Origin of the sequence: Paenibacillus vietnamensis (genome assembly GCF_020169515.1) — a bacterium.
In the GTDB taxonomy this organism is placed as follows: Bacteria; Bacillota; Bacilli; order Paenibacillales; family Paenibacillaceae; genus Pristimantibacillus; species Pristimantibacillus vietnamensis.
Genome location: NZ_JAHMHW010000017.1, coordinates 57,672 through 99,886, shown reverse-complemented (window position 1 = coordinate 99,886; position 42,215 = coordinate 57,672). Strand labels below are relative to the sequence as shown.

Annotated in this window: 30 protein-coding genes (1 of these 30 only partly in view); 3 read left to right on the top strand and 27 right to left on the bottom strand. The window is 54.2% G+C overall.

What is annotated here, in order from left to right:
• Positions 1-210 (top strand): hypothetical protein (locus KP806_RS22770; RefSeq protein WP_224726049.1); only part of this gene is annotated, 210 nt, incomplete at its 5' end.
• Between the two features lie 191 nt (positions 211-401).
• Positions 402-557 carry a hypothetical protein gene (locus tag KP806_RS22765; RefSeq protein ID WP_224726048.1) on the top strand — a complete coding sequence of 52 codons (156 nt, stop codon included), beginning with the start codon at positions 402-404 and terminating at the stop codon, positions 555-557.
• 62 nt (positions 558-619) lie between these two features.
• Here the strand turns inward: KP806_RS22765 and KP806_RS22760 are convergent, their stop codons facing one another.
• The 22 genes from KP806_RS22760 to KP806_RS22660 all read right to left on the bottom strand — a co-directional run bounded on the left by KP806_RS22760 (position 620) and on the right by KP806_RS22660 (position 33,300).
• Positions 620-1,702 carry a flavin-containing monooxygenase gene (locus tag KP806_RS22760; RefSeq protein ID WP_224726055.1) on the bottom strand — a complete coding sequence of 361 codons (1,083 nt, stop codon included), beginning with the start codon at positions 1,700-1,702 and terminating at the stop codon, positions 620-622.
• A gap of 22 nt (positions 1,703-1,724) precedes the next feature.
• Entirely contained in the window at positions 1,725-4,469 is a 2,745-nt protein-coding gene (locus KP806_RS22755) for a type I polyketide synthase (RefSeq protein WP_224726047.1), read from the bottom strand.
• A gap of 11 nt (positions 4,470-4,480) precedes the next feature.
• Positions 4,481-6,232 carry a fatty acyl-AMP ligase gene (locus KP806_RS22750; protein WP_224726046.1) on the bottom strand — a complete coding sequence of 584 codons (1,752 nt, stop codon included), beginning with the start codon at positions 6,230-6,232 and terminating at the stop codon, positions 4,481-4,483.
• Positions 6,233-6,244: 12 nt separating this feature from the next.
• Positions 6,245-6,550, bottom strand: coding sequence for a phosphopantetheine-binding protein (locus KP806_RS22745; RefSeq protein ID WP_224726045.1), 306 nt, complete (start codon positions 6,548-6,550; stop codon positions 6,245-6,247).
• A 25-nt stretch (positions 6,551-6,575) separates the two neighbouring features.
• Positions 6,576-7,739 (bottom strand): cysteine desulfurase family protein, encoded by a 1,164-nt coding sequence (locus tag KP806_RS22740; protein WP_224726044.1) that lies wholly within the window; start codon positions 7,737-7,739, stop codon positions 6,576-6,578.
• A 3-nt stretch (positions 7,740-7,742) separates the two neighbouring features.
• Positions 7,743-8,102, bottom strand: coding sequence for an iron-sulfur cluster assembly scaffold protein (locus tag KP806_RS22735; protein WP_224726043.1), 360 nt, complete (start codon positions 8,100-8,102; stop codon positions 7,743-7,745).
• A 31-nt stretch (positions 8,103-8,133) separates the two neighbouring features.
• Entirely contained in the window at positions 8,134-9,312 is a 1,179-nt protein-coding gene (locus KP806_RS22730; protein WP_224726042.1) for a LuxE/PaaK family acyltransferase, read from the bottom strand.
• 13 nt (positions 9,313-9,325) lie between these two features.
• Positions 9,326-10,933, bottom strand: a complete 1,608-nt coding sequence (locus KP806_RS22725) for an MFS transporter (RefSeq protein ID WP_224726041.1) — start codon at positions 10,931-10,933, stop codon at positions 9,326-9,328.
• Positions 10,934-11,113: 180 nt separating this feature from the next.
• Positions 11,114-11,797 (bottom strand): carboxymuconolactone decarboxylase family protein, encoded by a 684-nt coding sequence (locus KP806_RS22720; RefSeq protein ID WP_224726040.1) that lies wholly within the window; start codon positions 11,795-11,797, stop codon positions 11,114-11,116.
• 220 nt (positions 11,798-12,017) lie between these two features.
• Positions 12,018-12,446: a MarR family winged helix-turn-helix transcriptional regulator gene (locus tag KP806_RS22715; protein ID WP_224726039.1), complete on the bottom strand. Its 429-nt coding sequence runs from the start codon at positions 12,444-12,446 to the stop codon at positions 12,018-12,020.
• 107 nt (positions 12,447-12,553) lie between these two features.
• Positions 12,554-12,679, bottom strand: a complete 126-nt coding sequence (locus KP806_RS27680; protein WP_263575835.1) for a hypothetical protein — start codon at positions 12,677-12,679, stop codon at positions 12,554-12,556.
• A gap of 94 nt (positions 12,680-12,773) precedes the next feature.
• Positions 12,774-13,538, bottom strand: a complete 765-nt coding sequence (locus KP806_RS22710; protein ID WP_224726038.1) for a 4'-phosphopantetheinyl transferase family protein — start codon at positions 13,536-13,538, stop codon at positions 12,774-12,776.
• 173 nt (positions 13,539-13,711) lie between these two features.
• Positions 13,712-17,866, bottom strand: a complete 4,155-nt coding sequence (locus KP806_RS22705; protein WP_224726037.1) for a family 78 glycoside hydrolase catalytic domain — start codon at positions 17,864-17,866, stop codon at positions 13,712-13,714.
• Positions 17,867-17,899: 33 nt separating this feature from the next.
• Positions 17,900-19,603 (bottom strand): S-layer homology domain-containing protein, encoded by a 1,704-nt coding sequence (locus tag KP806_RS22700; RefSeq protein WP_224726036.1) that lies wholly within the window; start codon positions 19,601-19,603, stop codon positions 17,900-17,902.
• An 88-nt stretch (positions 19,604-19,691) separates the two neighbouring features.
• Positions 19,692-23,852, bottom strand: coding sequence for a family 78 glycoside hydrolase catalytic domain (locus KP806_RS22695; protein ID WP_224726035.1), 4,161 nt, complete (start codon positions 23,850-23,852; stop codon positions 19,692-19,694).
• Positions 23,853-23,891: 39 nt separating this feature from the next.
• Complete coding sequence (gene rhaS / locus KP806_RS22690) at positions 23,892-24,995, bottom strand: rhamnose ABC transporter substrate-binding protein (protein WP_224726034.1); 1,104 nt, start codon at positions 24,993-24,995, stop codon at positions 23,892-23,894.
• A 73-nt stretch (positions 24,996-25,068) separates the two neighbouring features.
• The gene (locus KP806_RS22685) at positions 25,069-26,058 is read right to left on the bottom strand and encodes an ABC transporter permease (protein ID WP_224726033.1); all 990 of its coding nucleotides are present in this window, start codon (positions 26,056-26,058) and stop codon (positions 25,069-25,071) included.
• Positions 26,059-26,062: 4 nt separating this feature from the next.
• Positions 26,063-27,112, bottom strand: a complete 1,050-nt coding sequence (locus KP806_RS22680) for an ABC transporter permease (RefSeq protein WP_224726032.1) — start codon at positions 27,110-27,112, stop codon at positions 26,063-26,065.
• 40 nt (positions 27,113-27,152) lie between these two features.
• Positions 27,153-28,643: a sugar ABC transporter ATP-binding protein gene (locus tag KP806_RS22675; protein ID WP_224726031.1), complete on the bottom strand. Its 1,491-nt coding sequence runs from the start codon at positions 28,641-28,643 to the stop codon at positions 27,153-27,155.
• Positions 28,644-28,815: 172 nt separating this feature from the next.
• On the bottom strand, positions 28,816-30,453 hold the full coding sequence (locus tag KP806_RS22670) for a response regulator transcription factor (RefSeq protein ID WP_224726030.1): 1,638 nt from the start codon (positions 30,451-30,453) through the stop codon (positions 28,816-28,818).
• Between the two features lie 23 nt (positions 30,454-30,476).
• Positions 30,477-32,288: a sensor histidine kinase gene (locus KP806_RS22665; RefSeq protein ID WP_224726029.1), complete on the bottom strand. Its 1,812-nt coding sequence runs from the start codon at positions 32,286-32,288 to the stop codon at positions 30,477-30,479.
• Positions 32,278-33,300 (bottom strand): autoinducer 2 ABC transporter substrate-binding protein, encoded by a 1,023-nt coding sequence (locus KP806_RS22660; RefSeq protein WP_224726028.1) that lies wholly within the window; start codon positions 33,298-33,300, stop codon positions 32,278-32,280. The genes KP806_RS22665 and KP806_RS22660 overlap by 11 nt, the downstream gene beginning before the upstream one ends.
• Positions 33,301-33,496: 196 nt before the next feature.
• Between KP806_RS22660 and KP806_RS22655 the strand changes: the two genes are divergently transcribed.
• Positions 33,497-34,474 (top strand): AraC family transcriptional regulator, encoded by a 978-nt coding sequence (locus KP806_RS22655; protein WP_224726027.1) that lies wholly within the window; start codon positions 33,497-33,499, stop codon positions 34,472-34,474.
• A gap of 72 nt (positions 34,475-34,546) precedes the next feature.
• Here KP806_RS22655 and KP806_RS22650 read toward each other — a convergent pair whose 3' ends face one another.
• The 5 genes from KP806_RS22650 to KP806_RS22630 all read right to left on the bottom strand — a co-directional run.
• Positions 34,547-36,133, bottom strand: a complete 1,587-nt coding sequence (locus tag KP806_RS22650; RefSeq protein WP_224726026.1) for a GMC oxidoreductase — start codon at positions 36,131-36,133, stop codon at positions 34,547-34,549.
• Positions 36,134-36,274: 141 nt separating this feature from the next.
• Positions 36,275-38,083: an ABC transporter ATP-binding protein gene (locus KP806_RS22645; RefSeq protein WP_224726025.1), complete on the bottom strand. Its 1,809-nt coding sequence runs from the start codon at positions 38,081-38,083 to the stop codon at positions 36,275-36,277.
• Positions 38,080-39,819 carry an ABC transporter ATP-binding protein gene (locus KP806_RS22640; protein WP_224726024.1) on the bottom strand — a complete coding sequence of 580 codons (1,740 nt, stop codon included), beginning with the start codon at positions 39,817-39,819 and terminating at the stop codon, positions 38,080-38,082. The genes KP806_RS22645 and KP806_RS22640 overlap by 4 nt, the downstream gene beginning before the upstream one ends.
• 13 nt (positions 39,820-39,832) lie before the next feature.
• The gene (locus KP806_RS22635) at positions 39,833-40,264 is read right to left on the bottom strand and encodes a MarR family winged helix-turn-helix transcriptional regulator (protein WP_224726023.1); all 432 of its coding nucleotides are present in this window, start codon (positions 40,262-40,264) and stop codon (positions 39,833-39,835) included.
• A gap of 135 nt (positions 40,265-40,399) precedes the next feature.
• Positions 40,400-42,215, bottom strand: the end of a protein-coding gene (locus KP806_RS22630; RefSeq protein WP_224726022.1) for a glycoside hydrolase. The gene runs 1,877 nt beyond the window's last position; the window shows 1,816 of its 3,693 coding nt (coding positions 1,878-3,693); the start codon falls outside the window, past its right edge — the gene reads right to left on this strand; its stop codon occupies positions 40,400-40,402.

Genomic DNA, 42,215 nt, shown 5'->3' with positions numbered 1-42,215 from the left:
CACATTCTGCTGCATTTCCTGCAGCAGAATGAGCCAAAAGCTGGGCTGACTAGCGATCTGCTGCACTTTCTGCAGCAGATCTACATCGCCGATTCGCGCCCATATGGGCGATTTCCGCCGTGCACGGCCTTTACTTCTGCACTTCCTGCAACAGAACTGCGGAAAAGTGCTCCTGCTCAGCATTCTACTGCACTATCTGCAGCCGAATAATGCCCCCGCCGGAAGATACGGAGGCTGGAAATCAGTTACCCGCAAGTCAGCAGCAATTATAGCGAAATTGTCCAGCTTGTGACTGCGCATTTATGTCTAGACACACTGTGCAGCGGGAAAGCCAAGAAATTATACGCACTTGAATAAATCCGCGATGAAATTCACATACTTGCCGAGAAGGAGTGAGTCATGTGAACGACAAAAACAAGCCTTACCGCCCCGACATCACCAACTACGATTTCGTCTGGGGAAGCGATCAGGATGAGTATGTGAAAGAGGAAAACCCGCAAGCCGCTTCTTCCGTGCAGGAGCAAGCCGAGGAACGGGAACAGCTGGACGACGAATAAACGCAAAAAGGGCCGGTGCATGCCTGAAGCATGCATCGGCCCTGTCTATTTTACTCCACCAATTACAACGGTCTGGCAACAGAGCTCTGCCGCTGCAAGGAAATTTTCGGCTCGTGCTGCCGGACGATTTGACTTATGTATTTCGCGTCGCGGTGCACCCAGCCGATCAAAGCCGAGCCTCTGCATGATTGCCAGGGCAGCCCGACAAAATACAGACCGCGCACCGGGCTTACTCCGCGATCATGAACAGGCGTCCCGCCAGTGCCGAAAGCATCCGGAATGTCAATCCAGCTGTAGTCCGGCTTAAAACCCGTTGCCCAGACGACGGCGTCGACCTCGATATCGGCTCCGCCCTCCAAAAGCAGCCTGCGTTCCTTCGCCCCAATCGTCCGCGGCAGCAAATCAACCTCGCCCCGGTCGATCGCCTCCTTCAGCTCGTAGCCGTACAGAGGATCTTTTTTCGCCGCCAGTTTTTTGCCAATCCGGCTGTCCGGACCTTTCCGCAGCAAACCGATCCGCTCATACCACCAGAACAGGCTTCTACCCAAGAAGCGGTAAGGCATGTAATTGATCGCATGGGAGGCCGACAAATAAACCTTTTTCTTCGCCGACAGCTCCAGCGCGATTTGAGCGCCCGAATTACCGGCACCTACGACGAGAACACGTTCGCCCGGCAGCTGCTCCGGATTTTTATAGTCCGCCGTATGGAGCTGGGTCACCGCCGAGCCAAGCGCGCTGCCAAACTCCGGGCAATACGGGCGCTGGAACGGTCCGGTCGACACGATGACCTGTCTCGCTTCGAGCTCTCCTTTACTGGTGGCGATCCAGAACCTGCCATCTCGGGCAGTCAGTGACGTCACATCCGTTAGCAGCTGAACGGGCAGCGCATACTTGCTCTGGTACTCCGCCAAATAATCGGCGATTTCGTCCTTATGCGGGTAGCCCCAGCGCTTCCCCTTCATAGGCAATCCCGGCAGCGCGCTGTACCTGCGGGGCGTGAACAGCCGGAGCGAATCGTACCGGCTTCTCCAGCTTTCGCCGATAAAGCTCCCCTTGTCGAGCAGCAGAAAATCCCGATTCGCCCGCTGCAGCTCGTAACCGGCGGCCAAGCCGGCCTGGCCGGCGCCGATCACTACAATATCCACGCTTAACAAAAGCGATTCCTCCCTAACAGAAACATTGAAAAGAGTGCGGCTGTGTCTGCTCCATCTGCTTCCAGCAGGATGGATGGTGCCAGGCGTACACAGGCAGCAGATGCGTCCGGCCCTTGCCGGAACCGGAATAAGGCTCCGCAAGAAAGCCTGACAAGTAACATTCGCCCGCCGCCGCCAGCAGCGCTTTCCTTGTCCGGCCGATTCCGGAAGCGTCATGCCCGGACGGCCCCCGGCCCCGCACCTGGCGATCGGTGTCCATGTTTGCGGGCGAGCGGGCTCCGATGCGGATCCGTATTCGGGCATCGCCTCGTGCAAACGTTTGATCAATTGCGCCGACTAATTTGCCGCTAGTTATACCGGCAGTTTTACCGGCAATTTCGCCTGCAGATTCACCGGCAATTTTGCCTACAGATTCACCAACAGTTCCACCTGCAGTTCCACCAGCGAATTCACCTGCAAATTCACCGGCAATTCCACCTGCAGTTCCACCAGCGAATTCACCTGCAGTTCCACCAGCGAATTCACCTGCACATTCATCGGCAATTCCACCGGCAGATTCGCCACCTGCTTCGCCCGGCGCTGCATCCCCGTCCAGAACCAGCAGCCTTACTGCCTTCTCCAGTGTAATTGTACCATTGATCACGTCTGCCGCAATCGCCCCCGTACCTTCTCCCTCGGCATGCGCAGGCTTGATTCCCCATTCACGCAGCTGCTGTGCGAAGGCGTACTGCCAGGCAAACGTTTGAACGGCAGGACGGCGAGCTTCATCCTCCCGGCCGGAGATGCCCTGCATCCGGGCAAGCAAACTAACGATATGCAGCGATTGCTGAAAAACCGGGAATTCAAGCAGCTCTTCTTCCTCGACTTGTCCGGCGGCCTCACCGGTAAAATAAAACACGCACTCCGGATCCCCGGATGCGGCAGACCCCGCTTTCACACCTTCGAGCTCTTCCCCCGCCAAAAACGCTGCCAGTCCTTCGGCAAGCTCCCCGAAAGAGGAAGCGGAAATCGCCAAACGCTGAACATGATGCTGACGGCCGTTCCACAAGCCGGCGCAAATGCCGCTTAAGCTAAGCCCATACCGCCTCTCGGCTCCGTCCCGGATAAAAGACAAATACCGTTCCGCCAGCCGGGTAAGCCCTTCCTTCGTACGGGCGGATAACGCGAACAGCTCCGGCCGGCCGCCCAAGGCCGCCGCCTGTGCTCCATCGACCCGCACCGGACCCGGCCCAAGCACCGTATGAACATTAGTGCCTCCGAAGCCGAACGAGCTGACGCCTGCGAACGCCCCTTCCGGCAGCCTCTCGCATTGAAGCGGCACCCGCACCACGAACTCCTCGTGAGGAATTTCACCGTTCCAGCTGTTAAAATGCAAATTCGGCGGGATCACCCCATGCTTCAGCACCAAAGCCGTCTTGATCAGCCCGGCAATGCCGGCCGCCGATTCCAGATGGCCGATATTCGTTTTGGCAGCGCCCAGAAACAGCGGTTCAGCCTGCGTTCTTCCAGCAGACAAGACGCTGCCCAGCGCCTTCACCTCAATCGGATCGCCCAAAAAAGTTCCCGTGCCGTGGCATTCTACATAACGAACACTAGCCGCCGAAATGCCGGCGCTCCGGTAAGCCGAACGGAGCAGCGCTTCCTGCGCGCTTTGATTCGGCGCGGTCAGTCCGTTGCTCCGGCCGTCCTGATTCAAGGCGCCGCCATGGATTACCGCATAGATGTCGTCGCCGTCTGCGACTGCCTTGGACATAGGCTTAAGGATGACGATCCCGCAGCCTTCGCCCCTTACATAGCCGTCCGCCGACGCATCGAACGTTTTGCAGCGGTCGTTCGCCGCCAGCATGCCGGCATTAGCAAGGCCCGTCGTAATTCCGTCCGACAGGATCAGATTGACGCCGCCGGCAACCGCATGGATCGAGTCTCCCGACCAGATGCTCTGGCAGGCCATATGCACCGCTGCAAGCGACGAAGAGCAGGCGGTATCGACCGCGACGCTAGGCCCGTGCAAATTGTATAGATAGGAGACCCGGTTCGCCGCAATGCACAAGGCATTCCCCGTTATCGAGTAAATGTGCGGCTCTTCCGCGAGCAGGTCTTCCCTGCCGTAATCGTTGCCCGATATGCCGATGAATACTCCGCCGGCCGTGTTCGCCCATTCTGCAGGAGGTATGCCCGCATCCTCGAATGCTTCCCATACCACCTCGAGCAGCATGCGGTGCTGGGGGTCCATACGGATCGCTTCCCGGTAGGACAGGTTAAAAAACGGATAATCAAAGCCGTCGATTCCTTCGATATAGCCGCCCTCGCGCCGGACCGTTTGCTTCACCAGCTTCAGCCGGTCCGCCGGATAGGCGCCCGCCGCATCCTTCCCGCCGGCAAGCAGCTCCCAATATTCGTTAAGACCCGGCGCTCCCGGAAATCGGCAGCCCATGCCGACGATCGCGATCGGCTCACGCTTCATGCTCCCGCCATGCAGGCCCTTTTCCTTCGTACCGGCCGTCTCTTTCGGACTCCCCGATTCAAGTGCCGAGGCCAGCTCATGGATAGTCGCGAACTCCCAGAACAGTGTCGGTGAGACGGTCCGCTGAAGCCGCTGCCCCAGCTCGCCGGAGAGCATCATAATTTTAGCGGAATCAAGCCCCAAGCTGTTGAACGGCATATGAATGTCGACCTCGCGCCCATCCATCCGGAGCAGCTCCGCTATTTCCGAGGTCAGCCATTCCCGGATCAGGCCGGATTCCTTCGTTCTGTTCATGTCCGCTCCCCTCACCATATTAGTAGTAATTGCTCTTCGTACATGCTTTTGGTCAACCGCCTCTGGATTTTGCCGCTGGACGTCTTCGGTATCGTACCGGTCTTGATCAGCACAACGTCGTCCAGCATAAGCTCATGCGCCTCGGCCACCGCCGTACGCGCAGCCGCAAGCACCTCTTTACGGAGCAGAGCCAGATCGTCCTGCCGCTTCGTGCGCTGCCGATGCTCCCGGTTCAGCTCCGCCACGGCCACAACGATTTCCCGATCGTCCTTGACGGTCTGGAACACGGCGATATACTCGTTACGTATGGCCGGATGGCTGCTCTGGATCGTAAGCTCGAGATCCTGCGGGTAATGGTTGCGGCCGGCGACGATAAGCACATCCTTGATCCGGCCCGTCACGAACAGCTCGGATTGGCGGATAAAGCCCAAATCCCCCGTGCGCAGAAACGTTCTTCCCTCAGGCGAATCCGCTGCCGGCACCGCTCCGAAATCCTCCTCCGAAGCCTCGGGATTGCGCCAATAGCCTTGAGCGACACTCGGACCGCTGACCCATATTTCCCCGACCTCCATCTCTCCGCACGGGATATGCGTTTGCGGATCGACGATGATCGTGCGCTGCTCCGGAACGATGATCCCGCAGGCGACCATCGGTCTCGCCCCGGGAGCTCCGGCAGCCGTCTCGACCGCCTTGTTTTGTTCCAGCTGGTCGGACTTCAGCCAGATTGCCGTGTACGGCTCCTCTTTCTTGCAGCCGGAGACGTAAAGCGTCCCTTCCGCCAAACCGTAGGATGGGGCCAGGCTGTTCGCCCTGAAGCCGTACGGAGCAAAGGTGTCCACAAACTTCCGCAGCGTCTCTTCCCTGACCGGCTCGGCGCCGTTAAAGGCAAGCTCCCATGAACTAAGATCGATATCTCCGTCCGTTTCGGGGTTAAATTTGCTCACGCACAGCTCATAAGCAAAGTTTGGCGCACCGCTGTAAGTGGCGCCGTACTTCGTGATCGCCTTCAGCCAGCGGATCGGCTTCTGAATGAAATTGACCGGCGACATAAACGCGAGCTCGCACCCGAGCATAAGCGACATCAGCAATTGTCCGATCAGTCCCATGTCATGGTAAGCCGGCAGCCAGTTCACGATTTTCGTTTGCGGCGACAGCCGGAAATACTTGGCAATCAGCCCCATATTGTGCAGAAGATTGCCGTGGGTGACCATCACCCCCTTCGGATTGCCCGTCGAGCCCGACGTATATTGCAGAAACGCGAGCTGTCCGCCCGAGCACGGCTCGCAGGCGTAATGGCCGGCGGCCTTCAGCCGGTCTACCGCTATCAGACGCAGCGTGGTAATCCGCGAGGTCTGGTCCAGCTGGCCCGCGATATCCGCCATCATCTGTCCCGTCGTTAACGCAACCGTCGTTCCCGAGCTGTGGATGATGCTGTCCAGTCTCGGGGTCGGGCGCCGGAAATGCGGCGGGTACGCCGGTATCGCGATCACTCCTGCATAGAGGCAGCCCATAAAGCCGGCAATAAAATCGAGCCCCGGCGGGAAAAGCAGCAGCGCGGTTTCCGGTTTCTGCTCGAGCCCCTTGAGCTCCGCCGCGGCGCTCATCGCCCTCCTGTTCAGCTCCGCCGCGGTAATCGAGACCTCCTCGTCCTCCCCGTCCGTCAGGTACGTGTACAGCTTAAGCTCCGGCTGCACGACGGCTCTGTACTGCAATAAATCGACCAAATTGGTAAACATTCTGTTTTGCATCAATTCCACGCTCATTCGTTATTCACCCTACCCCGCGTAACGTTCGGCCAGCAGCTCGGCCACATATGCCGCCAATGTATGGACGGATGCAAAATGCGGCCTCAGCTGATGAAGCTTCGTCCTGTCGATTTTGACGCCGAAGCATTCCTGAATGCCGCCGGCGATATAGAAGGCGTCAACGGATTCCAGCCCGAGCCCCTCGCCGAACAGCGGCGCGTCGTGGCCGATATCCTCCGGCGTTACGCCGTGAAGCTGCAAATTTCCGATGAGGACGTTCACCTTCAAAATTTGTATAATTTCCGCTTTCGAAAAAACGTTAGATTGCGTTTGCATGACCATGCTCCTTCCGATTAATCGATCAAACCGGCATCAGACGGCAGAAATGCTCCATCGCCTGCTCCATCGCTTCCAGAAATCCGACGATATCCGACCGTTTCGTATATTTCCCCATGCTGATCCGGACGGAGGATTGAATTTCCGCATCCTGAAGTCCGATGGCCTTCAGCACGCCGGACAGCTTCTTCTCCCGGTTGGAGCTGCAAGCCGAACCTACCGACAGCGCGATACCGAAGCGGTGATCCAAATAAGCCGCCAGCGCTTCGCCCCGGATATGCGGAATTTGAATATTCATCGTACCCGCCAAGGTCCGGGAAGCATCCCTCCCGCCGTTCTGCTTGATTTGCGGCGACAAGGCGGTCAGTCCGGCGGCAAGCAGCCGCTTGAATTCGTCCAGCCTCAGCGCCGTTTCCTCCATTTCCTCGCGGGCAAGCCGGCAGGCTTCGCCGAGACCGACGAGCGCAAGCACGTTTTCCGTTCCGCTGCGCAGCCCGGATTCCTGGCCGCCCCCGTGTACGAGCGGCTCAAGGGCGCGGCCCTCTTTCAAGTAGAGGCCGCCGATTCCTTTCGGCCCGTAAAATTTGTGGGCCGAGAAGGAGAGCGCGTCAACCCCGAGCTCCTGTACGTCCACATTTATTTTACCGACCGCCTGCACCGCGTCCGTGTGCATGAAGACGCCGCTTGCGCGGGCGATCCGGGCGATGTCCCGGATGGGCTGAAGCGTGCCGAGCTCGTTATTCGCCAGCATGATGCTGATCAGCTTCGTTTCGGGCCTCAACGCCTCGGCCACCGCTTCGGCGGACAGGAAGCCGTCGCCGTCGACCGGAAGCCAGGTGACGGACGCCTCCCACTCCCGCATGGCGTAACGAATCGCCTCCTGAACCGAAGGATGCTCGATTGACGAAGTAATAATATGCGGCCGCCTCCCCTTCCATTGCGAGAGCCAGCCTTTAATCGCCCAGTTATTGCTTTCGCTGCCTCCGGAGGTGAAGATAAGCTCCGATTGCCCGCAGTTCAGCAGATCCGCGGCATGCGACCTTGCCTGCCGCACCGATTGCTTGGCCGTTTTCCCGGCCCGGTGGGTGCTGGACGGATTTCCGTATTCGGACAGATGCTCCATCATTGCAGCAGCCACGGCGGGATCGATCGGCGTTGTCGCGTTATAATCGAAATACCGGCCGTCCATTGTCTACACCTCTTTAACCGTACCCAATGATTGGAACAGCTCGGACAAAATGTCCAGGCAATGCATCTGATTCGGCTCCAGCTCGCCCAGCATCGCTTCCATATCCTCGGATGAGGTTTTCCTTATTTCGCTTACCGACTTGCCTATGGCAAATTCGCTGAACACGCTGACCGTCGCGATCGAGGTCGCGCAGCCGTACGCTTTGTATTTCATATCGGCAATCCGGCCGTCCTTGAATGCCACGCCGAGATGAATCGTATCCCCGCAGATCGGGTTCCCGATACTGATCCGCTCGTCCGGATGCTCAAGCTCCCCGATATTGCGGGGATTCATAAAATGCTCGGCAATAATGTCGTTGTACATGTTCTCTCCATCCTTCTCCCTACGCGGCGGACTAGCCGATCGGGCATTGAGTTACTCTCGCTTCTTTATCCGACATATATTTTTCCAGATTGATCGCACAGCAGCCCACCTCGGCCCCTTTGATCCGGTACATATAATTGACGGTTTGCCCGTGCCGGCCGCATGCGCACGGCTCCTTATCGAGATAGACCAGATCCTCGGTCATAATAAAGCCGGGATAAGCGAGCGACGACGGATCGTACACCGCCAGCCGTCCCGGCTCGCCGGGCTCGACCTCGCGCTCCGGATCGTCAAGGTCCCGTATCGAAAAATACACCCAAGGCGGGACGTGCTTCGCATGCTCCCCGCATTCGACGGCCATGAAATTCGTCTCCACAAGCCCGAACATATCGCGGACCTGATCCTCCCTTACGCCGAATACCTCCGCGGTTGCCTTATAAAATTCGAACCGGTCGATCTCCCGCCCCGTAAAGCTCTTCCAGCCTCCAAGCGTAATGATGCGGGTCTGGCGGTCCAGCAGCACCTTCGTTTCGCGCTCGGCCGCGGCGGCTGCGAGCCGCTCGACGAGAAACGGGGGACCGATAATATGGCGGGTATGGACATGCTTCCATTTCTCCAGCTGGTCCAGCACCTCGCCGGGATCGAAGGAGGAGTCGTGCACAAAAAATTTGCTTGAATCCAGAAGCCCGGAGAACATATTGATCAGCTTCACAAGCCCCATCTCTGGCATATCTTCCGCGGACGGCGCGAGGAAAACGGCTCCGCCTCCGAAGAAGCCGAACATTTCGCGGAACATCGCGTAGATGCTGTGCACGCTTCGGGTCAGCGACTGCTCGTCGCGCCGGGAAATGCTCGGAATCCCGCTTGTGCCGGTGCTCCGCAGCTCATGCTGCAGCTCGGTTATCGGCATCGTCAGCAGCAGGTGGGCGTTGACGTCTTTAAATTTCGAGATTTCAATCAGCGGAATACGAGCAACGTCGCGCAGCTCGCGGATATCGTCCGGCGCCACCTGTTTCTCGCCGCAAACCTTCCGGTACAATTCATTGTGCTTGTAATGATAAGCAAAGCTTTCTTGGATCAGTTGAAGCTTGATTTCGTTTTGCGCGCCCGGTTCAAGCCGGAATACCGGTTTCGCGGACGCGATGATCATGCCTACCGGATCAAGCCCAAGCTCGGACCCGGATTTCAGAATCGTGGAATAAGTCGACATAATAGCCTCCTAATCAGGAATGAATCGGATTGCTTCCGGACGCTTCCCGCTTCCTCTTGCGCAGCAGCAGCAGAGACAGCATGAACAACACCGAGAGGACGGCGCCTCCCAGGTATGCGTTGCGTATGCCGAGCGCCTCGTACCGCATCCGTTCGGATTCGTAGATCCGCTGCATCGTCCCGGCTTCTCCGGCACCTGCCTCTTGAATGGCAGCCGCATCTCCGCCCGCCGGCTTCCCAAGCTCCCCTCCGGCCTCCTTCATTTCTTGCAGAAACGAGGCTTTAGCCGTCTCGGAAACCTCCGCTTGGTCCAGCTTTTGCACCACGTCCCGCTCAAGAGCGGGCGCATTGATGTTCATCGAGGTCATCGTGATCGAAATAAAAATAACGACGCCGAGCGCGCCCCCCAAATTTCGGAACATCGCGAAAATGCCCGAGGCGGTCGCCAGCTTATCCAGCGGAACCGTCGATGTGCTGAGGGTCAGGCTGGCGATCGCGATCGTCCCGATGCCGATTCCCGCTCCCGTCAGCAGGAGGACCAGCCATACGGTCGGCGTATCGCTGCGGAGCAGGCCGAAGGCGGAAAAGCCGGCTATAGCGAGCAAATAACCGATGAACAGCGGCCGGCGGCTGCCGAACCTGTCGATTAATTTGCCGATGAAGGGTGCTGCTACAAGTAATGTTGCGGACATTGGCGTCAAAATGAGAGAAGCCTTAAGCGTGGTAAAATGTTTGATCTGAGTCAAATAAAGCGGAGAAATAATCATCGTACCCATTAGCAGGATGCCTCCAAGCATGTTGGAAAGCACTCCCGTAACATAATTTTTGTCCTGGAAAATGCCGAGCTCGATCAACGGCTCGCGGGCGGTTCGCTGCCTCCAGACAAAAAAACAGAGAAGAATGAGGGCGGCAGCGGCCTCGGCTGCCGTCGCTCCGGTCATCCTGCCGTTATCCTGCGCCTGCAGCAGAGCATGGATCAGACCGAACAGACCCGCGCTCAGCAGCAGCGTTCCGGCCATATCGAGCCGTCCGCGGGTCCGACGGTCGGCGTGCGCCCGCAGTGAAATCCGGGTCAGAAGACCGGCGGCCAATATAATCGGCACATTAATATAAAATACCGAACGCCAGCCGAAGCTTTCGGTCAGAACGCCGCCGAGGCCCGGACCGGCCGCGATCGCGAGGGCGCCGACGGCGCTCCAGATGCCCATCGCAGCGCCTGCCTTTTCCTGCGGCACAACCGTCCGGACAAGCGTCATGCTGGCGGGAATCGCCATCGCTCCGCCGATTCCCTGCAGCACCCTGCCGGCCAGCATCGTTGCCACGTTTGGCGCCATTGCACACATTAGCGAGCTGGCCATAAACAGCAACAGCCCGCATTCATATATCTTCTTCTTGCCCGCCAAATCCGCAATCTTCCCCATGAACACGAGCAAAATCGCCACCGACATCGTATAAGCGTTAATAATCCAGGAAGCCGTGCTGAGCGTAATCCCGAATTGCTCCACCATGCTCGGCAGCGCAATGTTGACGACCGTGCTGTCCAGGAAAATGACGAACAAGCCTAAACTGATTACAAAAACCTGCCTCATCCCCGCCGAGGGGGATGGTTGTCGCGCTGTCAAAGGTTGCATCCGGCACCCGCTTTCCGTTACATGGGCTTAAGCACCCTTTATCTGTTCCGCCGCTTACGGGCGAAATTCGCCACCACGAGCACGCAGCAGCATACGAGAACGCAGCCCAGAACGATTGCCAGCGTCGTATTCATAATCAATATCCCTCCTCTGCCCTAAGCGTTAATTGCCTTATCGGCTCGGCGCCGCCTCGAAATCATACGCGTTCAAGGCGTTAATTCCGTGTGTCAGCACGTATCCGGCGTTCGCGACCCCTCCTACGAGCAGCCCTTCGACAAGCTCTTCCTGTGTCCCGCCGAGCTGCTTGAACTTCTTCGTATGGACCTCGATGCTGTAAGCGCAGCCGTTGACGTGGGAGATGACAACTGCAATCAGCTCCTTCGTCTTGCTGTCGATCGCGCCGGAAGCCATTGCCGAAGCCTGAAATTGACCGAATGCCTCGAACGCCTCAGGTTTCATGTCCTCCACCAGCTCCATCAGCTCCAGGTTATCCAGCCTGTACAGCTCGCCGTCCGCTTTCTCATGGAACGAATTCCAGGAATTCACGCTGTGGTAAAGCACCGTTTCCGCGTTGACGGCGCCGGCAACCAGGATCGCTTCGACGATCTCCTCCGGAGAGCCTTCCAGCTTCTTGAACTTTCCGGTATGGACGTCGATGCAATAAGGACAGCCGGTAACATGGGTGACGGCTACTGCGATCAGCTCTTTCGTACGGGAAGAAATGGCTTTCTCGCTGAACGCTTCTCCCATAAACTGAAAAAACGCCTTGGACCCTTCAGGCACCAGCTTCGATAACTCCGGCACCCGGGCCAAGTTTTTACGATCGTACAAGGAGCTTGAATGATTTGTACTCATTACCACATTCCTCCATTTCTTCTACTTTCATTCGTTATGATATCAAAGCAAAATTTGGCTGTCAATATGTTTTATATCTAACTATCCGAATAGGAAAAAACCTCTTATTTCAAGGAATGTAAGCATTCCCTTAAACATAAGAGGTTAAATACTTAAACAATAAGTTTTCGTAAATAATTAGATATATAACTATTAACTTAAAATAAACAGCAGCTTGCCGCTATTTATTAAAGTTGTTCTCCGCCCGCTTCATCCAGGATAGAAACAAAGCAATCTCCTCCTTCGAGAACCCTTGGCGCACGATCGCTTCTCCCTCTTCCACGATAGCAAGGCATGGCTCCTTCAAGGACAAGCCTTTCTCGGTCAGATAAATGCGGTTAATTCTCGTATCCTGCTTATCCTGCTCGCGCCTGATCAATTTTTTTTCTTCAAGCCCTCTTAGCAGAAAGGTCATCGAAGCAGGCTGAATGCCTAATGTCTGAACCATATCCTTCTGCGTAAGGCCTTCCTTCTCCCACAAAATGATCAACACGCCCAGCTGCGAGTTCGTTACGTTGTGTTCCGCCAACCGCTGGTCCAGAAAATTGCATACGTTCCGGTAATTTTTCTTGAACCAGAAACCGATGGAGCCGTGCAGCGTCGAATTCATCCCTTCACCCTCATTCGCCCAATGTTAGTCCGTATCTCACCATTATACACGATCGCTGCTTCGGTTGGTATGACCGGACGGGCGGACCGCGGCGGCTTGCGTTAACTTCAACTTCTCAGCGACTTCAGCTTCTGCACGCCGAACCAGATCCAGCCGCCGACGTAGCAGATCATGCATCCGAAAAATTTGGGTTTCTGGATCGTCCCGTTCCGGTTAACCGAACATGATTTCATCGATATCACCTCCTTTCCTTCCTAATATTTCGATCTCTAACTAAATTGTATGCACCGATTTTGCAGAATGTCAATATTTACATAAAAAGTATATTCAAATATATTTCTCAAGGCGTCTCCGGAAGCACAGCCAGTCCTCGTCCGGGATGATCGCCCGCGCAGGATAGGCGACCGAGCAGACGAATTCCCCGATCACGAAGGACACGGCCCGGTATTGGGGAAAGCCTTCATAGGAGCAGAGAATGAACCCTTCTCTTGCTTCGCAGACCTGAAGCTCCAGCAGCTCGAACCGGATGAGCAGGCCGGTTTTTAATATTTTCGACAGCGCCTCCTTAGCCGTCCACAGCACCATGAGCTTCGCAGGCCCGTCATACGGCAGCTCCCGCACCGCTTCCAGCTCGCCTGCCGTCATATGCGCTTCCAGCGACCGGCTTTGGCGGGGGTCCGCCTTCTCCAAATCGATGCCGAGCGGCATCGCCTCAGGAAATGCGATGGAAATCCCGATGTCGCCGCAATGCGTAATGCTTACCTGGATGTTCGCGCTGCCGGCATGCACGACGATCGGCTGGGTAAAAATGCCCCGGTCGATCACAATTTTATCCGCATCCTCCTCGCCCAGCCACAACGCCGACGCCCGCTTTGCCGTATACCTGCCCAGCAAGTAGCTTCGCTGCCTTCTCTCCGCCCTCAGCGTCCGGTAATAGTCCATTTCCGGCGGCTGCAGCTCGTTTACGATCTCGTTATACGTTTCAATCATCGGAATCCGGCAAAGGCTCACGCAAGCCTTGTAAGCTCTTCCCGGTTCATCCTTCGCCGTAAACCGGAATGTCTCGGTTTGCTTTCCGTAGATGCTGGTCATGCGGCCTGTCTGCTCCTCTCTCCATGAGATCGTTGCCCGCCACCCCATTGTAGCTTTGCAACTACCTGGATGTAATTAGGAGATTGGAACGAGATTCCTTCTGTTTTTTCGCGAAAAAAAGCCGGATATTCATCGAAGATTATTCGATAACTATCCGGCCCGCCATTATTTTATTAAGAATTCAGTACTTTTCTCGAAATATAACCAAGGTCCCAAAGCCCGATATCGCCGTCGCCGTTAAGGTCCGCCTTATTGACGGCATCCCAGTCGCCGCTTGCCGCCGTCTTGCCGTAATGATAGGCGATAACGCCGAGGTCTCCAATATCGTAGCCTTTGACGGTATTGAGGATGGCTGGATCCAAAGTCACGGATTTTCCTTCCGCCTCCGACTGGTAAACCTCGCCGCTGCCGTCGGACAATTTTACATCGGCTAGTTCAATCGTACCTGTTCCGGTTTTAACCTTTGATTTAAACGTCAGCTTCAGCACATCCGCGTCCCCGCTGATGGAATGACCGGCCCCGAGGCTCGCAAGCAGCAATCTCACCGTGCCTGCGGAGGATACGGTTTCTTCCACTTCCGTTCCTTCGACCAGCGATTCGGCCCCAACAAACTCGAAACGCTCCTGGTCGTAACGGATCGTAAGATCCTGAGCCGATATTTGATCTACGCCATCGAGCCGGTAAGTGAAGCCGATCGTATCGTTCTCGCCCGCCCGGTTCGGCCCCTTCAAGCTCGCTTTGCCGGTATAATCCAAAACGGACCTGAATCGATAGCTTCCGGATTGAAGCTCGTAAACGGCTTTGCCGTTCTTATATTCTACAAACCGGATTCCGGACGCTCCGGCGGCAGGCTTCCCGCTTTCGGTCACCTGAGTGGCCGATACGGCCGGAATGTACAGCGTAGCCGTTGTGTTTGCAGGAACGACAGCCTCATAGCTGAAAACTTTTTTGTTGCCGGTCAGTTTCCAGCTGCTCTCAATGACACCGTGAACGGAATCGTATTCGCCCTTCGCATAGGTCACATTTCCGCCGTACATCGGCTGAAGAATAAAATGCTTGAATCCCGGATGATTGTCATCGCGCTGAATACCGAGAGAATAGTTGTACATCCAGCTTCCTACTGCTCCCAATGCGTAATGGTTGAAGGAGTTCATCCCGTTATTGCCGCCGAATCCGTTCTCATGGGTGTACGAGTTCCACCGCTCCCAGATCGAGGTGGAGCCGTTCACTACCGGATACAGCCAGGACGGATACTTGGTAGATTCTAGCAGCTTATAGGCATCCTCGATATACCCGTTTTCGGACAAAGCGGGATTCATTGGAGCCGTTCCGATGAAGCCGGTCGTAATGATATAATCCGATTCCCTCGTTACTTCCGCCAGACGCGCAGCGGCATGAGGAACATGCTCTTCTGCAAACACGCCGTACGCTAATGGAAGCGAGTACGAGGTCTGCGTATCCTGCACCGCACCTGCCGCGTTTCTCGTTTTATGCGTTTCAGGGTCGACAAATACGCCGTTCCATTCACTCTTGATATTATCAAACAGCTGCTGATAGAATAGAGCGTCTTCCGTTTCTCCAATCGCCTCGGCCGCTTTCGACAGCAGCTTGACGGTATACGCGTAGGTCGCGTTGATCAGAAGCGGTCCATCCGTAGTGACCAGAGAAAGGTGATCCGACAGGCCTCCTGAGGAGGTCAAATACTGCCGCCCGCTCATTTTCCCGCCGTTTCTATAGCCGTCTACATATTTCTTCATTGAAGCGTAGTGCTCCTCCAGCAATCGGGTATCTCCATACTGCTGGTAAGTTTCCCAAGGAACGATCATGCCCGCCGCTCCCCAAACCAGCCAACCTCCACTCGCCGGATTGATATTAAACGATGGAGCGTAGATCGGAAATCCGCCGTTCTGTGCCTGGCTGTCTCTGAGAATCTCGGTATATCTCTCAAAAAATTGCTGAACGTCGGCGTTAAAAACAGCCGTCCGCACGAACACCTGCGCATCTCCCGCCCAGCCCATTCTCTCGTCGCGGGCAGGCGTATCCGTCGGAATGCTCAGAAAATTGCCAATTTGTCCGCGGGTAATATTTTTGTACAGCTGATTGATAAGCGGATTCGACGTTTCATAGCTGCCCGTTAATTCCGTAATCGAGGACAGAACAATCCCTTTCACGTTCTCCAGCGGCAGCGGTGCCTCCAGGCCGGTAATTTCAAGATAACGGTACCCGTGGAAGGTAAAACGGGGCCGGTACGTCTCGCCGTCCGGATCGCCTTTCAGCGTATACCGGTCATCGGTGAGCGCCGCTCTCATATTTTCCGTCAAAATCATACCTACCATGCTCGCCCCGTTCATATTCCGGTATTCCGGCAAATCGGGGTACAGCATCTCGGCCGTCCGCATCTCGACGACCCGGCCTCTTTCGCCTGTCAGTTGAATCTGCGGCACGCCGACCATATTAACTCCCATATCGTACACGTACACGCCTTCGCGCGGATTGCTTACGGATTTGGCCGTCAGCTCTTCAAACACTTTAACATTGTCCCCGACCTGGGAGACAATTTCCGGGTTCGCAAATTCCGGAAGCGGCGTAATAATTGCCGATGATGTCCAGCCGCTGTCATCGAAGCCAGCTTCATTCCAGCCCTGGACCGCTTCCTCGCGTGCTGCGTCATAATTTTCTCCGTTAAACAACCCTGCATAAGTGACCGGACCTTCGCCAAAATACTTCCAGCTGTCCGGGTCCGTCACGATCGTCTCGCTCGTGCCGTCCGCATAAGTAAGGACAAGCTTCGCATACAACGACGGACGGTCTCCATAATAATTGTAGTTCGACAGGTTGAAGGTCATCTGGTCGCTCCAGAAGCCCGAGGCGAGCATGACGCCTACGGCGTTCTCACCGGACTGCAGCAAATCCGTAATATCGTAGGTCTGATACATCAGACGCTTGTTGTATTGGGTGTGGCCCGGATTAAAATAATCCTCTCCTACCCTTTCGCCGTTGATATGAAATTCATAAATGCCGCGCGCTGTCGCATAAAGCCTGGCGTTCGCGATTTCTTTGGCTGCCGTAAATTCGGTCCTCAGCATAGGAGTGGAAGTGTGGCTCGGATTTCGATAGACAAGCAGGCCTTCACTGCCGCCGGAAATCGTGAAACCGCCATTTTCTGCTTTTACAAGAGTGCCGTCTACCGCATTTTTGAAGATGCCGTCATATTGTTCGCCAACCGTTTCTTCGAATACGACCGCTTTCGGGGCTCTGACGTTGCTGATCTTCATATTGCTGATCGCAGCCGTCTGGCCGGCATCCGCGGAGAAGCCGATTTCATTCAGCCGGGGATACGTCGGCACATCCTGAACCGCATTTAGCGGATTAAGCGTCAGGCGGTTGTTGGCCGCTTCAGCCGGGTAGGCCGTCCGGCTCATCGGTACAGCGGTATCGTTCACCGTCGTTGCCGCCGCGTTGCCGCTTACGCTAATAAGGACATGATGCTTGTTACGCAGGTTTGCCTCCGTAATCGATCCGATCGTTCCCGATGCAATCGGAGCCGATTCGTCCAGATTGCCGATGCCCTTCTCCGGCCCGTAGCCTTTGCGGTAAACGTTAAGCTTGGCCGCCCCTGTACCCGCCGCAAGCTCGCTCAAGTCCAATTCGTACTTGATATAGTTTTCGCCTGCAATGCTGTAGTTGTTCTTATTCGCATTCCCAAGCCGCGGATCGTTGGCGCCGAATATAAAGCTTGCTTTCGTGCTGCCGTCAGGAATCTGAATATCGTATTCGATATTAAACACCGGCATGGATTCCGCATCCAGTTGAAGCTCCGGCGCGCCGATCCACTCGGCTCCCGACCAGCCCGTTCCCATTAATCCGGTCTCGAACCACGCCTGCCCGGAAGGCTGAATCAGCTCCCCGTCTTTGTCCCAGACATTAACCGTCCAATAATACCGGGTCGCCGCAGCCAGAGTCTCTCCCTCGTACTCCACATGATTTGATACGTCCGACTCGATTCTGCCGCTGTCCCAAACGTCCCCGGTTCCTGCTTCAAGGTTAGCCGGGCTGGAAGAGACGATCACTTGATAGGCCGATTGTTTCTGTCCCCGGACGCCGGATTCCATAATCCAGCTGAACCGGGGGGCATCGGCATCGATCCCGATTGGATTGATTGCGCTTTCAACTTTAAGTCTGGAAACCTTCGTCTCTTCAGCCGCCGGAGCGGCCGAAGCAATCCCGGAAAATAAACCGGCAAGCATAGAAACGATCAATAATACCGAATAGACGGTTTTGATTTTAATAGAACGTTTATGAACGAGCCTCAAATTTAGGTTCCTCATATTCTGCTCCTTTGCTTTTTGATAGGAGAGCCGTTACTTCGTACTTACGAGGTTGAGATTGAACAGCCTGTAGATCATAACCGCCGCCTGCGCCCGGGTAGCTTGGCCTTTCGGCTCAAAGCTGCCGTCCGCCATCCCGTTCACGATACCTGCTTTGGCCATCGCTTCTACGGCTTCAGCAGCATACGGCGCTACAGACGTCATATCTTTGAAGCGAATGCCGCTCTGTTCCGTGCTTAAATCCGCCCCGATGATGCCGGCCGCCCGGTGAACGATAACGGCAATCTCTTGACGCGTAATCGGATCATGAACTCCGAAAGTACCGTCTGGCTTTCCATTGACGATGCCCAGCTTCTCGGCCGCCGCAATCGAGCTGTAGTACCAGGCGCCTGCCTTCACGTCCTTAAGCAAGGATACGGCAGAGGGATCGGCCAAATCGAATGCCTGCATCAAAATTTTGATAAATTCCGCTCTCGTAACGCTGCTGTTCGGCTTGAAGCTGCCGTCTCCAACTCCGTCGATCACCTCTCTGGCCGCCAGAGCTTCGATGCTCTCTTGTGCCCATGGCAGGCTGGCGATATCCTTAAAGGTCACATCTTGATAGACTGCCGCGTATTTGCTGAAATGCTTGGGACGGAACGTTACGGTACCGGTTGCGGCGTCGTATTTGCCGTTTTTCACGATTTCCAAATTTCCGTTGTCATTCATATAGTAGACGACTACTTTTGCACCGCTTTTACCCGCTTCAAGGTCATAGGCGTAGGAAACCTTTACGTCATTCCCGTTAAAGCTGCTGATCTTGGACCCATCGGCTTTCAACGTAAAATCCAATACCCGATTGCTGCCGATAACCCCGCTCGCCGATGCCGGAAGCGTCGAAGGATCAGCCTCGGCAATTGCAAGCTCAATAGCGGAAGCCATTGCACCGTTATTCGTTTTGAACAGACCGGTGGACAAAGTGACCGTTGCGAGTCCTGCATCTATTTCAATGGCCCGAATATCCTTTCCGGCTGCCGCGATCGATTGCAGCGGGAGGTTGACGGTAATCAGCTTGATGCCTTCCACCGCTTTTATCTGGATTTTCACAATTCCGCCTTTGGCATTATCGATTGCCGCCTGCATGACGGTATCTGTAATAGCTGCCGATGCATGACCGTCCGCATCAATGTCCGCCTGAACGACAATCGGACCGCCGCCGCCGTTATTGCCGTTATTTCCGTTGTTGCCGTTATTTCCGCCGCCAGGATTAGCCGCATCATTGACTGACACGGTTACCGTACTGTCAATCGTGTGAGCAGACTCTATCAAGTCATGATTGAGAAGCTTGACCGTTTTCAAGGAAACCATGGCTTCGCCTTTCACTTTTGCTTTGAACGTCAGCGTACTCAAGATGATGCTGCCGTTCTCCGAAGGAGCGCTGCCGAGCTTGGCGAATGCCATGACGATTTCATTGCCATTCACTTTCGCAGGCACCGTAAAGCCGCCTTGAATACCCGTTACAGCACTCACCAGCTCCAGCTTCTCCATCTCGGCTTCCAGACGAACCTCAAACCCGTCCATCCGATCAACGCCTTGTGCACCTACCGTTACAGAAAACAGTTCTCCGGTCTGCACATTGGAACGGGATGCACTGAAGGTAAACGATGACGGATCGGCAGCGAAAGCGGAGCCTGCAGCATTCATATTCGCCAGTAACATAACCGCTAGTACGATATAAATCTTGATTTTCGTTCTCATATTTTGCACCCCCGCCGTTATATTCGCGCTCTGGCGCCGGCTCAAGCAGGGGGAGAAATTCTCCCCCGTGTTCCTGTTACCCATAAAACTATTTCAAAATTTTTCTGGCGATATAGCCAAGATCGGAAAGACCGACTACGCCGTCTCCGTTAAGATCCGCCTTTTTGATGGCATCCCAAGCGGCGTCGGCAGCCGTTTTGCCGTAGTTGAACGCAATGACACCGAGGTCGCCGATGTCGTAGCCGCGTACACTGTTCAGAATATTGGCGTCAAGGGTGACCGTTTTGCCGGAAGCTTCTGTCTGGAATACTTCCCCGTCGCCATTGGAAACTTTAACTTCGCTCAAGGTAATGTTTCCTGTTCCCGATGCTTTCTTCGATTTAAAGGTGAGCTTCATCACGTCTGCATCTCCGCTGATTGAACGGTCCGCTCCCAGACTTGCAACAATCAATCGCACGCTTCCTCCGGACGTGTCGTTTTTCGTTTCTTCAATTTGCGTGTCAGCGATCAACGATTCTGCGCCGACAAATTCAAAACGGGTTTTATCGTAGTCAATCGTAACATCCTGTGCGGAGATGCTCTCCACGCCGGCCAAACGATAGGTGAGGCTGAAGCTCTCATCCTCCCCTGCCAGGCTAGGGCCTGCCAGACTTGCTTTACCTTTGGAGTTAACAAAGCCATCCATCAGCTCGGCACGAACCATGCCATTTTTTACGCTGAACTGATAGCCGCCGGATTGCAATTCGAATTTGGCTACCTGGACGCCATACCGCTCCAGATTCTCAATATGCTTGATGCCAGGCGTTCCTTTAACGCGTACAGCGGCATCATCAATCGGCAAATAAAGCGTTGCCGTCGTATTGGCCGGAACAATGGCTTCATAAGAACCGAGTGTACCATCCTCCGATTCCCAATTGGAGACGATCGTCCCGTAATAGGAATCAAGCTTTCCTTTTACGGATCGGATACGTGCCTGGTCATTATATTGGTCGCCGGTGTCCAAGGTAGGCTGCAAAATAAAATGTTTAAATCCGGCATTTTGTTCGTCGCTCTGAATGCCCGCCATGTACTTGGTCATCCATTCGACTACTGCGCCATATGCGTAATGGTTAAAGGAGTTCATGCCGTTGTCGTCAAAGCCGTATTCGCTCGTATACGCGTTCCAGCGCTCCCATGTGGTCGTTGCTCCTTGCTTGACCTCGTACAGCCAGGACGGCATTTCATCCTGAAGCAGCAGGTCGTAGGCTTTGGCGGAAAGCTCGTTTTCCGTAAGCACGGGCAGCAGCTCATTCACGCCGAGGAAGCCTGTCGACAACGTGTTTTCGCCCGAGTTGGATCTTTCCGATTTATTCTCATTGGCAATATTGAGCAGCAGGTTTTCAATAAATTTCCGTTTCTGCTCTTCCGATTCGTACATCCCCATCTTCAGCGCCCAAAGAATGCTCGTCTGCGAGTTATCCTTGAACAAATTAATCAGGAAGCCCCTCGTAAAATTGTCAGCGGTTACAGAAAGGATGTTGTCGTTTTCGTCCACATATTTGTCGTAAGCCAAATCGATGACGCGCTCCGACTCTGCCGTATACATCGCCGCATCGTCGTCATGCCCCAGCAGGGTCGCGATCTTGGCCATCGTCACAGCGTCCAATGCCTGGTACATGGCAGCCATAAATTGAGGCGCGGTCCCTTGCATGGCCACCCAGTCTCCATAGCCGGCTCTCATTCCGTTAGCCATTACATTCCCCATATAAACCTTCATAATATCGTAGGTATCTCTCAAGATGGAGATGTCGCCCGTATGCATGTAGAGATCCCAAGGCAATGTAATGATGACATCCGACCAGCCCGCGTTCGTTGTCGTCGCTTTGCTGATCGTAGGCAGGTAGTCGGCAATATAACCGTTGTTTTGCTCCGCATAGTCCTTGAGAATGCCGACGAAATTTTCAAGAAACGCGACCGAATCGAAGTTATAAAGTGCCGTTTCGCCGAATACCTGAATGTCGCCGGTCCAGCCGAGCCGCTCCGAACGTCCCGGCGTATCGGTCGGAATCGACAAGAAGTTGCTTCTTTGGCTCCAAAGCACATTGCTGAACAATTGGTTGAGATCCTCGTTATTCGTCTCTAGCGACAACGTGTTCTCCACCGCGGAGGTAATGGCCTGCCCATACACATCGCGGACCACGACATCCTCCGTCGCCGTGATCTCCAAATAACGGAACCCGTGGAACGTGAACCTTGGGCTGTACGACTGGACCGGCTGATCGTTCAGAATATAATGATCCGTGTACCACGTCTGGTCTTTGGCTCTTCCTCTTGTCAGACCGGACCAGTAGAGCGTCCCTTTCGGACCGTCGCTGCCGAAAGTGCTTTTCTCATGGTCTCTTCCGTCATTGAGCATTTCGGCTCCCCGCATATGGACGGTTGTGCCTTCGGCGCCCGAAACGGAGATGCCCGGTACGCCCGCGATATTTTGACCGAGATCGATCATCAGCGATTTCCCTTTCGGAAGCTCGATCGTTCCGGTCGGATCAACTGGAGTTCGTTTCACTTCGCCCAGTGTCAAACTGGAGTCGGAGTAATCAATGTCGGCCGGATCAAAAATAAACGTATCCTCTCCCGGAACCGGGTGAATCTTGTTCTCCTCCAGCACATAGGCGGCAGCCCCGCGGCTGGCTGCCAGCCTGCCGTCATATTGGAACTCCGCCGCCCCGTTCCATCCGGAGTCGTCAAATCCGGCATTGTTCCAGCCCGCTACCTGGTCCTCAAGCCGCGCGTCGTAGACTTCTCCGACAAACAGATCGTGGAGGCGTACGGGGCCGTCTGTCGTCACTTTCCAATCTTCGTTATTGGTGCCGATGATCTCTTGCGTTCCATCCTCGTACGTGACCACAAGCTTGGCCAGGAGCGCCAATTCTCTCTCCAGCTCGTCGCCGATTTTATAATACAGATTTCCTCCGCCGTTGCTGCCGGCTTCTCCTCCGTACCAGCCCGCGCCTACAGCAACCCCAAGCGCCACATGGTCTCCGCTAATGTAGTCCGTTACATCATAGGACTGGTAATTGGTGTAGCTGTAATAATCCGTCCAGCCGGGATTAAGCGTATCGTCCAATTTTGTGCCGTCCTCTTGCAAAACCTGGACCTCTTGGCCGTTTATGTAGGCGTCGTATGCGCCCAGGGACGTAATATACAGCCTTGCCGAAGCGATGTCGCCGCTTCCCTGGAGTTCTTGTTCGGTGCGGAACATCGGCAGCGCATTCGTATCCTCCGTATAAACGACGGGGGCTCCATTAAACGTCTTCTGATAAGCGGTGGCGCCTTCCAGCGTCCATACGCCGGATTCGTTCGCAACGGCCCCGTCGAATTCCGTCACCTGTTCCTCCGCATCGTCTACCGTCAGCTCCACATGCTCGAAGCTCGCCTTTTGGGCAGGCGTATTTCTGGAAGAAGGGCTTGCGGTCACCGCAATGAAAGGCCCTTCAATCGAATGGCTTTTGGCGATCGTATTAACCGCCGTACCGTTAATGGCGGTTATGATCTGATCCGAGTCAGCCGATATTTCCAGCTCGAAGGCTTCATTCAAGGCGACCTTGCCGCTTAGGTCGGCGGTTCCCAGCTGTACGGTCACGCCGTTCTTCGTCACGCTTTGCGTAAGCGTCGTGCCGTTAAAGCTCCAAATATAGCCGTTCGTTTTGTTCTTCATGCCCCAATTCAAGCTGAATCCGCCCTGAATGATCGTGGCATCGAGTGAAACCGTCATCTTATCCGTATAGTAATCTGCAGCCGTTTCTTTATTGGAAATCCACTCGGCTTGTTCAAAATTCGTTCCCGTTTCAAAATAAGCAGGCTGCGACCGGACGTTTTTCCCGTTCGAGAGCGTCGTCTCGACAGACCACGTATAACGCGATTCCAGCTGGAGATCCGGACCCTCGTATGGAATGCCGACGGATTTGGCATCCTCGATCAGTCCGCTGTTCCATACTTCTTCCCCTTGCGGGTTTTTAACCGCAATCCGATACGCTTTCTGGCTTAGTCCGACAACGTTGGATGCGAGCATCCAGCTGAAGCTGATGGAATCCGATTCAATGCCAATCGGGTTTTTCTGGTAGTTCACCTTTAGATTCTCGACTTTGGTCGATTCCGTACTGATTTGAGCAGTTGCAGTACCATCTGCATGCACCGGCAATGCGGTTGTAAATAAAAGCGAAGCCATCATCGTGTAGCAAAGCCATTTAAACGGAGATTTTCCAGCCATCCTTGTATTCATCCTCCTCATATGATTTTGCAATTTGAATTAATAGACTTCCTTCCACTCCGCAATATTGGAAGAATCGAATTTAAACGGATCGCCGAGCATAATTTGCGTGCCGTCTCCATCCGCAATCACTTCTTTATCCCCAAGAGTTCCGGCCTTGAAGGTGTCGCCGGCCGCGCCGGCAATCGTTCCGTTCACAAGCGCATCGGCCGTGTAGCCCGCCAAGTAGCCTACATCGCTCGGATTCCACAGGTACATCCACTCGCTGACACCGCTTTCAATGTATTCCGCCATTTCGCTTGGCAGGCCGAGACCGGTCAGGTGCACTTTTCCTTTCAATCCTTTATCCGTCAGCACCTTGCCGGCTGCCGCAATTCCCACCGTTGTCGGTGCGATAATGCCCTTCAGGTTCGGGTACGACTTGAGCAGCGCTTCGGTCTCGGATACGCTCTTATCCCGCAGGTCGTCGCCGTACGCAACCTTAACCAGCTTGACCTTGCTGTACTCCGGCTTCTCCAGCTCTTTCTTCATCCACTCAATCCATGCATTCTGGTTCGTAGCTTGCGAGGTTGCGCTTAAAATCGCGATTTCCCCTTCTCCGCCGATCATTTCGGATACGCCTTGAATCAAGGTGCGGCCGATTCGCTCCGGATCCGCCTGATTCACGTGGACCATGCGGCTCGCCGCGTTTACCGCCGAATCCAGCGACAGCACTTCAATTCCTGCATTTTTAGCTTTTACCAGGGCTGGCTGCAGCGCATCGGGGTCGTTGGCTGCGATGGCGATCGAGTCGACCTTCTGGGAAATCAGCTCTTCGATCATTTGAATTTGCGCTTCTGCCGTCGGCTGGTCAGGCGCTTTAATAATCGCCTCATGCCCCAATTCTTCCACGGCGGCTTTGAAGCCCTCCATCATTTTCTCGCCGTACGGGTTCCCTGTATTTTTGAAAATGATGGCGTACTTCTTCGCCGCTTCGCCGCCGGCTGTGCCCGAGCCTGCGTTCGAGCCGGCGGTGCTGCCTCCGCTGCCGCCGTTATCCGGAGCGGAACTTCCTCCCTGGTTGCCGTTGCCGCCGCAAGCGGACAAGAGAGATAAGGATAAAACTGCGGTCAGACAGGTGAGTAAAAAGCGGTTTCTTTTCATAGATATCCTCCCTTTTTTTAACTGCATCAAGCTTTATATACAAACAGCCTTTGCGGCTGTATTGTATCGACGGCTACATTTTTTTGGCCGGAAGCTTCGCCCGTTTCAGCTGCGGAACGGCTACGGCGAATATTAACAGCAGTCCGATAATGATAAGCAGCACTTGGGCCTGAACGTTAACCAGACCTAAGCCGTATCGCAGGAAGCCGATCAGGAAAACGGCGATGATGGCCCCGATCATTCTCCCTTTGCCGCCCGATGTGCTGATTCCGCCGAGAACGACCATGGCAATTACGTCCAGCTCATAGCCCGTCGCCACATTCGGACGCGTACTGCCCATTCGGGACGTAAGAAACAAAGCGGTGACGGCCGCCATCAATCCGGCGAGAGTAAATACGATGATTTTGATCCGGTCAACCTTTACCCCGGAGAAGCGTGCTGCCGTGCCGTTATTGCCGATGGCGTACAGCTGCCGGCCGAACACCGTTTTGTGCAGCAGAACACCGAATAAAACCGCAAACAGGATAAAGGCAATCAGAATAAAAGGAATGGACCCGACATACCCCCAGCCCAGAAAGCTGAACCAGTCCGGGAAAGATCCGGCCGCCTGGTCTTCCAGGATCATGTAAGCAATGCCGCGATAAATAATCATCGTTGCGAGCGTAATGATGACCGAGGACAGCTCCTTGAATTTGACGATCAGCATCCCGTTCACCCATCCGCATAACGTGCCGACAGCGAGACAAATGATCATCGCAAGCGGCATCGGCACCCCCATCGTATACAAATCCGCCATAATAACCGATGAAAGAGCGACAATAGAGGCGACGGAAATGTCGATGTCCGCCAGCAGGATGACGAATACCATAGGAAGCACGATAAACGCTTTATCCAAAAATCCCATCGTCGCATCCCGCAAATTGGCGTAATCCCAAAAATACTCCGAAAGATTAACATTCATAACTATGACGGCGAGCAGCAGCACCACGAGCATCCATTCCCACTGCAGAAAGAAACGTTTAAACGAAAACTCAAGCTTGTTCGTTATCATTCTTGGTTGCATGGCGTCAAATTTTCCTCCTCATCAGATGGTTTCGGTCCACGCCCCGCTTCACGACCGCATTCACGAGTACCGCTGCCAGAATAATCGAGCCTTGTATGCCCGTCTGCCAGAAGGGGGACACATCGATGAGCGGCAGCGCATTGTTCAAGATGCCAAGGAGAATGGAGCCCAGAATGACGCCGGAAATTTTCCCCACGCCCCCTGCAATGCTAACCCCGCCGAGAACGCAAGCCGCGATGACGCTCAGCTCGTAGCCCGATGCCGTATCCCCTTGCGCGGATGCAAACTTCGATACCCAGAGCACCCCCGCCATACCGGAAAGGCTCCCCATAATCGCATACACAAGCCATAAAATTTTATCTGTGCTAATCCCGCTGATTGCAGCCGATTCCGGATTGCTTCCCACCGCATAAATCCGGCGGCCCGTCCGGGTATGATTAACGAAGCAGTAAGCGGCAATATAGATGAGGACGGCGATAAAAATCAAATTGTTGATTCCGAGCGTCGTGCCCGTTGCCAGCGCTTTAAAGCTGTCCGGCATCTGATGGGCGCTGATCCACTTGCCTCCGCTCGTTACATAGGTGAAGCCGCGAAAAACATTCATCATGCCCAGCGTCGCGATGATCGGAAGAATGCCCGCCTTGGAGACCAGCCAGCCGACTGCCGTACCGCATAGAAGACCTACTGCTGTGCCAAGCAATAAAGCCGCCATCGGCGGGAGCTCCGGATAAGCGGTCACCGTCTGTGCCGCAATCATGCCGGATAAGGCCAAAATCGCTCCAATCGAAAGGTCGATTCCCCTTGTTACGATGACAAGCATCATGCCAACCGCCAAAATACCGAGGATGGCCGTGTTGGTCATCATGTCGTTCACATTTTCCCAGGTTAGAAAGCTTGGATTGCGCAGCTGAACGCCGATGGAAAGCAAAATAATAAAGCCGAGCAAGCCCAATTCCCTGAACTTGGCGATTTTGACGCCTAACGAGGGCTTCGTCCGCGCTTCGGCGGGCGCTTCAATCACGGCTCCTGCCGTGCTGTATCCTCTTTGCTGCATGAGCTACAACCACCTCTTATCTTTGATGAGCTATCAAGCATTAATTGGCCATCGACGCTTGGAGAATCGCTTCCTGCGAGATGGATTGCCGATCCAGGAATGCATGGATCCGCCCTTCGCGCATGACGGCCACCCGGTCGCACATCCCGATAATCTCGGGCATTTCGGATGAGACAAGCAGGATTCCGTAGCCTTGGCAGGCCAGGCTGCTGATAATCTCGTAAATCGCCGATTTGGCCCCGACATCCACCCCTTTGGTCGGTTCATCGAGAATCAGGACATCCAGATCCGCCGTCAGCAGCTTCGCAAATACAACCTTCTGCTGATTGCCGCCGGAGAGAGAGCTCGCCAGGTCGAAAATGCTGTTCGCCTTGACGTTCACCTTCTCCGCCAGCCGCTTCGCAATCTCCGCTTCCTTCGCGGCATTCAGCGCTCCTTTGCTTGACACCTTATCCAGCGAGGACAACGTAATATTGCGCCCGATCCCCCACTGCAGCACCAAGCCCTGCTTCTGCCTGTCTTCGGGCAAATAGCCGATGCCAAGTCGCATGGCCTCGAGCGGATCCCGAATGTTTACCTTATCCCCCTTCAAATAAATGCCGCCTTTATCGTATGGAGAGGCTCCGAAGATGCTTTGGCATACTTCCGAACGTCCGGCGCCGACAAGCCCCGTCAGCCCCATAATCTCTCCCCGTTTAAGAGAGAACGACACATCCGCAAAATAACCGGTTCTCCCCAGCCCCTCGACCCGCAGCAATTCTTCCCCGATTTCGGCTTCCTTCTTGGGAAACAATTGATGGATTTCGCGGCCGACCATCGCAATGATCAAATCGTGGTTCGTTATTTCATCGACAGCCCAGGTTCCGATATATTTGGAATCCCGGAACACCGTGACCTTACCGGCCAGACGGTACATATCCTCAAAGCGGTGGGATATAAAAATGATCGCGGTCCCTTTGTCCCGGAGCCGCTCGGCAATCCGGTACAGCTCCTCGCTCTCGCGGCTGCTTAGCGCCGCCGTCGGCTCGTCCATAATAATGACCTTCGCATCCGTCGACAGCGCCTTGGCGATCTCGACGATCTGCTGCTCGGCCACGCTGAGCGCGCCCATCAGCGTCTTTGGGCTGAAGGCCGCTCCAAGCTCGCGCAGCAGCCGTTCCGCTTCCTTATGCATGTCGTACCACAAAATTCGTTTCGTCCGCTTCCCGATTTTTTCATGCCCCATAAAAATATTTTCGGTGACGCTCAAATCCGGATAACACGTGACATGCTGATAGATGGCTGCTATGCCCAGCTTTTTGGCATCGGTCGGATTATCGAATTTCACCTTTTTCCCGTCAAAGAAAATTTCGCCTCCGTCCGGCGAATGCACCCCGGTAATCACTTTGATAAAGGTCGATTTTCCCGCTCCATTCTCTCCCATCAACGCATGTATTTCACCGGGCCTCAGCTTGAAATAGACATTGTCCAGCGCTTTGACGCCGGGAAACCTTTTCGTAATCCCGTTTAATTCCAGAATGTACTCAGCCAAAGTCAGTTCCCTCCATTCCTTACGTATGCTTGCCCTGTCTCTGTCTTTACTTTAACCTGCCGCCTCATTTGCCGGAAGGAGACTACTGTGACCTCCATGGGGGAGAATATTTGCTTTCATCCTAACGGTTGAAAAAAAGGTTCCCGCCCAATAAGGGCAAGAACCTTCTCTTCTACTGCAGCTGCTCCCGGTATTTGGAAGGCGTCTCGCCAACCGTTTGTTTAAATAAGCGGCTAAAATATTTCACATCCTGGTACCCGATCTGCGTACTGATATCGTACAGCTTTAAATTGGGATTGCTTAGCAGCTCCTTTGCCTTCGTCATCCGCAGCCCCGTAATGTAATCCAGAAGAGTCTGACCGGTTTGCGCTTTAAAATGTCTGCAAAAGTAAGACGGATTCATATGAACGTAATCGGCAATCGCTTTTATAGTCAGCTCATCGTGCAAATGCGCCGAAATCCATGCTTTCGCCAGTTCAATAACCTCCATGCTGCCGCTTTTCCTGGCTTCCCTTAACAGATGGATCAGCTCTTTCACCCGAACGTCAATCTCTTCCTTCAGCTCCGGCAAACGGGACGCTTGATTCAATCGCTGAAGTCCCTTCTCCAAAGCGGCGGTCACAGGAATGCCTTCGCGCTCGATGCCCGCAGAATGAATGAGAATATAGACATTTTTAACGATTTGCCTGATCGCCTGCGGAGAGGATTCCTTTCCCAGCAGCTCAAAAAACGTCCTCGAAAGCTCAGCCGCCTCGGCGTCGTTTACCTGTTCCACCGCCTGTCTCAGACGGACCGAGAGCTGGACAAAAGGCTCCTCCAGCATGTCCCCCGCCGGCCACACTCCCATACGAAGCTCATCCGCGCCGTACAGGCGGTCGCCGCCATGGAGCAGCCGGTAGTGCAGCAGAATTTCGGCCTGCTCTTTGGCATCGGGCAGCAAATATAAATCTTCAATAGGGCTTCCGCAAGCAACCGAAACGGTAAAAGGAGTATAAGCCGAAACCGAGGAGCGAATCCGGCGGGACAGCTCTTTTATAACCGTATTCGGCGGCTCGTTCTCTTCCGTGTTCGGCTTACCCAAATACAGCAGCACCCAATAGTTGGAATCGCCTCCCCTCCAGCACCAGCTGCACCCATTCAACTGCCCGGAATAGGTATCCGCCACTTCCGAGATCATATTTTCCAGCACATAGCCGTAAGCTGCCCAATCCTTAGAGGTGTAGCTCCCCGCTGCCGCGGACGGAGTGTCGAGGCTGACATGCAGCATGATGTACAGCCCCTTCGGAAATTCCTCCACCCAATAACCAAGGCGCGAAATATCGAGTCCCGCTGAAGTTACGTAGCTTAACAACTGGATTTGCCTTGTTGCTTTCAATTTTTCCGAAGTATGCTCCATTTCGCTCCATCTTTTGTCCTTTAACCGTTCCGCCATAATCGAAGTCCGAATTTCAGCTAACCGTTTGCGGAATTCCTCCCGGTCAATCGGCTTGAGCAAATAGTCGATCGCCCCTTCGCGAAGCGCCGTCTGTACGTACCGGAATTCATCATATCCGCTGATGACGAGAGCCCGAAAGGAATGCAGCTTCTTTCCTTCCGTAATTAAAGTTAATCCGTCCATCTCCGGCATTTTGACGTCGGTAATCAGGAGATCGATTCCTTCCTCAGAGCCGCTTAAATAATCCAATGCCTCCTTGCCGTCGGAAAGCGTGGCGACAACCTCCCATTCTTCCCCGCAACCGGTCAGAAGCCGGGCAATTCCATTCCGGAGCATTTCCTCGTCATCGACGATTAACGTTCTGATTTTTTGCATCTGTCCAAGCCTCCTTCAGACGTTCATTTCATTTCGCCGGGCCCGATGGCCGGGATGCGGATCGTAACCTCCGTCCCTATCCCATCGATACTGTGCAACTGAATCCCATATTCTTCCCCAAGCATGATCGCGATGCGGGCGTTCACGTTGCTGAGGCCGAAGCCGGAGTCCTTGTGAATGACCGATTCCGAATGAAACGAGTCCTCCATCTGCTTCAAGCGGTCGTGGTCGATGCCGGGACCGTTATCCCTGATCCGGAAGACGATATCCTCGCGCCCCGAGCGGGCGCCGAACTCCCTGGTGACGCCGATCCGGATATCCAGTGCTTTGCGGCTTTCCAAGCCGTACTTGACAGCGTTTTCAACAATCGGCTGCAAAATAAATTTAGGCGTATACAGCCGTTCGATATCCGTTTTGATAACAATCTCAAACGTTAACCGGTCCTTGAAGCGGAATTGCTGAATCGTCAAATAATTGCCGGCATGGCGCACTTCATCGGTTATGGAGACGAATTTGGATTTATTGCCGACCGAAAACCTGAGCATTTTCCCGAGCAGCGTCACCATATTCACGACCATATTCGACCGTCCTTCTTCGACCGCCATATTAATCGTTTCCAGCGTATTGTACAAAAAATGCGGATTGATCTGCGATTGGAGCGCGTACAGCTCCGCTTCCTTCTGGCGGATTTTAATATCGAAATTATTTTCGATCAGCTCGCGGATGGTGGCGACCATGGAATTAAAGCTGCGTGCCAGCATGCCGATTTCATCCTCGCTCCGAAGCCTTAAGTCCACCTGGAGCTTCCCCATCTCTACATCCTTCATCAGCTTGGACAGCGTCTTGATCGGCCGGGTCACCCTGAGCGCAAAGACGATCGAGATCACCGAGGTGATCAGCACAAAGCAAACAAAGACGACAATCGTGACATTCCTGACGAAGTCCGTTCTCTCCGTTAAATATCTTAGGGGAATACTATGGACGAGAATCCAATTATAGGCGTCATCCTGGCTTAAGCTGTAGATGATGGTCCCCGCTCCCTTGCCTTTCCGGAAGCTGCCGTTCCAAACGGGATATTTGGTTATGCTGTTGTCCCGTTTTCCAATAAGCTCCTGATTCGTGTGATAAATGATTTCCCCTTCGCCGTTCATGAGCCACAAATCCGCCTTGTTATTGCTTTCAAACTCACGCAGGATGCCGTCGATAAAATTCAGCTTTACGGCAACCAGCATCGTCGCCAGGCTTCTCCGGTTGTCCGCATCGTTAATTTGCTGCATGATCAGCAGGAACGGTTCCTTCGTCTCGAAGGAAAGATTAATCTCACTCGGAAGAATGATCCTGACTTCGCCCCGCAAATCCAGATTTTGGCCGTACGGCAGCGTGCTGTCTTCGGCATAAAGGCCGGAATACTTGACCCTTGTGCTGGAGAACAACCGGTTTTTGGAAAGAATGAATACGCCAAGAACGTCCGGGTTGCCGGTATTCAGATAGGTTCTGGCCAAGTAACTGTTTACCGCATACTGGTCCTTATTCAACGCAGACTGATTCTGGTAAGCATCCCGCCTGAGAATAGCCATCATAGAATCCGAATTGAACATGAGCGAAGGGAATTCCGTAAACTCGCGCATATGCATGTTGATGCTGGAATTGGCCTGAGACAGGAACCTCGGCATATATTCCCCGATCTGCTCCTCGATCGACTTCGTATACTGCCAATAAGACAAGACACCTAACAAGGACATGGGAATGACCGTAAGCACAAAATAAACCAGGATAAGCTTCGCGCTAAACCGGTATTTCCAAAAGCATAACCGCTCCCGCCATTTAAAAATCATATTGATCCACATTCTCCGCCGTAAAATTTAAAGGCTCCCCCATAATGACGGAGTCCCCGTACACCCGGATATTCCCTACGCTGTCAATGTTCTGGCCGTCCTCGGGACGCTTGCCTTCGAGCAGATTTTTAGCCAGTACAACCGTTAAATAACCAAGCTTCTTCGGACTCCATAGCGTTGCCATTTGTGCGGAGCCGTCATTCAAGTAATCCCGCATGAGATCCGGCGTAGATAAACCGACGACCTTCACCGCTCCGGCCCTGTCCGCCTCTCTTACGGCCTGGGCGGCTGCCGGGGGCCCGACGGATGAGATTCCGATAATCCCTGCGAGATCGGGATGATCGTTCAGGAGCTTTTGGGCGAGCGCATACGCCTTCCGGGGATCGTCGTCATTCGCCGCAATCTCTACGAGCCTCATTTTAGGGTAAAATTCGCTCTGCTGAATCTGAATCCATTTCGACCATTCATTCAGATTGGAAGCGGACAAGGCTCCCGTCATAATGGCGAATTCTCCGCGTTCGTCCGTGTGCGATGCCAGCGTGTCCATCAAGTGGCGGCCCAGCGTTTCCGGATCGACCATATTTACGAAAAACTCTCTGGCCTCCGGCACTGTATCCGCATCCCAAGTAATGACCTTTATTCCTTGTGCTCTGGCCTCCTTAAGAATCGGAAGCAGCTTCTCGGGATCGTTGGCGGATACCGCAATCGCATCCACGTTCTGTTTGATGAGCTGCCCGATGATTTCGATCTGCTTGTTCACATCGGCGATTAGAGGTCCCTCGTAGATCACCTCAACGCCTAAATCCTCTGCCGCCTCCATCGCCCCGTCCTCCGCCACGTTAAAATAAGAGATTTCAATCACCTTCGGTACGACAGCGATCGTGTACTCCTTCATTTGAGGCTGGTCCTCTTCTGACGGGGAGCTGTTAGGATCGGAGAAAATGACCCTGTATTCATCGTGAGAGCTGCCGGAGCACGCGGTCATGGCCGCAGCCAGCAGCAGCAACGCCATAAGCGGCAAACGCCATTCTTTTCTCTTGCTTATCTTGCATCCCCCCCAAACAACGATTATCTATATTTAAGCAAGTCTAACCCAGGACTATAATATCCTTTTTAAAGAAAAGACTGACCGAATCTCAGCTTATCGTTTTGAGGTTTATGATATGATAGACTTCATAACAAACGTTCTCAGGTTAGCGGGTGATGCAATGGATTCGAGCCAATTAAGATCGTTATTGCGGGAATATACGGATAAAGAAAAAGAGCTGCTGCTCAATCCGGACCTGGCATCCAATACGGACAACCATCCGTCGATCATTACAGAAGCTATATTTAGAAACGAAGAACATATCAAGATCATCAAGCACCCCCGTATAGGCAAAACACGGGAGCACCGCCATCAATATATCGAGATGATTTATGTTTTTTCCGGGCAGTGTACGCAGAGGATCCATGCTCAAGATGTCGTTATGCATGAAGGCGATATTTGCCTGCTGGATACCAATGTGACCCATTCTATTCTTCCGGTGGGAGAAAACGATATTATCATCAATATTCTGATGAGAAAGAGATATTTTAACGAGTCGCTGCTAGGCAGGCTGTCGGGCAACGATCTTCTGTCCAGCTTCCTCATCAATTCGGTTTACCAAAGCAAGGTTGAACACAATTACATTCTGTCGAGGCATGGGAAAAATTCAAAAGTCCATCAATGGGTAACCGAACTGCTGTGCGAATATTACGATAAATCGTTGTGCTCGGATGAGATAATCGACTGCTATATTATTCTTATTTTCTCGGAAATCCTTCGTGCGTACCGCTCTGCGGACTCTCATTCGGGACTTCAGAGAAACAAAGGCGTTAATATATCGGACATTCTCGCCTTCATGGAAGACCACGCGACGGATGCTTCCTTGACAGCCGCCGCCGCGCATTTCAATCTGCATCCTAACTACCTGAGCACGTTATTAAAGACGCAAACGGGTAAAACCTTTCTTTCCCACATGCAGGATATGAAAATGAAAAAGGCCTGTCTGCTGCTCAAAAATACGGATCTGAGCATTGAAGCCGTCATCAAGGAAGCCGGATACGAGAACCAGACGTTTTTTTACAAAAAATTTAAAGCCAGATTCAGCTTAACGCCGCTGGAGTACAGAAACGCACCGTTTCCCGTCAAGCATTACTTATAACATACCGATCCTCCCGCAGTACGGGAAGTAGTCCGTTCTTACTTTCATGGGGGAGAGAATTGACCTGTTGGATTAACCGGCATCAGCGTCCCTAAGCTGCCGGACGATATGATCGGCCGTGCGCATAGCCAACGCGGCGGTCGTCAAGGTGGGATTTACTGCGCCTAAAGTGGGCAAGACACTATTGTCCGCTGCATAAAGACCGGTTATGCCGTGAATTTGACCGTACCGGTCCGTTGCCGAATTGGCCGGGTCGCTGCCCATGCGGCATGTCCCCGCTTCATGGTAGTCCGCTCCGGGCGGTTGGATACAAATCGCCGGCATGCTCGCGGTGGGCGCCAACGCTCCTCCAATCGTAGAGGCTATTTGTTTAGCCTCATCGGCCAATCGGCCAATGACCGATTGGTCTTTGCTGCTGTAGGAGAAATCGACCTGAATGCCCGGAACTCCGTATTCATCCCTCCTTGAGTAGTCTAAAGTAACACGATTCTCAAATCGGGGCTCGACTCTGCCGAACATATCGCAAAGATAATCCGTTCCTCCGAACAGATACATTTGTACCTGATAAGGCCGGTTCCCGGATTGCGGAATAAGGATCGAGCCGCCCTCTTCCGGCAAAGCGTCCGTCACCTTTCCGGGCGACTTCATAAAAGAATGATTGATCAGATAATGCCCGATCGCTCTGCCCGGAATGCCGGAATTCAAAAGCAGTCGCGGAGTCTCGAGTGCGCCTCCGGAAACGACCACATGCCTGGCCTTGAGAAAATAGGTTGTTTTATCCGGCGACATCACCTTTACGCCGGCAGCTTTTCCATTCTCGGTCGTGACTTGAACGGCTCTCGCTTTGACGGCCAGATCGTATGGCCGGTGGCGCAATGCCTCTCCCAAAAATACGATGGAGCTGAACTGCCCGCGGCCAATCGCCTGGGGAAGAACGCTCGCTTCCGGGTAACCGCCTTCCCAGAGCCGGCCCAGAACGATTTGACTGCTCGGGGCCGGCGGTCCGAATTTATTAACGGCCATCACTTGCTCGGCGATGTTGTAATACGTCTCAAGCTCCTTATAAGAGATCGGCCAACCCGCTAATTCAAAGGACGGGAAACGAGGCGTAGTCGCTCCCCAGAACAGCGTTCTTCCTCCGAGGGCGTAAACGAGCCTGGCGCCGGAATATTCCGGCAATAATTTGCCGATTGGCGTCGATATTTTCGGATTTAAGAAATACTCCAGCATTTTGGACCAATCCCAAAACGTCGGGACGTTCAGGGCATGCGTCGGCAGAAGCAAATCCCCCCGTTCGATAACGCCGATTCGCATCGGGGTATTGCCGAGCTGCTCGCACAGCCTCCAGAGCGCAGCCCCTCCTCCTCCCCCCGTTCCGACGATTAGGACATCGTATTCCTTGTCCGCCATTTCCGTTAGAGGCGTAAGCGGGATCCATTGATCGATTAACCGGGCAGGTATTTCGGGAGGGCAGGAAGGGATAGCCGTTTGGTTTCGGAGGCTTGCCGTCTTATCCGGGATATGCACGTTCATACCGGCGATATTCGAGTCCGGATCGGAAATATGCCGGTTCATCAAGATCAGAGCGGACCATTCAACCCCGTATGCCTGCGCTATTTTCCAAAGACTGTCTCCGGCTGCAGCGACATGAATTTTCATCCTCCATCACTCATTTCCCAAGGCTTTGTTACATGAATATGCGGCTACCGCTTGGCAGTAAAACAAAGAACGCCTTCATCCTATTCATTAAGGTGAAGGCGGTTCACTGTTCTGCTATTGGATTTTATGTTCGGCTCAGGCTCAAATCGCCTGCATCTCTTTCTGTGCGAACTGGCTGCCGTGCAGCTCCGCATAGAAGCCCTTCCGCTCCAGAAGCTCCGCATGGGTGCCCTGCTCGATAATCTCTCCCTGATTCATGACCAGAATAAGATCGGCATTCTTGATGGTGGAGAGACGATGGGCGATCACAAAGCTCGTTCTGCCGCGCGTCATTTCCTTCATCGCATTCTGAATATTCATTTCCGTACGCGTATCTACGCTGCTCGTCGCCTCATCCAGAATAAGGATCAGCGGATCGGACAAGATGGCGCGGGCGATCGTCAGCAGCTGCCGCTGGCCTTGGGAAATGTTCGATGCATCCTCGCCAAGCACGGTATCGTACCCGTCCGGGAGCGTCCGTATGAAATCGTCGGCGTACGCAAGGCGTGCAGCGTGAACGATTTCTTCATCCGAAGCGCCTTCCTTGCCGTAGGCGATATTGTCCCGGATCGTGCCGCTGAACAGCCATGTATCCTGTAAAACCATCGCATAGCGGCTGCGAACCTGTTCGCGGGTCAGCTCCCGATAGTCGGTCCCGCCCAGCTCCAGCCGGCCTCCGTTAATCTCGTAAAAGCGCATGAGCAGGTTGATCATCGTCGTTTTGCCCGCTCCGGTAGGCCCGACGATCGCGATCGTTTGCCCTTCCTTCACATTCAGGTTCAAGCCTTTAATGATCGGTTTGCCATCCTCATAACCGAAGCTTACATCGCGAAACACGACATCGCCCTTTAAGGCTGCCAGGTCCGCGGAATTCGGCCGTTCCTCCGCCTCTTCTTCTTCATCGAGCAGAAGAAACACCCGCTCAGCCGATGCCAGCGCCGTCTGGATCATGTTCGCAATACTCGCGGCCTGAATCATCGGATGATTCAGCTGCTGAGTATATTGAATGAAAGCCTGGATATCGCCGATCCGGATGCTCCCGTTCAGGGCGAGCACGCTTCCGGCAATCGTAACGAGCACATAGCTGATATTGCCGATAAACGTCATCATCGGCATCATCAAGCCGGAAATGAACTGCGCTTTCCAGCCGGCCTGATACAGCCGGTCATTCATCCCGTCAAAGTCATCGATCGACTTCTGCTCGTAACCGTATGCTTTGACTACCTGATGGCCGCTGTACATCTCTTCGATATGTCCGTTAACCCGGCCCAGCTCCGCCTGCTGATTGATGAAATACTTCTGGCTCCTGGTCATGATGAAGCGGATCACGAGCCCGCTTAACGGAAGGCTCACGCAAACGACCAAGGTAAGCAGCGGGCTGATGACCAGCATCATTATAATCGTGCCGAGAATGGTGACCGTTGAGGTGATCAGCTGCATCAAGCCCTGCTGAAGCGAATTGTTGATGTTGTCAATATCGTTGACCGCCCTGCTGAGCAGCTCGCCGTGCGGATGGCGGTCAAAGTAGCGGAGCGGTAGACGGCTCAGCTTCTCATTCACTTCGCGCCGCATGCCCGCAATCGTACGCTGGGCTATGCCGGCCATCGTATACTGCTGCAAGTAGGAGAACATCGCAGATAACAAATAAAGTCCAACCAGCCATAAAAGCAATTTGCCCAATTGATCGAACTCCACCCTCGTTCCGTTCATGAAGCTGTCGAACAGCGACGATGTCGCATCTCCGAGCAGCTTGGGGCTAATGATGCTGAACAAGGTGCCCAGCAGCGCCATAACGGCAACCGCGATCAGCTTCATTCGCTGCGGCTTCAAATAGCCAAGCAGGCGAAGCAGCGTTTTTTTGAACTCCTTCGGCTTTTCCCTCATCGCCGGGCCCTTCTTCTGGTTGATCATGCGCTTTCCTCCTCAGTCTGCTGGGAAGCAGCAATTTCCTGGTACACCTTGTTTGTCGCCAGCAGCTCGTCGTGCGTGCCTTTTCCGACAACGCGCCCTTCGTCCAGCACGATGATCTGATCCGCATGGACAACCGAGCTGACACGCTGGGCTACCATAACAACGGCTGCATGGCGGGACGCTTCCTTCAATGCTTCACGCAGCCTTGCATCGGTCTTGTAATCCAGCGCCGAGAAGCTGTCGTCGAACAGATAGAGGGCCGGCTTGCGTGCAAGCGCCCGCGCAATGGACAGCCTCTGCTTCTGGCCGCCCGACAAATTGCTTCCCGCCTGGCTGATTTCCGACTCTGCGCCGCGCTCCATCGCGTTAACGAAATCCTTCGCCTGGGAGATGCGAAGCGCATCCTCCAGCACCTGGTCATCCACAGGACCGTTTCCGAATCTGATATTTTGCGCAATCGTACCGCGGAACAGCATCGCCTTCTGCGGCACATAGCCGATGAGGTCTCTTAGCTCCTTCTGCGGCCACTGCCGGACATCCCTTCCGTTCACCAGCACCGAGCCGGTCTCGGCATCGTAGAAACGGGGGACCAGCTGCAGCAGCGTCGTTTTTCCGGCTCCGGTACTTCCGATAATAGCCGTCGTCTCTCCCTTGTTCACCCGGAAGGACACCCGCTCCACGGCCGCTTTTTCAGCTCCGGTATAACGGAATGCAACATCCTTGAATTCCAGGATGGGAGCCGCTTCGGAAGCCGTTTGGTCCTGATTGCCGCCGCTTGGAGAATCTTGAATCGACGAGCTCACCTGCAGCACCTCGTTAATTCTTCGCGCCGAAGCCTGAGCCCGCGGAATCATAACCATCGCCATGGACAGCATAATCAGGGAAAAAAGTATCATACCCGCATATTGCAGGAAAGCCATCAGATTGCCGACCTGCATTTCCCCTTGATCCAGACGCACGGCGCCGAACCATACGATCGAGACGTTCGTGAAATTCATAACCAGCATCATAATCGGGAATAATACCGCCATAATTTTGTTCACCTTGATGCCGGTATCCCGGTAATCCTCGTTCGCCTCATGAAAGCGCCGCTTCTCGAATTCGCCCCGGTTAAACGCCCGGATCACACGCGTGCCGATCAGCGCTTCGCGAAGCAGCAAATTGAGCCGGTCGGTCTTGGCCTGAAGCGAGCCGAATAAAGGAATCGCAACACGTACGATTAGAAAAATAGCGAGAGCCAGAACAGGCAGCGAGGCCAGAAAAATGAGCGACAGCTTGGCGTCCCGCGACACGGCGAGAATTATGCCTCCCAGCAGCATCATCGGCGCCCTCGTCATCATGCCTAGCATCATATTCACGACATCCTGCACCTGCCGGATATCGTTCGTCGTGCGAGTAATCAGTGAAGAAGTGCCGAACCGGTCAAACTCCTGCAGCGACAACCCCTCCGCCTTGACGAACAGCTTCCGGCGGACATCCCGGCCAAAGCCTGCCGACACCCGCGAGGTCAGGTAGGAAACGACGATCGTCAGCCCGGCGGCGAGCAGCGCGCATACCAGCATCCAACCGCCGGTGCGGAGAATGTAGGGCATATCCTCTCCGGCGATGCCGGTATCGACAAGGTCCGCCATCAACGTCGGCAGATAGAGCTCCAGCATGATTCCGGCCAGCATAAGCGTGACAATGAGCACAATCGATCCCCGGTACGGTCCTAATTGCTTGAGTAAAGTTTTCAACTCTCAGCTCTCCTTATTTGAACATTTTCTCTTCGAAATAATCCATGGCAAGGTTCATCAGCTTCGCCAGCTGACGGCTGTCTTCCTCGCCTAACCGGTCAGCCAGTCCCTCATAAAATTTGTGGATATGGCGCTCAATATTTTCCGCATCCTTCATGCCTTTCTCCGTCAGCGTAATATGAACGCTTCTGCGGTCCTGGTCGTTTTTGTTACGAAAAATAAGCCCGCTTTCCTCCATGCTGTTGAGCAGCTGCGTCACGAACGGCGAAGAGACTCTGAGCAAGTTGCTCAAATCGCGGACCATCATTCCCTCCGGTTGAGCGCTCTTCAAAATCAGCAGCGTCCGGGCCTCGTTCATCTTGTGATCGGAATAAGCCTTCTCTTCGTACTCCTTGCGGTGAAGCCGGTGGAACACCTCGATCAATTCCTGTACATCTGTGCGCATATCGCTTGCTCCCTTTCAGCGGTTAAATAGATAAGTAATTTACTTATCTAAATTATAAAGCAATCGCACATCGTTTTTCAAGGGCAAAAAAAACAGACGACCGCTCGGATCGTCTGTTCTTCATTGCATCTGGTATTACTCGGCTGACGCCGCTTTCTCGATTTTGATCCAGCTGATCATCGGCTTGGAGCCGCCGGCTTTGACCGCTTTTACTGCCAGCTCGCCGCCGCTCACGCTGATGTTATCGAACACCTTTGCTTCCCGGCTGGAGCCGATGACGTATCCGGACAGCTTCGTTTCACCGTTGACCGTCACGTTCATCACCCGGTCGCTTGCCTTCCACGGATCGAAAAATCCGACCGTTACCTTATAGGTACCATCAGGCACCTGAAAACGATAACCGATGCCTTTGCCATTCTCGTTCCCGTCATACTGCCGGATCGTTTCGTAGGCATCCGTAGGACTTGTATGCGCCCATGTCTGATTGCCGTCAGCTTCATAACCCCACATCATTCCCGTAACGGGATCGCTGCCATACGGCTGCTCCTCGAGAGACTGGTACGCTCCGAGCTCCTCCCCGTTCTCGGTCTGCTGAGGCGTTCCGTCTCCGGCATCCACGTAATAGAGGACCTGCCCCAAGCTTCCGCGCGGTGTCGCCTCGACTGGAGACGACTCCGCTCTTCCGCCGCTTCTGACCGCAATGACTTTGAAGGAATAAGTGACATCGTTATCAAGTCCTGTCACCATCGTCGTTCTGGCGCCCGCTGCCATTTCCACCGCATCGGATTCGTCTCCGCCCGCAGCCGAGTATCGGATCAAGTAGGAGTCCGCTCCGTCTACTTCGCTATACTGCAGCGCTACCGAACGATCGCCTTCCTTTACCTGATAAATTTCCGGCTTGCTGCTTAATTGACTCGCATCACGCGACACCTTCAAATAAGAGAATTCCGCGTCCGCCCAGCTGTGCAGACCGATGCGGCCGCTCGTATAAACCGTGTCCGTCAGGTCGAAAATCTTTTTGTCGTCGATAAATGCCTGAATGCGCTTCCCGTTCAGCCGGACCTCCAGCTTGTACAGCTCGCCCAGCTTCGCCGAGAATGGAACAGGGGAAGCCAGATTTTGGCCGTCTCTGCGGATGACCAGCGCACCGTTCTCAAATCCGAACCAATATCCGTTCGAATGGCTGCTGCCGCGGAAAGCGATGCCCCAGTCGGCTCCCGCCGTCGCGTGCTTGGCCGCTGCCGTAAGGGTGCCGTCGACGATCCGAGCCTGATCGACGCTCAGCTCCCCTTGCGCATCCCCGCCGGAGGCATGCTTCAGAAGTCCGTCTTCGATCAGCCATTTGCCTACATTTTGCTGATAGCGGGTCATGTCATTTTTGCTGAAATCATCCTCCAAAAGAACTTCCTCGCCGTTCGGCGTAACCATAACTTCCGTATAAGCGGTCCCGGCTCCGCCTTTGCCTACCGTGGCAACGCGGACGACAAGCGGTGTGCCATTCGTTAATCCCGTCAGATCGGCCTCATTAGTGTCGACTTGAATTGCAGCGTGGCTCAAAGCACCGGAAACCGCTGTAACGGTATATCCGGCTGCCCCTTCCACCGCAAAAAATTCAAGGTGCGCCCTTTGATCTCCCGGTATGACCATAATTTTACCTGGAGCCGGAACATCGGCCATGACCTCGAACGGCTGCGAAGGGGAGCTGATTTCGCTGCCGTCCACCGCTTCGACGACTCCGTAGTAGGTCGTCCCGTTCACGAGCCCGTCCACTTGAATCACGCCGCCGGCAGCCGTCTGCTCGCCGGTATACTGTCCGGGCTGGACACCGTAGCGAACGCGATAGGCGGGAACGCCGGCCTCGGCCGTGAAGTTTACCGTAAAGCCGCCATCTGTGCCGACTGCCGCTGCATCGGATGGCGCCAGCAGCTGCGGCGCCGCATTTACGCGTTTC

Coding starts and splice junctions, on each gene's coding strand:
- KP806_RS22680 (WP_224726032.1), bottom strand. CDS start 27,112: ATGCAGCAAAGAGGATACAGCACGGCAGGAGCCGTGATTGAAGCGCCC.
- KP806_RS22655 (WP_224726027.1), top strand. CDS start 33,497: ATGGATTCGAGCCAATTAAGATCGTTATTGCGGGAATATACGGATAAA.
- KP806_RS22635 (WP_224726023.1), bottom strand. CDS start 40,264: ATGCGCACAGATGTACAGGAATTGATCGAGGTGTTCCACCGGCTTCAC.
- KP806_RS22705 (WP_224726037.1), bottom strand. CDS start 17,866: ATGAGGAACCTAAATTTGAGGCTCGTTCATAAACGTTCTATTAAAATC.
- KP806_RS22740 (WP_224726044.1), bottom strand. CDS start 7,739: ATGGACGGCCGGTATTTCGATTATAACGCGACAACGCCGATCGATCCC.
- KP806_RS22670 (WP_224726030.1), bottom strand. CDS start 30,453: ATGCAAAAAATCAGAACGTTAATCGTCGATGACGAGGAAATGCTCCGG.
- KP806_RS22710 (WP_224726038.1), bottom strand. CDS start 13,538: ATGACCAGCATCTACGGAAAGCAAACCGAGACATTCCGGTTTACGGCG.
- KP806_RS22700 (WP_224726036.1), bottom strand. CDS start 19,603: ATGAGAACGAAAATCAAGATTTATATCGTACTAGCGGTTATGTTACTG.
- KP806_RS27680 (WP_263575835.1), bottom strand. CDS start 12,679: ATGAAATCATGTTCGGTTAACCGGAACGGGACGATCCAGAAACCCAAA.
- KP806_RS22745 (WP_224726045.1), bottom strand. CDS start 6,550: ATGCAAACGCAATCTAACGTTTTTTCGAAAGCGGAAATTATACAAATT.
- KP806_RS22735 (WP_224726043.1), bottom strand. CDS start 8,102: ATGTACAACGACATTATTGCCGAGCATTTTATGAATCCCCGCAATATC.
- KP806_RS22730 (WP_224726042.1), bottom strand. CDS start 9,312: ATGTCGACTTATTCCACGATTCTGAAATCCGGGTCCGAGCTTGGGCTT.
- KP806_RS22715 (WP_224726039.1), bottom strand. CDS start 12,446: ATGAATTCGACGCTGCACGGCTCCATCGGTTTCTGGTTCAAGAAAAAT.
- KP806_RS22720 (WP_224726040.1), bottom strand. CDS start 11,797: ATGAGTACAAATCATTCAAGCTCCTTGTACGATCGTAAAAACTTGGCC.
- KP806_RS22750 (WP_224726046.1), bottom strand. CDS start 6,232: ATGAGCGTGGAATTGATGCAAAACAGAATGTTTACCAATTTGGTCGAT.
- KP806_RS22660 (WP_224726028.1), bottom strand. CDS start 33,300: ATGGCGTTGCTGCTGCTGGCTGCGGCCATGACCGCGTGCTCCGGCAGC.
- KP806_RS22695 (WP_224726035.1), bottom strand. CDS start 23,852: ATGGCTGGAAAATCTCCGTTTAAATGGCTTTGCTACACGATGATGGCT.
- KP806_RS22645 (WP_224726025.1), bottom strand. CDS start 38,083: ATGATCAACCAGAAGAAGGGCCCGGCGATGAGGGAAAAGCCGAAGGAG.
- KP806_RS22650 (WP_224726026.1), bottom strand. CDS start 36,133: ATGAAAATTCATGTCGCTGCAGCCGGAGACAGTCTTTGGAAAATAGCG.
- KP806_RS22685 (WP_224726033.1), bottom strand. CDS start 26,058: ATGCAACCAAGAATGATAACGAACAAGCTTGAGTTTTCGTTTAAACGT.
- KP806_RS22755 (WP_224726047.1), bottom strand. CDS start 4,469: ATGAACAGAACGAAGGAATCCGGCCTGATCCGGGAATGGCTGACCTCG.
- KP806_RS22665 (WP_224726029.1), bottom strand. CDS start 32,288: ATGATTTTTAAATGGCGGGAGCGGTTATGCTTTTGGAAATACCGGTTT.
- rhaS (WP_224726034.1), bottom strand. CDS start 24,995: ATGAAAAGAAACCGCTTTTTACTCACCTGTCTGACCGCAGTTTTATCC.